Annotated in this window: 50 protein-coding genes and 1 tRNA gene (1 of these 51 running past the window's edge); 22 read left to right on the forward strand and 29 right to left on the reverse strand. The window is 45.5% G+C overall.

The window, feature by feature from the left end; all coding sequences use genetic code 11:
• Positions 1–418 precede the first annotated feature (418 nt).
• Positions 419–1195: an enoyl-CoA hydratase gene (locus ACO0K2_RS12930; protein WP_423019421.1), complete on the reverse strand. Its 777-nt coding sequence runs from the start codon at positions 1193–1195 to the stop codon at positions 419–421.
• Positions 1196–1489: 294 nt separating this feature from the next.
• Complete coding sequence (gene apaG, locus ACO0K2_RS12935) at positions 1490–1864, reverse strand: Co2+/Mg2+ efflux protein ApaG (RefSeq protein WP_423019423.1); 375 nt, start codon at positions 1862–1864, stop codon at positions 1490–1492.
• 299 nt (positions 1865–2163) lie between these two features.
• On the opposite strand from apaG, the gene rpe reads away from it, so the two are divergent.
• The 6 genes from rpe to trpC all read left to right on the forward strand — a co-directional run bounded on the left by rpe (position 2164) and on the right by trpC (position 7819).
• Complete coding sequence (gene rpe, locus ACO0K2_RS12940; RefSeq protein WP_423019425.1) at positions 2164–2829, forward strand: ribulose-phosphate 3-epimerase; 666 nt, start codon at positions 2164–2166, stop codon at positions 2827–2829.
• Between the two features lie 106 nt (positions 2830–2935).
• Positions 2936–3622, forward strand: coding sequence for a phosphoglycolate phosphatase (locus tag ACO0K2_RS12945; protein ID WP_423019427.1), 687 nt, complete (start codon positions 2936–2938; stop codon positions 3620–3622).
• A 297-nt stretch (positions 3623–3919) separates the two neighbouring features.
• On the forward strand, positions 3920–5416 hold the full coding sequence (gene trpE / locus ACO0K2_RS12950; RefSeq protein ID WP_423019429.1) for an anthranilate synthase component I: 1497 nt from the start codon (positions 3920–3922) through the stop codon (positions 5414–5416).
• Complete coding sequence (locus ACO0K2_RS12955) at positions 5417–5989, forward strand: aminodeoxychorismate/anthranilate synthase component II (protein ID WP_423019431.1); 573 nt, start codon at positions 5417–5419, stop codon at positions 5987–5989. It abuts the gene before it with no gap.
• Complete coding sequence (trpD, locus tag ACO0K2_RS12960; protein WP_423019433.1) at positions 5986–7017, forward strand: anthranilate phosphoribosyltransferase; 1032 nt, start codon at positions 5986–5988, stop codon at positions 7015–7017. The genes ACO0K2_RS12955 and trpD overlap by 4 nt, the downstream gene beginning before the upstream one ends.
• Before the next feature lies 1 nt (position 7018).
• The gene (gene trpC, locus ACO0K2_RS12965; protein WP_423019435.1) at positions 7019–7819 is read left to right on the forward strand and encodes an indole-3-glycerol phosphate synthase TrpC; all 801 of its coding nucleotides are present in this window, start codon (positions 7019–7021) and stop codon (positions 7817–7819) included.
• Between the two features lie 124 nt (positions 7820–7943).
• Here the strand turns inward: trpC and ACO0K2_RS12970 are convergent, their stop codons facing one another.
• From ACO0K2_RS12970 to ACO0K2_RS12990, 5 genes are all read right to left on the reverse strand, one after another.
• Complete coding sequence (locus ACO0K2_RS12970; protein WP_423019437.1) at positions 7944–9824, reverse strand: M61 family metallopeptidase; 1881 nt, start codon at positions 9822–9824, stop codon at positions 7944–7946.
• A gap of 38 nt (positions 9825–9862) precedes the next feature.
• A complete protein-coding gene (locus ACO0K2_RS12975) occupies positions 9863–10315 on the reverse strand; it encodes a DUF3429 domain-containing protein (protein ID WP_423019439.1) in 453 nt (150 codons plus the stop codon).
• 121 nt (positions 10316–10436) lie between these two features.
• Positions 10437–11081, reverse strand: a complete 645-nt coding sequence (locus ACO0K2_RS12980) for a nucleotidyltransferase family protein (RefSeq protein WP_423019441.1) — start codon at positions 11079–11081, stop codon at positions 10437–10439.
• A 41-nt stretch (positions 11082–11122) separates the two neighbouring features.
• Positions 11123–11866 (reverse strand): DsbC family protein, encoded by a 744-nt coding sequence (locus ACO0K2_RS12985; RefSeq protein WP_423019443.1) that lies wholly within the window; start codon positions 11864–11866, stop codon positions 11123–11125.
• A gap of 46 nt (positions 11867–11912) precedes the next feature.
• Positions 11913–13109 carry a UbiH/UbiF family hydroxylase gene (locus tag ACO0K2_RS12990; protein ID WP_423019445.1) on the reverse strand — a complete coding sequence of 399 codons (1197 nt, stop codon included), beginning with the start codon at positions 13107–13109 and terminating at the stop codon, positions 11913–11915.
• A gap of 153 nt (positions 13110–13262) precedes the next feature.
• Here ACO0K2_RS12990 and ACO0K2_RS12995 point away from each other — a divergent pair.
• Positions 13263–13338: transfer RNA gene (locus tag ACO0K2_RS12995), tRNA-Phe, on the forward strand.
• A 160-nt stretch (positions 13339–13498) separates the two neighbouring features.
• On the opposite strand, the gene ACO0K2_RS13000 is transcribed toward ACO0K2_RS12995, so the two are convergent.
• The 4 genes from ACO0K2_RS13000 to ACO0K2_RS13015 all read right to left on the reverse strand — a co-directional run bounded on the left by ACO0K2_RS13000 (position 13499) and on the right by ACO0K2_RS13015 (position 17243).
• Positions 13499–14005, reverse strand: a complete 507-nt coding sequence (locus ACO0K2_RS13000) for an antirestriction protein ArdA (RefSeq protein WP_423019447.1) — start codon at positions 14003–14005, stop codon at positions 13499–13501.
• A 562-nt stretch (positions 14006–14567) separates the two neighbouring features.
• Positions 14568–15632 carry a hypothetical protein gene (locus ACO0K2_RS13005; RefSeq protein WP_423019449.1) on the reverse strand — a complete coding sequence of 355 codons (1065 nt, stop codon included), beginning with the start codon at positions 15630–15632 and terminating at the stop codon, positions 14568–14570.
• 236 nt (positions 15633–15868) lie between these two features.
• Positions 15869–16783 (reverse strand): hypothetical protein, encoded by a 915-nt coding sequence (locus ACO0K2_RS13010; RefSeq protein WP_423019451.1) that lies wholly within the window; start codon positions 16781–16783, stop codon positions 15869–15871.
• Between the two features lie 55 nt (positions 16784–16838).
• Positions 16839–17243: a helix-turn-helix domain-containing protein gene (locus tag ACO0K2_RS13015; protein ID WP_423019453.1), complete on the reverse strand. Its 405-nt coding sequence runs from the start codon at positions 17241–17243 to the stop codon at positions 16839–16841.
• Between the two features lie 245 nt (positions 17244–17488).
• On the opposite strand from ACO0K2_RS13015, the gene ACO0K2_RS13020 reads away from it, so the two are divergent.
• Positions 17489–18547: a hypothetical protein gene (locus ACO0K2_RS13020; RefSeq protein ID WP_423019455.1), complete on the forward strand. Its 1059-nt coding sequence runs from the start codon at positions 17489–17491 to the stop codon at positions 18545–18547.
• Between the two features lie 83 nt (positions 18548–18630).
• Positions 18631–19029: a hypothetical protein gene (locus ACO0K2_RS13025; protein ID WP_423019457.1), complete on the forward strand. Its 399-nt coding sequence runs from the start codon at positions 18631–18633 to the stop codon at positions 19027–19029.
• Between the two features lie 399 nt (positions 19030–19428).
• Here ACO0K2_RS13025 and ACO0K2_RS13030 read toward each other — a convergent pair whose 3' ends face one another.
• The 4 genes from ACO0K2_RS13030 to mobQ form a co-directional block, all read right to left on the reverse strand.
• On the reverse strand, positions 19429–20682 hold the full coding sequence (locus ACO0K2_RS13030; protein ID WP_423019459.1) for an HNH endonuclease: 1254 nt from the start codon (positions 20680–20682) through the stop codon (positions 19429–19431).
• Positions 20645–21619 (reverse strand): DNA cytosine methyltransferase, encoded by a 975-nt coding sequence (locus tag ACO0K2_RS13035; RefSeq protein WP_423019461.1) that lies wholly within the window; start codon positions 21617–21619, stop codon positions 20645–20647. Before ACO0K2_RS13035 ends, ACO0K2_RS13030 begins: the two co-directional genes overlap by 38 nt.
• The gene (locus ACO0K2_RS13040; protein WP_423019463.1) at positions 21610–22626 is read right to left on the reverse strand and encodes a DNA cytosine methyltransferase; all 1017 of its coding nucleotides are present in this window, start codon (positions 22624–22626) and stop codon (positions 21610–21612) included. The genes ACO0K2_RS13035 and ACO0K2_RS13040 overlap by 10 nt, the downstream gene beginning before the upstream one ends.
• A gap of 120 nt (positions 22627–22746) precedes the next feature.
• A complete protein-coding gene (mobQ, locus tag ACO0K2_RS13045) occupies positions 22747–24063 on the reverse strand; it encodes a MobQ family relaxase (RefSeq protein WP_423019465.1) in 1317 nt (438 codons plus the stop codon).
• Between the two features lie 202 nt (positions 24064–24265).
• Here mobQ and ACO0K2_RS13050 point away from each other — a divergent pair, with 202 nt between their 5' ends.
• Positions 24266–24544: a hypothetical protein gene (locus ACO0K2_RS13050; RefSeq protein WP_422998957.1), complete on the forward strand. Its 279-nt coding sequence runs from the start codon at positions 24266–24268 to the stop codon at positions 24542–24544.
• A gap of 104 nt (positions 24545–24648) precedes the next feature.
• Positions 24649–25545 carry a hypothetical protein gene (locus tag ACO0K2_RS13055; protein ID WP_423019467.1) on the forward strand — a complete coding sequence of 299 codons (897 nt, stop codon included), beginning with the start codon at positions 24649–24651 and terminating at the stop codon, positions 25543–25545.
• 422 nt (positions 25546–25967) lie between these two features.
• On the opposite strand, the gene ACO0K2_RS13060 is transcribed toward ACO0K2_RS13055, so the two are convergent.
• The 4 genes from ACO0K2_RS13060 to ACO0K2_RS13075 form a co-directional block, all read right to left on the reverse strand.
• On the reverse strand, positions 25968–27530 hold the full coding sequence (locus ACO0K2_RS13060) for a primase-helicase family protein (protein ID WP_423019469.1): 1563 nt from the start codon (positions 27528–27530) through the stop codon (positions 25968–25970).
• A 138-nt stretch (positions 27531–27668) separates the two neighbouring features.
• Complete coding sequence (locus ACO0K2_RS13065; RefSeq protein ID WP_423019471.1) at positions 27669–27995, reverse strand: hypothetical protein; 327 nt, start codon at positions 27993–27995, stop codon at positions 27669–27671.
• Between the two features lie 226 nt (positions 27996–28221).
• The gene (locus ACO0K2_RS13070) at positions 28222–28512 is read right to left on the reverse strand and encodes a hypothetical protein (protein WP_423019473.1); all 291 of its coding nucleotides are present in this window, start codon (positions 28510–28512) and stop codon (positions 28222–28224) included.
• Between the two features lie 103 nt (positions 28513–28615).
• Positions 28616–29011 carry a hypothetical protein gene (locus tag ACO0K2_RS13075; protein ID WP_423019475.1) on the reverse strand — a complete coding sequence of 132 codons (396 nt, stop codon included), beginning with the start codon at positions 29009–29011 and terminating at the stop codon, positions 28616–28618.
• Between the two features lie 414 nt (positions 29012–29425).
• Between ACO0K2_RS13075 and ACO0K2_RS13080 the strand changes: the two genes are divergently transcribed.
• Positions 29426–30262: a hypothetical protein gene (locus ACO0K2_RS13080; RefSeq protein WP_423019477.1), complete on the forward strand. Its 837-nt coding sequence runs from the start codon at positions 29426–29428 to the stop codon at positions 30260–30262.
• Between the two features lie 12 nt (positions 30263–30274).
• On the opposite strand, the gene ACO0K2_RS13085 is transcribed toward ACO0K2_RS13080, so the two are convergent.
• Together ACO0K2_RS13085 and ACO0K2_RS13090 are read right to left on the reverse strand one after the other, a co-directional pair.
• A complete protein-coding gene (locus ACO0K2_RS13085) occupies positions 30275–31489 on the reverse strand; it encodes a helix-turn-helix transcriptional regulator (RefSeq protein WP_423019479.1) in 1215 nt (404 codons plus the stop codon).
• Positions 31490–31507: 18 nt separating this feature from the next.
• Positions 31508–32899: a tyrosine-type recombinase/integrase gene (locus tag ACO0K2_RS13090; RefSeq protein WP_423019481.1), complete on the reverse strand. Its 1392-nt coding sequence runs from the start codon at positions 32897–32899 to the stop codon at positions 31508–31510.
• A 453-nt stretch (positions 32900–33352) separates the two neighbouring features.
• Here ACO0K2_RS13090 and ACO0K2_RS13095 point away from each other — a divergent pair, with 453 nt between their 5' ends.
• The 4 genes from ACO0K2_RS13095 (at position 33353) to ACO0K2_RS13110 (ending at position 40823) form a co-directional block, all read left to right on the forward strand.
• On the forward strand, positions 33353–33991 hold the full coding sequence (locus ACO0K2_RS13095) for a TetR/AcrR family transcriptional regulator (RefSeq protein ID WP_423019483.1): 639 nt from the start codon (positions 33353–33355) through the stop codon (positions 33989–33991).
• Between the two features lie 340 nt (positions 33992–34331).
• Complete coding sequence (locus tag ACO0K2_RS13100; RefSeq protein WP_423019485.1) at positions 34332–35786, forward strand: alkaline phosphatase family protein; 1455 nt, start codon at positions 34332–34334, stop codon at positions 35784–35786.
• A 117-nt stretch (positions 35787–35903) separates the two neighbouring features.
• Positions 35904–37202 carry a cytochrome-c peroxidase gene (locus ACO0K2_RS13105; RefSeq protein ID WP_423019487.1) on the forward strand — a complete coding sequence of 433 codons (1299 nt, stop codon included), beginning with the start codon at positions 35904–35906 and terminating at the stop codon, positions 37200–37202.
• Between the two features lie 297 nt (positions 37203–37499).
• Complete coding sequence (locus tag ACO0K2_RS13110) at positions 37500–40823, forward strand: hypothetical protein (RefSeq protein ID WP_423019489.1); 3324 nt, start codon at positions 37500–37502, stop codon at positions 40821–40823.
• Positions 40824–40896: 73 nt separating this feature from the next.
• Here ACO0K2_RS13110 and ACO0K2_RS13115 read toward each other — a convergent pair whose 3' ends face one another.
• From ACO0K2_RS13115 to ACO0K2_RS13135, 5 genes are all read right to left on the reverse strand, one after another.
• Positions 40897–42723, reverse strand: a complete 1827-nt coding sequence (locus ACO0K2_RS13115) for an amidase (RefSeq protein WP_423019491.1) — start codon at positions 42721–42723, stop codon at positions 40897–40899.
• Positions 42724–42881: 158 nt separating this feature from the next.
• Positions 42882–43880, reverse strand: a complete 999-nt coding sequence (locus ACO0K2_RS13120) for an NAD(P)H-dependent flavin oxidoreductase (RefSeq protein ID WP_423019493.1) — start codon at positions 43878–43880, stop codon at positions 42882–42884.
• Positions 43881–44005: 125 nt separating this feature from the next.
• Positions 44006–45289, reverse strand: a complete 1284-nt coding sequence (locus tag ACO0K2_RS13125) for a M48 family metalloprotease (RefSeq protein ID WP_423019495.1) — start codon at positions 45287–45289, stop codon at positions 44006–44008.
• A 45-nt stretch (positions 45290–45334) separates the two neighbouring features.
• On the reverse strand, positions 45335–45991 hold the full coding sequence (locus ACO0K2_RS13130; RefSeq protein WP_423019497.1) for a hypothetical protein: 657 nt from the start codon (positions 45989–45991) through the stop codon (positions 45335–45337).
• A gap of 44 nt (positions 45992–46035) precedes the next feature.
• On the reverse strand, positions 46036–47808 hold the full coding sequence (locus ACO0K2_RS13135; protein ID WP_423019499.1) for a hypothetical protein: 1773 nt from the start codon (positions 47806–47808) through the stop codon (positions 46036–46038).
• Between the two features lie 364 nt (positions 47809–48172).
• On the opposite strand from ACO0K2_RS13135, the gene ACO0K2_RS13140 reads away from it, so the two are divergent.
• Genes ACO0K2_RS13140 through ACO0K2_RS13150 form a run of 3 tightly spaced genes read left to right on the forward strand, consistent with a single transcriptional unit; the run spans position 48173 to position 50966 of the window.
• A complete protein-coding gene (locus ACO0K2_RS13140; RefSeq protein ID WP_423019501.1) occupies positions 48173–48997 on the forward strand; it encodes an RNA polymerase sigma factor in 825 nt (274 codons plus the stop codon).
• The gene (locus tag ACO0K2_RS13145; protein WP_423019503.1) at positions 48994–49656 is read left to right on the forward strand and encodes a hypothetical protein; all 663 of its coding nucleotides are present in this window, start codon (positions 48994–48996) and stop codon (positions 49654–49656) included. Before ACO0K2_RS13140 ends, ACO0K2_RS13145 begins: the two co-directional genes overlap by 4 nt.
• Complete coding sequence (locus ACO0K2_RS13150; protein WP_423019505.1) at positions 49641–50966, forward strand: caspase family protein; 1326 nt, start codon at positions 49641–49643, stop codon at positions 50964–50966. Before ACO0K2_RS13145 ends, ACO0K2_RS13150 begins: the two co-directional genes overlap by 16 nt.
• 52 nt (positions 50967–51018) lie before the next feature.
• Here the strand turns inward: ACO0K2_RS13150 and ACO0K2_RS13155 are convergent, their stop codons facing one another.
• Both ACO0K2_RS13155 and ACO0K2_RS13160 read right to left on the reverse strand, forming a co-directional pair.
• Positions 51019–51474, reverse strand: a complete 456-nt coding sequence (locus tag ACO0K2_RS13155; protein ID WP_423019507.1) for a hypothetical protein — start codon at positions 51472–51474, stop codon at positions 51019–51021.
• Positions 51475–51694: 220 nt separating this feature from the next.
• The gene (locus ACO0K2_RS13160; RefSeq protein WP_423019509.1) at positions 51695–53014 is read right to left on the reverse strand and encodes a M48 family metalloprotease; all 1320 of its coding nucleotides are present in this window, start codon (positions 53012–53014) and stop codon (positions 51695–51697) included.
• A gap of 350 nt (positions 53015–53364) precedes the next feature.
• Here ACO0K2_RS13160 and ACO0K2_RS13165 point away from each other — a divergent pair, with 350 nt between their 5' ends.
• The 3 genes from ACO0K2_RS13165 (at position 53365) to ACO0K2_RS13175 (ending at position 56715) form a co-directional block, all read left to right on the forward strand.
• Positions 53365–53667 (forward strand): hypothetical protein, encoded by a 303-nt coding sequence (locus ACO0K2_RS13165; RefSeq protein ID WP_423019511.1) that lies wholly within the window; start codon positions 53365–53367, stop codon positions 53665–53667.
• A gap of 104 nt (positions 53668–53771) precedes the next feature.
• On the forward strand, positions 53772–55277 hold the full coding sequence (locus tag ACO0K2_RS13170) for a TolC family protein (protein ID WP_423019513.1): 1506 nt from the start codon (positions 53772–53774) through the stop codon (positions 55275–55277).
• A 13-nt stretch (positions 55278–55290) separates the two neighbouring features.
• Entirely contained in the window at positions 55291–56715 is a 1425-nt protein-coding gene (locus ACO0K2_RS13175) for a multicopper oxidase family protein (RefSeq protein ID WP_423019515.1), read from the forward strand.
• Between the two features lie 77 nt (positions 56716–56792).
• On the opposite strand, the gene ACO0K2_RS13180 is transcribed toward ACO0K2_RS13175, so the two are convergent.
• Positions 56793–57671, reverse strand: partial view of an ImpA family metalloprotease gene (locus ACO0K2_RS13180; RefSeq protein ID WP_423019517.1) — the final stretch only. It continues 1908 nt past the right edge of the window; 879 of the gene's 2787 nt are visible here — the last part of the coding sequence; its start codon lies beyond the right edge, outside the window — the gene reads right to left on this strand; the stop codon is at positions 56793–56795.

Consider the following 57671-nt stretch of genomic DNA (forward strand, 5'->3'; position numbering starts at 1 on the left):
TCTTGTGAAGCATTTGATATTTTTTAAGCATACCGATCTGTTAAAAACACATCGGCGCGCTTTCATCAAGTGCTCACATTTATTGACTGTTAATTGTTAAAGAACCGAATGGTTTAAATTCTTTTCCGCTCAAATCAAGGCACTTATTGACCTGATTTAGCAACGAAGCGTTGTGTTCGTTTGCAGCAGAGAAGCGAGATTATGCAGCACTTTATTTACCCTGTCAACTCCCTGACTGCTTTTGCTGTTTGTTTTGATGCATCTTATGCAGATGTTGTCGCTTTCGCGTCAACTTCATCAAATCAAACCGCCGGAGTTGCTGGCTGCTGCTTTCTTCTAACTTCCCGTTTTAGCGGGAGGCGAACTATAGCAAAGTCCGCCCCGTTTAGGCAAGGAAATTTAAAAATAATTTAGACCGTTATTTATTTTTAAATTCTGCTGGACGTTTTTCAAGGAAGGCTTTCATCCCTTCTTTTTGATCTTCGGTACCAAAGCTTGCTTGGAACATGCGGCGCTCAAAATGAACACCCTCAGATAAAGTGGTCTCGTAAGCACGATTCACCGACTCTTTCACCATCATGATTGCTGGAAGCGACATGGACGCAATGGTATTTGCCGCTGACAGTGTTTCTTCCATTAATTTTTCAAGCGGTACCACACGAGAAACCAAACCAGCACGCTCCGCCTCCACCGCATCCATCATGCGTGCAGTTAGACACATGTCCATTGCTTTCGCCTTAGAGATAGCACGTGGAAGACGCTGCGTTCCGCCCGCACCAGGCAAAGTACCAAGTTTAATTTCTGGCTGACCGAATTTAGCGTTATCTGCCGCGATAATAAAGTCACACATCATCGCCAGTTCACAGCCACCACCCAGTGCATAACCAGACACTGCTGCAATCACTGGCTTACGAATCTGGCGAATTGTTTCCCAGTTACGTGTGATGTAGTCTTCTTTATAGGTATCCATGAAAGTGTAATTCGCCATGGCTGCGATATCTGCACCAGCCGCGAATGCTTTTTCACTTCCAGTGATGACGATGCATTGGATACCCTCATCCTTATCAAACCCTTTTAACGCGTGACCTAATTCAGTCATGAGTTGATCGTTCAATGCGTTTAATGCTTTTGGGCGATTTAAGGTAATTAAACCCACTTTTTCTTTGGTCTCTACGATAATGCATTCGAATTCCATAAGTTCTCCTATATAGTTTGTCTGGTACGGCTGGTTGATCGTTGCTACATCATGTGAAATTAAACGGGATACCTGTCACTTTTCTTACAACCTGATTTCAAGATCTTTCTATGTCTGCGATGCTCATCCTCGTACTGGAGGCACTTTTTGCGCTTTCATTACTTATCTTTATCGTCTGGTGGACCATGTTTTCCGGCAGAAAACCAGAGCAATCCAATTCACCAAAGAGAAAATCCAAGACAAAAAAGCCGACCCATAAGGCGGATTAATGCTGCAGATGAGGCATTTAGTCGCTTAATGCAATGTGCGGGGCAGAGATAATACAAATTCGGGAATCGGCACTTCAAAACGATGTCCGTCTTCTGCCACGCAGAAATACTCCCCTTTCATACTCCCCTGCGGGGTTTTAAGCGCGCTGCCACTGGTATATTCAAAAGTCTGTCCGGGTGGCAAGAAAGGCTGGTGTCCCACAACGCCAAGACCGTTGACTTCTTCCGTTTTATTGGTTGCGTCCGTAATGATCCAGTGACGTGAAATCACCTGCGCAGCAATCGTGCCGGTATTTTTGATTGTGATTGTATAAGCAAACACATAATTACCGAGTTCTGGCTCCGACTGCTCTGGAATGTACTTAGTCACAACGCTTACCGTCATTTCATATGTTGCCATGATTACCCCTATTGCATCAGCATCATCATCGATGACGTGAAAGCAAAGTATTAAGTTATGAGATAGTAGATTACTGTTAAGTTGTTCGTTTCAGCGACATAGCGACCTAATATAGCTACATCACTATTATTCAATTTGAGCGCGCGTCGTTTTCTTGTGAAAAAGATAAAATCCATCCTAACACAGCCGCGATAACGCCCAACAACTTGCGGCAAAATGCCATTGTGCCAGATGAATGCCAAGACGGCACGGTGAGCCCAAGGTAAAATACGGCTTCTCTTATCCGCAAGACCTTGACCATGACTACTTACCGCATTGCTCCTAGCATTCTGTCCGCCGATTTTGCCCGTTTGGGTGAAGAAGTACGCAACGTCGTTGCAGCGGGGGCTGACATGATTCACTTTGACGTGATGGATAACCATTACGTCCCCAATCTGACGATCGGTCCCTTAGTATGTGAAGCGATTCGCCCACATGTGCAAGTTCCCATCGATGTTCATCTAATGGTGAAGCCCGTTGACCGCATCATTCCTGATTTTGCAAAGGCCGGTGCGAATATCATTAGTTTCCATCCAGAAGGATCTGAACACATTGATCGTAGCCTGCAATTAATTCGTGACCACGGCTGCAAAGCGGGTCTGGTATTGAATCCAGCGACATCATTACACTATCTCGAGCATGTCATGGATAAACTGGATTTGATTTTGTTAATGTCCGTCAATCCTGGATTTGGTGGTCAATCGTTTATTCCCCACACACTGACAAAAATTGCCGCCGTACGCAAACTGATCGATGCATCTGGACGCGATATCATGCTGCAAGTGGATGGTGGTGTAAAAATCGACAATATCGCTGAGATTGCGGCTGCCGGTGCGGACACCTTTGTTGCCGGCTCTGCGATTTTTGGGAAGCCTGATTACAAAGCCATCATTGATGCGATGCGCTCTGAATTGAGCAAAATCTGATTCACACCTCTGACAGCACAAACGTATCCCGCGATACGACTCAACATCGTCTTATTGGCGGGATCGTTCATGCATTCTCTTCAGTGCTCCTATTTATATTGACTTCATGACCTTGACTGACATCCGCGCGGTAATCATCGATCTAGATGGCACGATGCTTGATACTGCGCCTGATTTTTTGCTGGCCATCAATCGGATGCGAAACGATTTTTCACTCGCGCCGCTCACATTAGACGCCATTAAAAAAATGGTCGGTAAAGGCTCAGAGCATCTCATCAACCAAGTATTAGCTGTCGATTTTGACGCCGATCAGTGCCAAGCCCATTTTTCTGCGGCGATGGCATCGTATCAACGGCACTATCTCGATATTAACGGCACTGAATCGCATCTTTACCCAGAGGTCATTGAAGGTCTCCAGTCCATGCAGTCGAAAGGCTTGCGACTCGCCTGCGTCACGAATAAGCCGATCGCGTTTGCGCTGCCACTCATGGAAAAGAAAGGTCTTGCACCCTTTTTTGAGCTGACCTTTGGTGGCGATTCGTTCGCCCGCAAAAAGCCGGATCCTATGCCCTTGTTGGAAACCTGCAAACAATTTCAGCTCTCTCCATCACAGGTAGTGGCCATTGGCGACTCGAGTAATGATGCCCAAGCAGCGAGAGCAGCGGGCTGCCCGGTCTTGGTCGTTCCGTATGGATACAACCACGGTGAAGCTATACAAAATATTGAAAGTGATGGTATAGTCGAAACCTTGTTGGTAGCGGCACAATTGCTTCCAACAAAACATTGGTCTTAAAAACACCGCAAACACTGTTAATTCATCTCATTCCACTCACGAATGTTTCTCGATAACAAACGTCCGACAATGACACCAGGCGCCTTTGAGGCCTGGCTATGGCGACGCTGGCAATTCTCCTAATCTCAGAATGCCGCGAGTGGCTGTGCACATCCTAAGCACATCTCCTTGCTTGTTTTATCAATCTAGTTTATCCGTCCCTATTCCTGATACGCGCTTCATCGCCCGTATTCTTGATCAGCAGCATACAACGCATCGCGTGTATCTGGAGCTAAGGCTGGCGGCTGAAAGAAAACCATGACCGAACTCGAATTCAAATCGCTGGCCGCGCAAGGCTACAACCGTATTCCGATGATTGCGGAAGCATTCGCAGATCTGGAAACACCGCTGACCCTGTATTTAAAACTCGCGCAATCGCAACACGCTGGGAAAAATACTTTCTTGCTGGAATCCGTCATGGGAGGCGAACGTTTTGGACGCTACTCATTCATTGGCTTGCCTGCACATACATTAGTGAGAGCGACAGGAGACTTGATTGAAGTCGTGACCGACGGCAAAGTTGTCGAGTCACATCAACAAAATCCGCTCGACTTTATCGCGGAATTTCAAAGCCGCTTTCGCGTCGCACTGCGACCTGGCCTGCCACGTTTTTGCGGTGGCTTGGCAGGCTATTTTGGTTACGATGCGGTGCGTTATGTTGAAAAACGTTTGGCAGGCAAAGCACCAAAGGATGATCTCGGCTTGCCAGAAATTCAGCTGTTGCTGACGGAAGAATTAGCTGTCATCGATAATGTGTCTGGTAAGTTATACCTGATCGTCTATGCAGACCCGACCAAACCAGAAGCATGGTCTCAAGCCCGTCAACGTTTGCGAGACTTACGTGCCATGTTACGCCGCAGTGTCGATGCGCCAGTAACATCCGCATCAGTTCGCACCGAATCCATTCGCGACTTCGCCAAAGAGGATTACCTCAAGGCAGTCGAAAAAGCAAAAGAATACATCATGGCTGGCGACCTGATGCAGGTACAAGTCGGTCAGCGTATTAAAAAACCCTACGTGGATTCACCACTGTCGCTGTACCGTGCGCTGCGCTCCTTAAATCCTTCGCCTTATATGTATTTCTATAATTTTGGCGACATGCAAATTATTGGCGCATCACCAGAAATCTTGGTCCGCAACGAATCCCTCAATGATGGCAGCAAAAAAGTGACGATCCGCCCTCTGGCAGGCACACGTCCTCGCGGCGCGACACCAGAGCGTGACGCAGAATTAGCGAAAGAGTTATTAGCCGACCCGAAAGAAATCGCTGAGCATGTCATGTTGATCGACCTTGCCCGCAACGACATCGGTCGTATTGCCACCACAGGCAGCGTCAAAGTGACCGATCAAATGGTCATTGAAAAATATTCTCATGTGCAACACATCGTATCGAATGTAGAAGGCATGTTGCAGCCCCACCTGACGAACCTGGATGTCTTCAAAGCGACCTTCCCAGCAGGTACCTTATCCGGCGCGCCTAAAGTGCGTGCCATGGAACTGATCGATGAACTGGAGCCCGTGAAACGCGGTATTTACGGTGGAGCGTGTGGCTATTTGTCGTTTGGTGGTGAAATGGATTTAGCGATTGCCATCCGTACTGGTGTGCTCAAAGATGGCATGCTTTACGTTCAAGCAGCTGCCGGTGTGGTTGCGGATTCGGTCCCCGAAATGGAATGGCAAGAAACCGAAAATAAAGCCCGTGCCGTATTGCGTGCCGCGGAACAAGTACAAGATGGCTTGGATGGAGAAATTTAAATGCTATTAATGATCGACAACTATGATTCCTTTACTTACAACCTCGTGCAATATTTTGCCGAGTTAGGTGAGGATGTCCGTACATTCCGTAATGATGAAATCACGCTCGACGACATCGCCGCATTGCGTCCTGACCGTATCTGCATTTCCCCCGGCCCCTGCACGCCACATGAAGCGGGTATTTCCATTCCTGTCATCGAACGTTTTGCAGGGCAGATTCCTATTTTAGGCGTGTGCCTTGGTCACCAAAGTATTGGCGCGGCGTTTGGCGGCAAGATCATTCGTGCAAAACAAGTCATGCACGGCAAAACATCAGCGATTGCACATACCGGTGTTGGTGTTTTTAAAGACTTGCCAAGCCCTTACACCATCATTCGCTACCACTCGCTGGCGATTGAACGTGCCAGCTTGCCTGATTGCCTCGAAGTGACTGCGTGGACAGATGACGGCGAAATCATGGGCGTGCGCCATAAGGAATTTGATTTACAAGGCGTACAGTTCCACCCTGAATCCATTTTGTCCGAACACGGCCATGCGTTGTTGAAAAACTTTTTGACTGGAACTGCATCATGACTATCTCGCAACAAGAAGCGTTAACCCGACTGATTGAACACCGTGAAATTTTTCATGATGAAATGCTGTATCTGTTCCGTCAGTTGATGGGGGGTGAATTATCGCCAGTGATGATCACCGCCTTGACGATGGGGCTACGGGTAAAGAAAGAAAGTATCGGCGAAATTACTGCCGCCGCCCAAGTGATGCGAGAATTTTCGACCAAAGTGCCGCTCGCCAATACGCAACACATGATTGATATTGTCGGCACAGGTGGTGACGGTGCCAATACTTTCAATATTTCAACAGCCTCGATGTTTGTGGTCGCAGCGGCAGGTGCCCGTGTTGCAAAGCATGGTGGACGCAGTGTGTCATCTTCCTCAGGAAGTGCTGATGTGCTGGAATCGCTGGGTGTGAATATTCATCTTAAGCCAGAACAAATCGCCCAATCGATCGCACAAACCGGCATTGGCTTTATGTTTGCGCCGAATCACCATGCAGCAATGAAACACGCAGCGCCAGTACGTAAAGAATTGGGCGTCAGAACCATTTTCAACATCTTGGGACCCCTCACCAATCCAGCAGGAGCGCCTAATATTTTGATGGGTGTATTTCATCCGGATTTAGTGGGTATTCAAGTTCGCGTGCTGCAACGATTGGGCGCGCAACATGCACTCGTTGTTTGGGGTCGAGATAACATGGATGAAGTCTCGCTTGGTGCACCGACCATGGTCGGCGAACTGGTGAATGGTGAAATCCGTGAATACGACATTCATCCAGAAGACTTTGGCTTACAGATGGTATCGAACCGCAATTTGCGTGTAGAAGGTGCTGTCGAGTCGCGAGAAAAAATCCTAGAAGTCATGAACAATGTTGACGGTCCTGCACGCGATATCGTTGCGCTTAACGCAGGAACAGCTATCTACGGCGCGGGTGTAGCATCGTCGATTGCCGATGGTGTCAAAAAAGCCCAAGAGACGCTGGCGTCGGGTGCGGCACTGGCTAAGCTTCAACAGTTCATCAACGTTACTCAGCAACTCGGAAAATAAAATGTCAGACATCCTCAATAAAATCCTCGACGTCAAAAAGGATGAAGTCGCAGCGGCAAAAAAATTCCAATCGCTCATCAGCCTGCGAGATGAAGTTGAATCTCATCATGAAGCCCGAGCACAGATACGCGGATTTGAAACTGCATTGAGAACAATGGTCAATGCAGGTCAGGCGGCGGTCATCGCTGAAGTCAAAAAAGCATCGCCTTCTAAAGGAATTTTGCGCGCCAACTTTCAGCCGGCAGAGATCGCACAAAGTTATGCAGACCATGGTGCAGCATGTTTGTCTGTGCTAACCGACGTCAACTTCTTTCAAGGCGCACCAGAATATCTGCAACAAGCGCGGGCGGCCTGTCGCATCCCTGCTTTACGCAAAGATTTCATGATCGATCACTACCAAATCTATCAAGCCAGACAATGGGGTGCTGATGCGGTGTTGCTGATCGTTGCAGCGTTAGATCACGGATTGATGGCGGAGTTGGAATCATGCGCACATGAGTTGGGCATGAGCGTTTTAGTAGAAGTGCATAACGGCGAAGAGCTTGATGCGGCACTGAAATTAAAAACACCGCTGTTAGGCATCAATAACCGCAATCTGCGCACCTTTGAAGTGAGCTTAGACACGACGATCGGTCTGTTACCTCGTATTCCAAACGATAAATTGGTCATCACAGAATCGGGAATTCTCAACACCGACGACGTCAAACGCATGCGCGATGCTAACGTGCATAGCTTCTTGGTCGGCGAAGCATTTATGCGTGCGGAGCATCCCGGCGCTGAGTTGCAGAAATTATTCTTTTGAGAAGCGTGATCATGGTTCGCTGAACCAGTGCGGACATGGAAGGACGCTCTTTCCATGTCGTAAAAAAAAACCGTTTGCGCGATGACACGCAAACGGTTTTTTATTAAGGTATTGAAGCTGAACGTTATGATGCTGAACGTTTCGCCTTTTTCACATAAGTAGGACGTGCTGTCGCTAATGCTGCATCTTGCTCAACGACAAGCTTTAACTGATTCGTTGGCACATCATCCGCTTGCAATTTCGCTTTGACGACGAAGAGTTCGTCGCGACGGAATGCATGAATTTCGACGACTTCGCCTACACGATAACGACCAAGTGCCGTAGTCAGACCGTCTGCGGCATCTGCTGCTGTAACGCGCAGACCATTGATTGCCACAATCACATCCTGTGCGGACAAACCAGCCACATGTGCAGCGCGCCCTTCATAGGCACTGGCAATTTTGCAGTCATTACCATCACGTGCCGCTTTGATTCCTAAGCTTGCCTTCTTGGTTGCACTGCCTGTATCAAGGTGGACACCAAAATCGGCATAGAGTTTTGCGAGTGGCACATCTTCTGTTCCACGCACATGCTTATCAACAAAGCGGCGAACGTTGACGCCCGTGACTTGTTCGACCAGCGCCTCGAACTCATTCTCAGGCAAGCCTTGTTGTGTCCCAGTCAGGGTGCGGCTATAAAAATCACGACCGTATTTTTGCCATAACGCACGCATGACATCATCCAACGATTTCTTACCTTCCGTTTCGGCACGAATCGTCAAATCCAGTCCTAATGCCACCAACGAACCTTTGGTGTAATAACTGACGATGGCATTGGGGGAATTTTCATCCTGGCGATAATATTTGGTCCAAGCATCAAAGCTCGATTCAGCAACGCTTTGTTTTAAGCGACCACTACCACGTGTCACCATATTGATGGTCTTGGAGACCAATTTTAGGTAGGCAGTCTCATCAATCGTACCAGCACGAACGAGCATCAGATCATCGTAATAGCTCGTAAAGCCCTCAAACAACCAAAGCAAACTGGTGTAGTTTTCCTGACGCAAATCGTAGCTGGCAAAGGCAGCAGGTTTGATGCGCTTGACGTTCCACGTATGGAAGTATTCATGACTGCATAAACCCAAGAAACCTTTGTAGCCTTCGCTCATTTCTGGCTGGTGTTTGACCGGAATATCGTTGCGGTTGCAGATCAACGCAGTAGAAGCGCGATGCTCTAAACCACCGTAACCTTCACCAACCACCATGGTCATAAATACATAGCGATCCATCGGTGCTTTTTTGGTGCGTGGTTCAAAGAATGCAATTTGTGATTCACAGATTTTTTGAACATCCGCCACCATCCGCGCCATGTCCATATTCGGCACTTTGCCTGTGACGACAAAATCATGCGGTATTCCATGCGCCTCAAAGGTAGCTAATGCAAAATCACCCATCTCGACGGGATGATCAATCAGCTCATCATAATTGGCGGCGATGTAAGTACCGAAACCATAACGTTTGGCTTTGAGTTCAGGCAATGAGGTCGCAACACGCCACGTTGCGCACGAGGCGTCAGCAGCGCGTTGAATGTCCACAATATGCGGTGCTGACTCCTGACCGTGCACACTCAAAAAGACACTGGTGCCATTAAAAAAGCCATGCGATTGATCAAGGTGTGCTGCACGTACTGATAAATCCCACGCATAGACTTCATAAGAGATCGTGAGTGCTCCCTGACACGGTGCAGCTTGCCATGTGTGCTTATCACGTTTTTTAAGAACAACTTTTTTACCGCCGGACGTCGCTTTGATTTGGATGATGTTGCGCGCAAATTCACGCACCATGTAGCTACCCGGTATCCAAGCAGGAAGGCTAACGACTTGCCCTTCTGCATCTGGTTCGGCGATGTCTAATGTGACTTCAAAGAGGTGTGCGGCCAGATCTTTGGGGATAATCGTGTAGTGAACTGCACCTGCTGTGCCAACAGGCATGGTCGATTGTCTCTTGGTTTGCGTCGCTTTTGCCATGCTCAACGATCTTTCTGATAGTAATGATGTGTAATGAATTAAGTGCGCACATTCGCAGCGATGAACGTGAATATCTGGGCGGTGACAACAACCCGCGTCAATTGCAATCGCAAATCAATGAACCAGGTAGGGACGGAATAGCTTTCATAGAGTTTTTTATCGATCTTGTAGGCAGCAATAAATCCCACCACTTGCACCAAAAAGCCGATCAACAAATTAAACAAAGAACACCAAGCAATAATCGTTGGGATAACACCCCAGATTAAGGCTTTACGGGTTTCTTCCACGTCCTCACCTCTTGCCATAATCGTAATTCCCCAATGTACGCCTCCGAGGAAGGACAAAATCGCGATACCGTAGGCAAGTTGGGCCCGGATGAAGTTATTGAGTAAGTCCGATGGCACCAACCAACAAGCCGCGGTCAACAAAATAAAAGGGATCAGACCGGCAAAGCCGAGGCGGATGGCAAGTTTTTGATTCAGAATATTCATAAATTCCCGCTAAAAACGTGTGCAAAACTGATTTCGTTCGAATTGACGAAAACCACTATTCTAAGAGGAAAACACCGAGTTAGATATATCTGATCGCAACAGAACCCAAAAACCCGCTAAATCATTTCAAAATTGGCGTGTTTTTTGCAGGAAGATTCTGCAGATAGCCCTGTAAATCACTCAGTTGATCGACATCCTGCAAAATACCCGGATCATCGACGACAATCTCCTGAACAGGGTAAGTCTGCAGCAAACGGCGCGCGCCTTGATCACCTGTCAGCGCCAGCAATTCAGCGGCATGGCGGCGCGAGAAGCCAACAGGATGTCCGCGCCGGCCTTGATAGACCGGGACCACGATGTCAGCCCCGTCTTCCAAGCCTTGCAATACCTGTCGAATGGTCGATGGCCGGACAAACGGCATATCCGCTAAGGCAACCACCCACCCTGAACTATCAGGACGTTGTCGCAAGGCGGCCGTGAGCGACGCCGCCATGCCCTCATCGGCGTTATCACAAATCAGTGGGGAAAACTGCGCAGCATGGGTTGCTGCAAACGTGTGCAAAACAGACTGCAACCGCACATTGTCTTTCCGTACCACGACCAGCACATCGTCAAAGACGCTCGCCAAGTTCACGGCGCTTTGTGCCACCAAGCTCAGGCCGTTGGGAAGCGTTTGCAATAATTTGTCCTCGGTTCCCGATGGATCAAACCGTCTCCCCCGCCCGGCAGCCAATAAAATACCAGTCCAGTGCGGGCGAGTCGTCATGCAAATGCCTTCAAAAAAGACCGTCAGTGGTTGGTGTGTATTTAGTTAACTTTCGGGGCACCAATGCTGGCAAACCGCTCTTCGAGGGCTTTCGCATCCATAACGCCTGGATAACGGGTCCCATCGGTAAAGAAAATCGCTGGTGTGCCGCGAACGTTCAGTTTTTGTCCTAATGCCAAGATTTTTTCATTGGGGTTCACACAGTTTGCAGCGGCTACCGGCGCAGCTTTGCCATTGATCATCCAGTCATCCCACGCCTTATTGCGATCCGCCGAGCACCAAATGTTTTTGGATTTCACCGCAGAATCATCCGCCAAAATGTTGTACATGAAGGTGTAGACCGTGATGTTGTTCATCCCTGCCAGTGTTTTACGGAAGCGCTTGCAATACCCGCAATTAGGATCTTCAAACACGGCAATCACGCGCTTACCATCGCCCTTCACCATTTTTAACGCCTGATCAAATGGTAAATCTGCAAACTTGATTTTATTGAATTCATCAATACGGGCCTTGGTGTAGTTCATGCCCGTTTTAGCATCGACCACATTACCAACAAACAAAAATTGTGCTTTGTCGTCTGTGTAAATCACATCGCCACCAATCCGTACCTCAAACAAGCCAGAGTAAGGTGTTTTGACGACGGAATCCACTTTCACGCCTTCGCCGAGCTTCGGTTCAACTAATTTTTTAACCGCGGCTTCTTGTGGTGTCTCTGCACATACTGCGCCTGAGACCAAGAGGCCGGCGATCATTGTCAAACTAGCGACGCATTGCGTTAATTTCATACCTATTCCTTCTGTGGCGTACGCCATCGGTTGCAGCGATGCAAAATTATCGACTACCCATCGCGTGCGAGATTAATTTGTTCTTTATGACTGGCAATCGGTTCAGTAAGTTCAATCCGACATTACGCGCCAACCGTAATGGTGCCAGAGTTGAGCCAAACAAGTGCGCGAGACCATCGGTGGTGATTTGCATGAGCAACACTTCCTCTTTACGGGCGCGACGATAACGCTCAAGTACACGTGCATCACCACAATCACGGTGGTCTTCGCGGTTTTTGACTAAGTCCAACAAACTCGCGACATCGCCAAAGCCCAGATTCATGCCATGTCCCGCCAAGGGATGCACTACATGCGCCGCATCGCCGACTAAGGCCACGCGTGGCGCAATCATACTGTGTGGTCGCATCAACGTTAATGGGAAGGCTTTGATTTCTTCCGGCAACACAGGTGTGAGATGACCTAATTTATCTAAGCAAAACACTTCAAGACGCGCAATCAATGCAGAAAGCGGTTCGCGCAATAATGTCGCCGCTAAGGCATCAGGTGCGGACCAAACTAAAGACACGCGGTTACCTGGCAATGGTAATAAAGCAATAATGCCCTGCTCTTCAACAAACCATTGATGTGCCACGCCATGATGCGGTTTTTCGCATTCGAAATTCGTGACAACGCCCTGCTGACCATAAGAACGATAATCAAGACCGATATCGCACTGACCTCGTACCCATGACTGCGAACCGTCCGCACCAACCACCAGACTAGCGTGGATCGAAGAGCCATCCTCTAAGGTCAGCTCGGCGTGATCTTCATGCCACTGCAAACTTTTCGCCTGCCCTGCCACCAAGTCCAGATGCTGCGCAAACTTCATCGCGCTATCTAAGGCATGGTTTAAATTGCGATCTTCCACAATCCACGCCAACTCATCGCTGCGCGCACCGTAGGCATCAAAACCAATTTGCCCGTCACTCGCCTCATTGCCACCTTTGACCTGCATCTCCATCACCGGAGCAACCCGCGTCAAATCCAACGCATCCCAGACCTTCAATGACGATAAAAGTTGGTGAGCAACATGGTTCAGCGCAAACACCCGCACATCCCAGTTCGCCGACACCGGCGTCGGCGCCTTGCTGCGACATAACACCGTCACCCGCAACCCCGCCTGTGCAAACCCCAAAGCCGCCGCCTTACCGACCGCGCCATTCCCAACCACACAAATATCACAATGATGAACCTGAGCCGTCATAATCAGACCTTCCCCATAGACAATCCCACCATTATACGGCACACCGCACAGACACCTGATGAGCCACATCAAAGCGTGCCCCAAGGCAATAAACACCTTTTTTCGCCTCAGGGCTTGCAATTGGGCGAACACATCTCTATAATGCGTGGTCTTGGCCTGGTAGCTCAGTCGGTAGAGCAGAGGATTGAAAATCCTTGTGTCGGTGGTTCGATTCCGCCCCGGGCCACCAAGAACATGAAGGGTTAGAGCCGTAGTAGGCACTAACCCTTTTTTGTTTCTTGGTGTCTAGGCTACGTATAGGCTACGCCGTAGCCTATCAATATTTTCAATCAAAACACGTTCTTTCTGTAGGCATGTCCAACCTGCCCACCCTGTCCACGTTATTTTGATTAAATGCTTGAAGCATTGGTACATGTCCAAGTTGTGCCTTCAAAATCAAACTCGTATAAGTCGCCATTTAGTTCACAATCTAGTGCGAACTTTTTATAATCAATATAATTACGAACGGATTCTGGCACGTCGTTTAAATAGAATTCATCAAACAGGTTTTCCGCCACATCTTTTAACGTGCCTTCGGACAAATTCACGTCTTCCAACTTATCCAAAGCATTTTCCAAGTTATAGCTTGAAACACTGCACAAGTAATATAAAACTGTTTTTTCATGCTCGGCTAAATCGGCAATAGATTCAAACCATAGGTTTAAATTGGCTTGATTGATACCACACGCTGAAAACAACTCGCAGTCGTCACCATCTATGAATTGAATTTCAAACTCCTCTACAGAGTTGCCAAAGGCGTCCAACAGGTTTTCTGATTTTTCGGTGTATGACTCCAATGTCTCAAAGTAAAAACCAACTGCGTCCAAGCTATAAGGCTGTGCGAAAAATGTGCTCATGGTGTTCTCTGCTTTCGTATCGTTTTTAGGCTGGTTGAGCCGAATTTAAATTGAAGACTTGCTCTGTTTTTGCAGACTTCACAACTCGTTTATCTGCATCATTTTTGAGTCGTTTCGCCTGCCACCGATAGGCCCGGACGAACAAGAAGCAATGCAAGCAATTTGTCAAAATCGCAGTCGCAACGAAGAGAGAACCGATTGCAGAAAATCCCGAAGGGCATGTGCTGGTATTGATTCGCGTCTGGGCAAATCTTGGCGTATTGGCGAGACGGGGAAAAGGTGTTGCAGATAGATTGACGGGCAAAAACAGAGTTGCCGTGGAATTGGCTTGAGGTGCTGCTGTAGTAGATTTTATTGCAGAGCTTTAAGAATTGGCTTGGACTGCGTGGACGAGCTGGACACTGATATTCAAGTTGTTAGAATTTCTTGCCCAAGGTGTCCGGGCTGTCCATGTGGATTTGCAACTTCCGTGGCTATTTTTACGCTTGCGCACCCTGCGCACTCGCCCCCTGATTGCTAAAGTCCCAGAAGGTAAAGCGTTCAGACCCAACCATGGCCACCTTCAATTGCCAAAGGTAAGTTTCTTAATTTGTTCAAGCTCAGGTAGCTCCTTCAAATCTAGTCCAATGAATTGCTCCTTCCGCTCTAATAGGTTATCAATGTCATCGATGATCCGAATGACCGTTTGCATGGAAGAAAATCTATTATCGTCAAATTTGTCTCGCCGTTGACTTCCGTAGTTTCTACATATCAATTGATTAATGTCGCCCCTGCTATAGGCCAATAATTTGTCAAGAATTTCTTTGTCTATGGGGTAAAATTCTTTAAATTCATTCGTGCTGTAACACATATCATAGATGTCGCCCTCTCGCTCTAAACCATTAATGAGTTTGGATAGGATCTCTACCATTTCTGATCTAATTTGCTGAAGACTTACCTCATACCGTGGGTAAATCTTAGAGTCGTAGCACAAGGAAAGTATGTTGATATTATTGATGACGTTTATGAATGAGTACGTAAAGAAGTAAGCATTGCTCGCACCAAAATTTTGAAACTTGGTCCTGGTAATTGTCGGGGCGTACTTATTGTTTTTATTTTCTGCCAAATATGTCGAGTATGTCTCCCCCTCATATTTACCCTTTTCGTAGAATACGATTGTCGACCCTAGATAGCCACGAATGTAGCTCTGGATGCTTCCTGCAAGTTGCGTAGCAGCAGCAATGCCTGCACTAAAAGCTTTTTTCTCATCTGTTAGTGTGCTTTTCTCGATCAGGCTTCTGAAATGTTCTTCAAACTCCGCTATCAACGCAATTATGGTATTGGTTTGGTTATCTAGAACGCTGTCAATTTTCAAATCAAATGACGCATATGAAGTACGAAGTTCCGCCAATTCATTTTGTAAACGGGTCGATACTGTAGAGACGGATGTGATTGCTAAACTTTGAAAACTTACGAAAATGCTCGGAGAGAAGAAGTGATCATCATCGATGTCCAATGATTCCAAGTTGCATATGATCCGACCTTTTTTATCTCTAACTACATTGCCATTTCGCGTGTATTCCTCGGCATCAATTTTCTCTTGAATTTCTGGTGGTATGTTTACTTGTATGTTTTGCGTTGTATTCATGACGGTGCATTGCTCTTCAATTGGCTGGGTCTGTGTTCATCGTAATTAAAACAATTCATCTTAGCGGCTCAGGACTACAAAGATTGTATTTCATTTCGTAAGTTCAAGATGGCTCTTAATACGTAAGTTTGAACGTCTGCAAAGGGGCATTTTGGCATGCGACATGGTCGACTGTTTTCCTAAGCAAATCCAGGCGTCAAACTTTGGTTTTCATTTTCACTCTAAATAATGAAAGATCATTTCGCCCATCCAATCTCACGCAATAAAAATCCTAATGCATGCACCGCAAATACCGCGTCATTATCATCCACGACCCTTAGTGACATTTTATGTCGCTCATTGTCTTTACCTCGCGGGTGAAGTTTATTAATAATCTCTAAAGCAGACCGTAGTGCGAGCTTTTGATTGTCACCGAAGTGATCCTTAATTGACTTAATCCAAGCACCGAGATCTTGTTCAATTGGTGTTTCTAAGTCCTTTTCGCCTTGCATCCATCGCGAGACAAAAACAACCGCAGCATTTCTACACTGATCAACAACCGAGGTTGGCAATTCTCGGTATGCAGCATTTAAAGCTCTGTCATAGGCAGATTGTATGCTTCCAAAACTTAATGGATTAATCCGACTAGTGTCTAGATCAGGGAGAACTCCGAGTGCTGATTCTGAACGCAGAGTAAGCAATATATCTGATTCAATTGTGCGCTCTACTTGAACTATTTTCCATACTGAGGCTGCATCACCCTGCCCCAACATCATTCGCAATCCTTCACCACATCTATGTCTATGAAGAAGTTCAGTGCATTCAATATAAACAGTCAAATCCTTTGAAACACGCCATGAGTTATTTGCAGCTTTAATCAGATCCGAATGGGAAGCAGGATGTGCCTCAACTAGGACAGATTCTCTACTCACATTTCCGAAATTCTGATATAACTTACCACGCCGAATCCTCGCACTAAAATCAAAAGAAGTCTCAACGAATATCCAACCAAATGGATTACTGAAAAAATTTTGCGGAACTTTTTGAACGTCACTTGGAATTTCGATCAATGTCGCGTTACATACAGGCGGAGTTGGCCAGACGGGATGTGTAGGGCCCTCACGACCTTCGTATACCAAACCAGTATTTATATCTATCCCCAGGCGAGACATTTTTTTCCTTCGGTAAAGTTAAGCGGCAAATAGGCATTGATCACAAATTAAATTACTACAAAATATCGCCAAGAAATTTCTCCACGACTTTTCTATCCTTGGCATTCAGCTTCCCCATAGCCATTGCAACCTTACCGAATAAATCCAGCAAGATAGTTTGCTGACTCTGGCTCAAATCCTCCATGCGATTCATTAGTGCCAATGCCTGGTCACTCACATCAGGTGTGCTGATTTTGAGTAAGTCGCTAATCTCACAATCCAGTAACTTAGCTATCTGAGCCAAGCGTGCCAATGTCGGAGCTATATGACCTGTTTCTATCCTGCTGACGGTTTCTTTTTCTATTTCCATTTGCTCGGCTAGTTGTGCCTGAGTCAATCCCTTGGCTTTCCTGCGAATAGCAATAATCCCACCGACTTCACGAGCCAATTGCTTTTCTGAACTCAATTCTTTCTGTTGCATGACACACCCCGTCATATTAGATCTTGAAGTGTGATCTTTTTACGTCAACCTTGGAATGACTCAATGCGTTAATGTAAAATGACATATTAAATCATTATTAGTTGATTTTATAGGTCTATTCCTAATTGGTGGAATTTCTGAAGTGATTACAGAAAGAAGTACCTAATCAAAAGCAGCACGTAGCAATACCTAAGCACTTCCGTTCTTGGAAGTTTCGTTTTTCATCTCTATAAAAGGCAAGCAACATGAAATTTCATATCGTGGTCGCAAGTTTATTTGTATTAGCCCTTTCAGCTTGTGGCGGAAATGGGAGCAATACTGCAAGCACAAATTCTGGCAATAGTTCGGGTGGTAATAGTAACGGCACTGCGACAACTACCTGCACCATTGCCAATACCCATCCACTGATAGCTTTAGCCCTGACTGGTGGAGCCGGTACAGCGCAATTTTCCAATGGTGGCACGACATTAGCGTATTCGGGTAACTTATCTGGCACATTGAATCTGGTTCAGGATGCGAATGCCCCAGCACCATTGAATAAAGCTTGTATGGATAGCACAGGGAATTCCAGCACTAGCATGCGCACGGTCATGCAAAGCAATGGGGCGTTAGGTTTATCGCATACGGTGGTCAATGGTGCTGATCAGCCTGTCTTCCTGATGGATACCACAGCATTAGCTTCTAATACCAACCTTGGAGCTTTGCAAGGCACTTATACTGTGCTTCGCTATCAGCATGACACTGGAAGCACTCCTGCTCAGACCCGCATGTCCTATGCGACCATCACGATTGATAACCTCGGCAATTGGAGTATGTGCAAAAACACTTCTACCTGTTCCACTGCAACAGCGACTGGTACTTTCGCAGCACATTCTGGTAGTAGTTATGCTTTTGACCTATCTTCTGGCGGACTAGTACGTGCAACAGCATTTATGGTTGGTGCTGGAGCCAATAGCACACTGGTAGTGACAGAAAATGATACAGGTGGTGGCGGGATTGTGACGGGTATGTGGTTAGGCGTGCCCCAAGCCGCGTGGAATCCCCTGGCTGGAAGTTATGTGCTCAACACGACCGATGGCATTCAGAATCCACTAACAGCATCTCAGCAAAACCTAATTGTAAAAAGCCAAAACATCCCATTGACCGCCAATACTCCGATCACTGGTATTGCTACAGCTTCGGTGTCGGACGGTACGGTCAATTACCTTATTTCTTCTCCAGCAGGTCTGTTAGTGACTGGCAATAATTCAGGCAACAACTTTGCCAACGGACCAGCTTACTTCTCCTTCGGCGTCATGCCTTAAATAGTCAGTCTAACCGATAGTCTCGCATAGATTCATCACCTCTATGCGGCTACAAATTCGCAAATAATGAAAGGGATAAAACCATGCGTGAAGTAACCGGTGTTCTAAGCATGTTGGGCAGTGGCACATCAAGTGTCAATCAAATCGGCAAATCATTTACTCACTACGACACAATAGAAATTGGTGATCAGATTTTGCAAAAACTGAGAACCGCACGAAGTCTGAATGATTTCATTGAGCGGGGTCTCGGAAAAGAAGTTACTTTGTATTTAGTCGGCAGTAGGATTATTGGCGTTAAACTACAAGATGGTAAATTGTATTACTGGAGACGTAGTAAAGCTGTCGTTGTCATTTGCATCGTGACGACACCTTTATGGGGAATAGGACTGATTTACGCATTGCTACTCAGGGATGATTTGCGCCATATCTTAGGTGCTCAGCCAAAACTGGCAGCTTTGGGTGGCATTCCTTTGAAGAGCTGATCAATAAACAGGGCGTAAAAGCCTGCATCTTAATGTTTCTTCAAAAAGAGTAGAACCGTGAAAGCTAATGCCCGTAACACTCTTAACTCGAAGCCCTTATTGGCATTGGTTCTTAGCTGAGTAGAACCAAAAAGGCCTTATCAATCAAGAGTTTTCAGCGAAAAAACAGGTTCTGCTCGAATCATGGAAGTTGGGTACATGTAAAAAGCGCAGCAGCCATTCTGCTCTTCTTCTTTATATCAATTAATTAGAGTAGAACCGCAGAACCTTGGCTGAAACCATTGCTGGATATGCCCTTGATGGTTCTAGCCTGATGTTTTTCGCCGCAGAACTGAGCAGAACCAATGGAAAATTTTAATCACTAAGTCGGGCAACATCTACATGTTATTTGCCAATTTATCACGTATATTTCAACCTCCAATCCAAGTTAGCTGGATTTACATATGGGGGAATCATGATTTTGGTGGGCAACGAAGCATAACATTCATCACCAATAACATGTGGGGCTAACTTAATATCTCCTTCTGGGTGTATTCTAAGTAACCCATTGTCAAATAATATGTGGATGTCTGAACGAAGACATAGGCCATTACTCTTGTCATCATTTCCCATTTTTGCGGCAGGAATTATATGAGCAGCTTGAAGTACGGTTTCGACACTAACTCCTGTCACAGCACATTTTTTTGAGGCAGCAGCTAAAACATTCCGCCTAAAAACTTGCTGCCCTGGTCTTTCAATAAACTCTCTCGTAACACGTCGTCTATCCATTAAACTCGGGACATCGGAATCGCGAATCACACCGATTGCATCATCAATTCTATCTAACTCAAGGTTTGGCATCGATGCTAAATCAGCTATATCTTGTAGAGAGATATCTCGAAGAGCAAATCTTTTTTCAAATATAGCAACTACTGAGTTGTAAACAGAAATTTCTTCCAAATATCCATATGAGCAAAGAAACAACAGAAACTCCTTTGCCATTCGTTTGTCGTTTGCAGCAGGAGTACATTTTGGCCATCCAGAAATATCTAAAATACCTTGCCTATAAGCTATCAAGGCAGAACAATAAGCGATTAGTTTAGTATTGACTCCAGCAAGCGGAATGACGATGAGGATAAGTTCATCTGCTGTAATGTATGCAGTTTCCGCACCTGAAATTTCAAATAACTTTGCAACAATATCTAATACAAGTTCAAGTGGTTTTATTTGCAAGCCACTTGCAACCCAAGCAGACACATTATCTTCTATGTAGGTATTTGGCAAAGTAAGTGTTTTAATAACTGTGGCAGAAAACTCTGCTGGAGTAATTTCTCCACGGCACAATTTTATTCCAAACGGTGATAGTCTAATGGGTGATGTATTTTCCAATACGCCTAGTGCTTTCCAATATTGTTGCGAATTTCGCATTAAATTGCGGTCGGCACTTCTTGCTAACTGAACAGTTGAATGAGTCTCATCTTGAACCGTTTGAAGACTTATTTTGAGGCTTGGAGACGACGCAGATTGACCTTGATGTTTAAATAACGCGCGAAGAACCCCAATGTAAACTGCCGGATCGTTTAAGCCCTCAGTCGGCGTCAATGTAGCCCAACGCCATTTATATCCATCAAACGGTTTAATCGGTTTTTGTGGTACCTCTAGATTTACGACCATTCGCTGCTCCAGTTGATTTTGGAAACTGATTTCCTATAATTTCGGCAAGTTTAGGAGATACTGCGTTTCCGATCAAGCGATATGCAGACGATTGGTTACAATGAAATACGAAGTCAAGCGGGAAACTTTGAACAATAGCTAATTCTCGCACAGACATTCTTCTGTGATTTCTCGGATGATGAAGTACGACAACGCCACCTTTCGTATCACCTCTAGCCGTTACGGTTGGAGATGGTAAATCAGGATTTATGTGCCTATTCCCCAAGTATCCATTAAATTTCAGCTTAAATTTTGAGTATGTGTGATTACTTAGGTTATGGTCACTTTCAGGTTCAGGAATATTTTCCAAAGCCTTTCCGACACTAACCCACGGTAGTAGCCCTAAAGCATCTGCTTTTTCAAGGGGGGCATGTGTTGGGTTTGGAAATTCTATTTTATCATTTACATCATTGCGAACACCAATGATGAATAATCGTTCACGCTTCTGAGGAACACCGAAATCGGCTGCATTTAAGACCTTATAACTAACCCTATATCCAGCTTCAGTAAAGTCTTTTAAAATCATTTTTAAAATCTCACCTTTGCCTAAACTCATTAATCCTTTAACATTTTCAGCTAAGAAAAATTTTGGCTGTTTATATGTAATAACCTTAAGCAACTGAAGATATAACTGATTCCTAGAATCGGCAACATGACGATTCATATTCGCCACAGAGAAACCTTGACATGGAAAACCACCAATAACAATGTCACACTCAGGGATATCTACAACTGAAATATTTGAAATATCGTCATGCACAACATGCGCACCAATATTTTTACGGTAGGTTTCTACGGAATCTTTATCAAAGTCATTTGACCAAATAATTTCATGACCTGCCTTTTTAAATCCAAGATCAAGCCCACCTGCACCACAAAACAACGACACTACGCGCATACTTTTTCTTTCCTTAATTTTTTCTTTGTTTTTTGCAGGTCACTTTCAACTTTCTTGCAATCTTGAAAAATAATTGGCTCAAGCAGTCTTAACTGCAAACCTAAGCATTTAGCAAATAAAACTGGAACTGCATTTCCAACTTGCCTGTAGCAAGAATTCATTGCCCCAGTGAACTCGAAGTTCAAAGGAAAAGTCTGCACAGAAGCACTCTCCCTAACTGACATTCTCCTTAAATTTTCTGGGTGTTGAATCGCACAAACTCCTCCCTTACCATTGCCTCGAGCTAAAATGGTCGGCGAAGGTTTTGTTGGGTCTGTAGTTCTATGGCCTGTAAAATTTCTGTTAGTAACCTTATACTTCGAATAAATTTGATTTGGATATGCGTCAGGAAAAACATCTGGGTCTGGAATGTCACCAAGAGCTTCTCCGATACTAACCCATGGTTTTAGTTGCGATTCATCTACTTTTTTCGTATGAGTTTCTTTTGGGAATTGATATTCCAATTCTGGGGGAAGATCGTTCCTAGTTCCAGCAATAATGACCCTAATACGAGTCTGAGGAACACCAAAATCGGCGACGTTAAATACTTTCACCTTTACGTTGTACCCAGCTTTTTCAAAATCCTTAACGATCTTCTCAATAACTTTTCCGCCACCTAAACTCAAGATGCCACGAACATTTTCTGCTAAAAAATACTTAGGCTTTTTATTTTCAATTACTTGCTTAAAATATTTATACAGTATGTTTCGCTCGTCAGTGACCTCCCGTTTTTGATTGGCCAAAGAAAAACCTTGACATGGGAATCCACCAATTACGACATCAGCGTCCGGAATTGAATTAATTTCTATTTTTTCAATATCCCCACAGACAATATGGTCTCCAATATTTTTCCGATATGTATCTACTGCATCAGCATCATGATCATTAGCCCATATAACCTCATGTCCTGCCATTATCATTCCTAAATCCAGTCCGCCCGCCCCAGAAAAGAGTGAAATTATATTCATAACTAGTACCTCAAAAATTTTAAGCCATTTTACTTGGTTTAGTCAGAATCGAGTTCAAAAAGCTGTGAATTGAGTCAAGTTACCCATGACTGGACACACTTATCAAAAAGCAACTTTCAATCAAATTTTCAATCGTGGAATTTGCACCTTCTCTTTCGCGCCAACAGTGCCACTTCCATCTGATTTTTCAACGATATAACTTTTAATGATGTTGGTATCGTTGGCAATCTTCAACGCTGGCTTATAGTCACTGATGATTTCTAAATCTCGTTTGGTCGGTTTATACCCTGTAATATTTTCTGGTTTGAACCCCGAAAAAACAGCTTCAATAAAAAGTTGCGATTTGACGGATTCAGAGCCCGTTATGTGAAGCCCTTGCCAACCTTTTTCAACTGCTAATTGAATTGCGACTTTGACTTCTTCATCTGTGCCACTATCAATTTTAATTTGACTTCCATAATCAAATACTTTTCCGCCACCATTGAGATTGATTTGAAAACATGTGCCGATTTCGGTTTCAATCTCATCCACTCCTTTGCAATCGCTGGCAAATATTTCCAACAAAATCGGAATATAAGTTCTAGCAAAAATCGCGTCACGATATTTTTTATTGTTCTTTGTGTCGGTTGGGTTTAAGAATAAATTCTTCGATTTTTTTGCTTGAACAATTTCTTGCTGGATTGGGCTGGTTTCACCTTCCAACTTCAATGAAGCGATTAATTGTTTACTTTTTTCGTTACTCATATTTTTCTCCTTGATTAATGTGTTGAGTGCCTTTCTTTTTGAGGTGATACCTCGTTTGTCCATCGCATGGCAATTTGCACCTACATGAACAGTCGGGATTTGGTCTAATCCTTGGTCATGTAAAGAACGGTGGTCAATACGGCTTTTACTTGTTGCAATCGATAATCTTCTGTTGCAATGCTTTGCCCATTGTTCACGCCATTCCTCAAGTTGTTCTCTACTATTCCAGTCACGATTTTTCTTTCCGAAGCCGTCACAAGTGATATTGATTTCGCGAGTGGTCAGCAAAATATGTGCGTGAGGATTACCCTTCTTATTGTGAATGCAAACGTCTGCAATCATGCCTTTGCTTATGAGCTGTGTATGCACAAATCGTTCAAGCAAAATAATGTGCTGTGAAGGGCTTAATTCAATTGGTAGGGCGACTTCTATTTCACGACAGAGTTGCGAGTCTTTTCTGGACTCGAAATTTTCAATGTGGTTCCAAAGCTGTTCACGATCTTTCATCCATTGCGGTGCATTCGGTGGTGCGAAGATACAGCGATAAGTAACTTCCTTTTTTCTGGAATAGTCAAACGTTTTACCGCAGCGGCGATCGTGGAGTTTTTCACTTGCTCGGTATGCTGCGGCTGCGACAGCGCTTTTTCCAGTGGTGCGGGTAATGAGTTTTACACTCAAATGATAAATCGCCATATTCATTCTCCTGAACGTCTTTGTTTGGGCATTCAGCTTTGAGCACACGTTGAGAGATTTATCCTCAATGTATAAGTGCGCATTTCGCTGTTTTATTTTTTTGCCTTTTGCGCTTGACGTTTCTTTTTTGTTTGTTATTTGTAGTACTACAGCGTGAATTTGAAATGTCAACGCCAAAACAATAAAAACAGGAGATGAAAAAATGAGCAAACCGAATTTAGAAAAATTACTCCAGCAAAAAGCGGAACTTGAAGCCCGTATTCAGCAAACTAAAAACCGTGAAGCGATGGAAGAAAGAAAGCGAGATACAAGACGAAAAATTCTGGCGGGTGCTTACGTTATTAAGCTGGCGGAGAACGACTTGAGAAAGCTAGGTAAGGAATTGATTTCAGCAGGAATGCTTGAGCCAAGAGACTATGCTTTATTTGGAGTGAATGATGATAATGCTGATTTTGATTTTAATCGTTTGTCTTTGGACTGATTAACCGAGATCGAAAATTATTTTTTATTAAAAATGTTGAGCTACAATGAACCCTTAGCTTTTTAACACAAAAATAATTTCACTCATCTTTCAAAGCCTTGCATATGACCGAAAAAAAAGATTTATCAAACTTAAAAACAAAGACCTCAATTCAAACATCTTTTTTTCAGGAAATCGAATATGAGAAAATAAAAAAGATTGTAAAAAAGCTAGGTGATGCTCCCGCGACGAAAGACTCGCATGGGCAAGATGTAGGACTAAGTATTTATGAATCATCTAAACAATCAGCTCGAGATTACACCATTAATGCGCGTGCTAGTTCAGCGATTGCAATAATGGATGTAATCTTAGCTGCTCATAGAGACTACAACAAACAGGTGCTTAAACACGTCAAAAAAATGCGTGATAATCACCCCAATTTAACGATTACAGAGTTGGAGAAATTACTTCAGCAATACACGACCGCGCCATCATTCAAAGAAATTTGGGGACATAATGATAAAAAGAAATTTGAAACCTTACGTTCCTTGATTCAAAGAATTTTGCCAATGCTCAAAGGAGTTGACAACAATGAAAATGATTTTGCGGTGTTGAGTGCATGGGCTTCGCAAGCAAATCTAAAAGATAAAAAAAATGATGTTATCGGTTCATTGCCAAATATTGGAATCGCAACTTTTCAACATATGCGAATGAATTTTGGGGCAGATACGGTAAAGCCAGATCAACGAGTTAAAGAAATATTTGAGTACGAATTTAGTCGCAAATTTAATGACAGAGATTCCGTTTTAGCTGCCCATGAAATTGCAAAAATTTGTGAATATACGCCGCTATTCATCGATCAAATATTTGTCAGATATGGTTCAGGATACTACCGTTCAAAAGCAAATATTAGGACATCAGTAATGGAAATTATTCGGCAATTAAAATTGCTAGGGGTCTCCGAAAAAATAATATCTAAAGCAACTGGATGGAGCATCGATCTTATTCGGAATATTGAATAATTTTCCTGAACGGCAAATAATTTCTTTGCTACACTTCTTGTCTTTAAGTTCTGCTCATTTCTACGGTGGGGAAAATTATCATAGAACCTTGAAAGCTACGTCCAGCTTATCTTTTCCTATTAGTTCTGCGGTTCTACTCTAGATAATTAATATAAAGAAGGAGAGCAGAAAGGCTATAGCGCTTTTTAGTTGTACTGAACTTCAGTCGTTCGAGCAGAACCTGTTTTTCCTTTTGCGACCCGCATAAATACGATGAATTTAGGTTCTACACGGCGGAAAGTAAATGCCGGTATAGGTTTAGAAAAATATCTGTTGCTGGTATTGGGTTGCACGGTTCTGCGCATTAGGCGTTAATTGAACATGGCTACTCCATAAATGAAAAAAGAGCCGTTCGGCTCTTCATTCATCTTCAACAAAGTTAATTATGCTTGCTTCTGAAAATTCACAACATTTGAATTGTCATCGTTAGATTTCAATTCACTCTCGTCTTCATAGTCAAAGAACACCATTGCTGGTTCAGCCTTACAAAGGTTGTAAGCGAATCGCTTCATACATTCAGTTCGGCTTGGTAACTGATAAAAATAACCCTGCGTTTTACTCTTCCAGTTAGATCGCCAGTTAGGATTGTCCTGTTCAAAGGCAAATACCTTGCTCATGGCTTTACCCATTTCGTCGGCACTAGGCATAAAACGAAATCCAAGGCTCTTGCACCACTCTAAGCAATCGGCATAGAAGGCATTACGATAACAACGGCTTTGGCTACCATCAGGAGCCTTCACAATCGTTTTATTCTCTACCAAGGCTGAACCATTTAAGACTTCATAAATAAATCGCTCTGGCAATGGCAAGCTGCGAATCATTAAATTCATTCGGGCTTTGGTGTTAGGAAAATCTCGTGGTGTAAATCCTGAAATGTCACGATTTTTAAGAGTATAAAAAATCGCTTCACGACCACCATTTTTAATCCATTCATTATATTGATAAAAGAACTCACCTGGTTTAGTTTTACCCTTATAGCGAGAACTACCGTCAATGACAAAAAAGCGACGATCTTCTTCGCCAACAGGCACACACCATTCTTCATTGGAAGCGACAAAAAGACGAGAATAATTTTTGACTTGAATCGCTGGACGTCCTTTGTCATTAATCATATTCAAGTCTTCGGTAATCATCGCTTTCAATCGTCCTTCGGCTGATTTATCACCGCCCCAGACCGCCTCATCTGCAAAAATAACGAAGGCATTTAAAAGGTGTCCATTAAATTCACCAGTTAAAGTGTGGGTTGATGATAAATGCTTATAATTATCGGTAAAACCGCCAATGGTTTTCATAAGTGAACCTTTACCGATACCTTGTGCACCTCTCATGACTATGGCAACTTCTGGCAACTCTGCAGGCTTCTGAACCATGTGTGCTAAATAATTTAAAAGATATTGCATACAACTTTGGTCGTCATTGCACAAAGCAGCAATCAAATCTAAGAAAAGTGAAATGTTTCCTTGCTTTGGTTTAACTTTGAAACCTCTCCATAAATTCCAGTACTTTTTCCCACAAGTTTCTGATGGGTCAAATACAATCCCTTCGTAACGAGTGGTAAATTTATCTTCAAGAAAAGCCTGTGTAACTAAAACTTTTTTATCTTCACGAGCTTTGCCTGACTTCGCTTTTTCTTGGGGAATATAGTGATAACGATGAGCATGAAAATTATGGAAATCCGCAATATTTTGAAACTCAAGGCTCTGCAAAAATGTATCTTCCCAGCAGATATATGTTTTCCCTGTGCGATTGATAATCGCATATTTTTCGCGAAACTCTTTCAAGTCACGAAGTAGAGCAAACTCACTTTCCATGTCGCTGTATCCACCAACAGCATTTGTAATTTCATTTCTTAATTCTGGTTTTTTCAAAGTGCTCGCGCCGCTTGATAATGGAGCATCACCAAATGGGTCAAAAAAGTTTACATCGGTATTTTCGGTATTATTCATTTTATTTTCCTTCACAGTTATATTCCATTTGACGGTGGATTCACACTTTGCACCTGCAAAATGGAGCCGTTTGTGCCACCAATAACCACATTTAATGGGGTTAATTTGCACTACGGTAGTCGCTGTAAATTGGTTGTATTAATGAATTGTCGTTGCATCTTCAGGTCTCGTTTTTAATTCAACCTGCATCGCAAACTGGTCGCCTATATCTATCATGCAAATATTTTTTACTTCACTGATAGTGTTGCCCCTGTTAGCAACATCAAGAATTAATGCAAACATGATTCCCATTTCTTCGCCACTCATTTCTTCGTGCAAAGCTGCAATCACATCAGCCCACAATTTAAGGCTTTCTGCATTCAGTGTTTTAGTTAATGGGATTCCGGCTAGGTTTGAAACATCAATGATGGTTTCAATGCCTGAGATTGCAGAACGAATTAATTGTTTTTTTTGGTAGTTATCCATGATTTTTTCCCTTTTTAAATAGTAGATTGCATTTTTGTTTTTTACTTCCAATCTCAGATAGTTTTGAGATGTTGGGTTGCCGCTACTTCCAGCAAAATCGCTCTATTTATGGGGGACATGGTCGCTGTATTTTTACTTCTACTACTCGCTACTACTTCCAACATTGACTGCTAAATAGCCCACTACTTTTTCTTATTGTCTTGGGCTATTAACTGCTTATGCTGTTTTACACCTGTGCATAAACGGTGGTAATGACTGGGTCATTTCTGACATAACCTTGCCTTGGTTTGGCGAAGTGGTGTTCAGGTATTTCAATCGCCGCTTGGATTTTTTTCATATCCAATATTTTCCATCCAATATCATCGGTACAACTTGTGCCACCGATTTGATAGCCACGAACAAACTCTTGACCTGTTGAGTTCTTACCGCAAATATAGGCTTCAATCATTCGTGGTAAGCCCTTATATAAAATTAATAGAACCTGCTTATTTTGAATTGCATCTTTAATGACTCTCATACGATTTCCTTTCGTTTAAATGTTTTTTACTGCTCCTTTTTTTTGCTAGATACTTCAGTATTAAGCGATGTTAATTTCCATCGCTGAATTTGGTATTATTTACTCAGTTATATAATGCTTCGTAATACATATTTCGTGGATCGCCTTCTACCCATGTTTGACCGTTGTATGGCATCAAATCACCATAAGATGCAATTCTCTCTTTGACTTCGGCAAGGGTTTCACATCTTGCGATGTAAGGCTGGTTACCTAGTTTTGATTTGTAGCCATCTAGGAAGTTTTCCTCCGCCATTTCTTCCGAACAAGCTCGAATGATTTTTTCGCCATACATTCCAAGATTCCAAAAACCGATTTTGTAATGTCTCTCGGTATATTCATCGTTAGTATCAGCATCAAGATATTCATCCCAGTCTTCTTCCATCATCTCGTTGACTGAAAATTGTTCATGACTTTTAAAGTAAATATTTTGCTTGGCATTACAATTTTTTAAGCGCTTCATTTTTATCTCCTTTGTTTAGTTGGTATTGATATTGTGTACTTACTTAATTGGATCCTCAACGGTTTGAAAATATTCGTTTCTTTCCAAAATCATTTCTCGTTTCAATACAGCACAATCATAATAATTTCGCTTCTACATGCTTGTTCAAGATCTGCTCCACTGAATTTATTCTTCAATCTTCGATTACCTGAAACACGATTAAGAGAATATTCTTTTACTCAAAATTTCTCATTGGTTTGAAAATAAAAGTTTCTGTCCAAAGAAAAAATCCGTACTGATTACCTAATCAGGATTAATAGATTATTCCGCCCGCTATAAATACTCATTGGTTTGAAAATATAAGTTTCTGCCCAAAGAGACGTGATTAAGCTAATTTGTTAAAATAGTCACATCAATATTGGTCGGAGTAATATTTTGGAAAATAAGAAAAAAGACGGAAGGCCTGGGAGAACTTTATTGGAGACCATGCAAACAAAAGCATGGCTTACTTATATTTTGAAATCCAAAAATGCAACTAACATTAGTGAGCTTGATAGGCTTGTTTTTAAAGTCGCTGCAAACACTGCAATTAGCCGCGCTAAATTAGATGGTGACATACCAGATATTCGATGGGACAAGTATCAGAACCATGGTAAAAGCCCAGATGAAACTAGACTGAATTTGGTGGATACGCCAGATCGTGTACCAGGATCAAAGCCGGTATTCCAATCTGGCCTATATGAAAAAAATGAACTGATCCCAGTTTGGCGATTATTTGAGATCAATCCCAATTTCCGCTCACACGAATCAGATCATTTATGGGTCATGGTAGATGCCATTTGTGGTGAAATGCAAAATTTTAGAGACTGTGGCGCACCATATTCAATTCGGGTCAGTTCATTAGCTAATTTATTTGTTCCAAAAGCTGAATGGGAACAATTAGAATTTTCCAAACCTGAGTGCAATCCCACAGTCAACGCGATAAAAAAGGCTTATACCGATGGCTATTTTCAACCAAGTTTGAAATTATTAGCTGGTGCTATGGCAATGTGGCGAATTGCGATGGATGTTGGTGAAAGCATGGCTCAGATGGAATACCTCGTTAAAGGATTGTTACTTTGTGAGCCATGCATTCAGGCTTTAAAATCACACAATATATATGACGAATTTTTAGAAGCGATTAACATTATTGAGATCAATGACTGCATTCGCCGCGGAGATCTTGAAACTGCAAAAAAAATTACTAAACACTTATTGGGAAAAGCAGATTAAGTCAAATACCCACTAAAATGGATTTTTCTTAAATGACTTCTTAGGTTTTTCTGGTAAAGATGCTTGCAATTTTTTATTCAACTGAAAACCACTCAACACTTTTGAGAAGACACTAATCTGAGCGCCGTCTGATTGATTGATTTCTTCTGCAATTGAAATTGGACTCTTGCCGTACTTTTCATCAGTATTTACATCAAGCCCATTTTCCAATAAGCCTAATAATAATTGTTGGTAGTATGGTGACTCTTGATTAGGATAATTCAAGTGAAAATTTTCAGCGAAGGTATCTGCCATTATATGAGCTACAGTCCCTGAAAAAATTTCATTGTTGTGCGCATCAATAATTTCTGCTGCGTGATTAATATCAACCCCAATTTCTTTCAAATATTCAAATACATATACTGGGTTTTCATGGCAAAAATTTGCTTCATCTTGCTCAACTATATTTTTCCAAAACCAGAGAGTTGGATTAAAATTTTCTGCTAAAAAATTGCGAGAAAAATCTTTGCCAATTTCTTTTGCGAAATCAAGATTAAATGCCAATGCGGTTTCAAAATAGCCCAACCGTTGCGTATCGGTCATTCTTTTTTCCCAGTCACCGTATTTTTTTCTGGCTTCAGCAGGATTTTTTGCTATCAATTCCGTCATTTCATTCAGCGCGACCAACAGATCTTTTAGTTCGTTTTGATTTTCTGGCACTGTCGGCGGCTGCAAAGCGGAAAGAGTCATTACTCTTACCAACTTAAAACCATCAGGCTCAATTTCACAGCCATTATCTAAACTACGGAAAAATCCGAGATATTTATTTTCATAAATAATGACCGGATATAAATCGAAGAATGAAGAGCTTTTTTTTCCAAAATCTTCATCAGTTTCAAATTTGGTGAGTCCCTTTACATGAGCTTCACTAGTTGAAGATACGGTATGAGTTTCAATCCAATCTCTAACTGCTCCAACAGAATAACGAACAGATTTTGGTAGGCGAACAAATTGCGGACCGCCACCTTTTACTCGCCATTTTTGCAAGGTTGAAGGTGATTCACCTAACCAATCAGCGAGCATTTCTTCATCAATTAATTTTGACTGAGAAAGGCTATCAAAATCAGTATTAGCCTTTATTTTTAGGTTGCCTGATAATGTCTCTAAAATAGCTGCGATATGAATCGCAGTCATTGGCGTATCTGGTGGCAGCTTTTTTAGCTTATATAAAAAGTCTTCAGTATTCATATGGGAACCAAATGCAGATTAGTTTTTAGTCGTTTTAATTTGGCGAAATTTTTCAACTTGGCTTATGAAAAAATTTTCCACTGTCTGCAAAGTATCCAGAATTGTCCCTTGGTTTCTCAGCAAATAACGGACATTAACATCTGTCATTTTATGTTTCAAGCAATAATTAATTATCCGTCCATCTGCTTGCATTAGATGGGCAGCACTACCCCAAGTCCTGCGTAAATCGTGATGAGAGACAAATTTCCCACTGAGTTCTTCAAGCTGTTTGAAATGGTGTCGTGCATCCTGCGGAATATGCCCAGTTTCACTTTCTGGATACGCAAAAACAAATGGATATTCTTTCGCTTCCTTATCAATTTTTAGATGAATTTCCCAAAGCTTTTTTAGAATTTCACAAGCCAATTTACTTATTGGAAAAGTGTAGTCTTCCCCGTTTTTTGTTTCAAAATAAGTTACCTGATTTAATTCAAAATCTACCTGGCTCCACTGCATATTGGCAATATCAATAGATCGCCCAGCCTGTAGCAAACTAAATAAAATGTATGCTGACGCTACTGGATTGACTTCGCTATATTTTTCAATGGCATTCCACCAATCTGCAATTTCAACCTTTTGGAACTCTACATGTCTAGTTTTTACATTCGTAGCTTTCCAACGCTTGTATACCTTTAAAACATCTACTGGATTCCTGAAATTTTCTTTTTCATCTAACTGCAATCGTGGAATTATAAAATTGTAGGCCGAATTTAAAAGTGTGAAAGCAACCTGATGGGTCCGAACAATTGGAGCTAACCCCTTCTTTGATATTTTCGTCGGTAATGCCCGATTAAAATAATCAAATCTTTCCAAAATTTCTTCTCTGGTTATTTGGCGGAACGGACGATTCAACCAGCTTTCTAACTCAATTTTCCGATCAATAACCCACTCATCATTTTGATTCTTTTTTAGTAAAGTAATGGTTCTTTGGCTCATGTAATCCATACACGATTTCATAGATGTTAGCGTGCCTGATTTCCCACCCTTTTCATCAATCAAATGTTCCTGCTTATATTCTTCTAATAGCCATTGCAATGTTTGACTTTCTACTTGGGCATCTTTTTTATGTTTTTCAATGGCTTCTTTTTTTACCTGATTCGGATCAATGCCTTGAGCAATTTTTGCTAATTCCTGTTGAGCTAAAACACGAGCCTGATCAACGGTCAAATGTCCATAGCGTCCGATTGTTACACGCTTAGGAACGCCATATGGCGTTCGCTTATAGACAATGAAAGTTTTACTTGCCGAACCAATGCGAATAGCGAATCCTGGCAATTGTGTATCGTGAACAGTTTTCTGCTTATCGGGTGAAAACGGCAACCGATCAATTTCGCTTTTGGTAAGTTTTACTTTATCTGGGAACTCATACATAACAATATCCTTATTCTAGATTAGGCTACGCATAGGCTACACCACAACGGCAAACAATGGCAACCAACGGAAATCAACAGAAACCACTTAATCCAATAAAATCAAGAAGTTACATAATAAAACTATTTTCTCATAGCGCCAAAAAAGATGGGAAACAATGATTGAAAATCCTTGTGTCGGTGGTTCGATTCCGCCCCGGGCCACCAAGAATTAAGCCGTTTAACAGAGAAATTTGTTAAGCGGCTTTTCTGTTTTTGCCATTCATTTTCTTCGCCCATGTTTCCCCCAATGCCAAACGCTCGCATATCAGTCCTGATCTGTGGCTAAATGCTTGTTTTGCATCACATTTTTGGAAGGGCGGTTGGAGGATGGTGCGGTTCAGTGGGGGGCGGTTTTATGACATAATACGGTCATATAGTTATCAATAAAAAAATGATCAATCCCGAAACGCATGTGTCTACGCCTAAGGCAAAGCGCACTAGGCAAAAAATCTTCGACGTTACACAATATATTCTCAGTAACGAGGGCTATGCCTCGTGGAGCGAAGAGCATCTCTGCGAATTATGTCAATGCACTCGGGGGGCGTTTCGTTACCAATTTCCTAAAGGTCGATACGACCTATTTCCTGCCTATCTTGAAGCGGTGATTGCGCAGGATGCAAAGATGGTGGAGTCATTGGGGCATTTGTCGCCGACTTCACGCATGTATCTTTTTCTGATGAGTATGCGTTCACGACCACCGTCTGAGGCGACCCGTGCCATGCTGGAATTATCGATGGCGGCAAGGGGAGATGCTGCATTGTTGGCGACGATTGATCCGATTATGAGAAGTGCCAATCAGCGTGTTCTGGGGCTGGCTGAGGGGGATATCACTCCCGAGATGGCGGCCTTGCGTTGCTTGTTGCAGGGTGCCAGCATGTATAGCTTTGACAAGGACTTTACGCCTGAGAAGCTCAATAGCATGTTGGATTGGATACTGCAATTTCTGCCGATTCCTCCTGAGTTGGCTGCGCGCACGACTGAGATGGTTCGTGTGCGACGCGAAGCGGGGCCTGTTGACGCATTAAACAAAAGCGACGCTGATCCTGAGTAGGGAGTCGTTTTTTTGTTGATGTACGCTCTCTGCTCTCTCTGAATTACCTGATCTACCTGATCTGCCTCATCCACCTCATCTACTTGTTCAGCAGTCACCATCCCGATCATCGATACAGGATGGTCCTGTCGTTCTGACATTTTCAACGCCGCCTAGGTTCAAGTCGCTCTTCTGCCCCTCATCAATCGTGCCTCCACCCTCTCGGTGAATTGTCTTTTTACTCTTTAAGTCCTCTTTTTCTCAAAAAACATACAATTTTGTATGTCGTCATAAAAAAGACATATTTGTATGTTTTCATTGTTGTCGCAATTTTCACCTTCTCTATGAACTTTGGATAACCATGAAGCCCACAAAAACATTCACTTATGCACTCGCTGGCTTGATCAGCGCCGCATCACTGCTATTGGCTGCTTGTAGCGGTGGCAGCACATCAACGCCACCACCGCCACTCGGCGTACCAACAACTTCGGCAAGTAATATCAAGCACGTCTTTGTCATCATGTTGGAGAATCACGGATACAGCGACACCTTTGGCACGAGCACGCAAAACCCGTATATGCAAAAAACTTTGGTTCCTCAGGGCGCGTTGCTCTCGAATTACTATGGTACTGGCCACGTCAGTTTGGATAACTATGTGTCGCTGCTGAGCGGTCAAGCGGCAACGCCTGATACCATCAACGATTGCGTGCCTGGCGGTCTATCGAAATTGTTTGCAGGCGCGAAGCAACAGTTTTTGGATGTCAATCAAACTGGCACCACCAGCGATGGCCAAGTCATTGCGAGCGGCGGCTGTGTGTATCCTGCTTCTGTTAAAACCTTGCCTGATCAGCTAGTGGCAGCGGGTTTAACATGGAAAGGCTACATGGAAGATATGGGCAACGACCCTGCCCGTGAGCCTGCTGGTTCTTGTGGTCATCCGACATCAGCGCCAGTAGGTTCAAGCACGATTGTCTATGATCCATCGACGACCTCCGAAGCGCCAAGTGCAGCAGTTCCTTACGGCGATGCTTATGCGACGCGTCACAATCCATTCCCGTATTTTCATTCGCTTGATGCGACTTGCAATGTCGTTGGCTTGCCAACCTACATTCCTACGGCCACAACATCACCTGCCGTTGCGGCGACGACACCTGGGCCTAACTCGCAGTTAGCGAAAGATCTGAGCTCTTACAGCACAACGCCAAACCTTGTGTTCATTACGCCGAATCTGTGTAACGACGGCCATGATGGTGACGGTACAGGTAAATCGCCTTGCGCGAACGGCCAGCCTGGTGGGTTGAAATCGGCAGACGCTTTCCTGCAATATTGGATCCCGATTATTCAAGCATCTCCTGCGTACCAACAAGATGGGATGATTGTGATCACTTTTGATGAAGGCGAATCGACCAATACCTTTGGCTTTGATGCGAACAAATTGATTAATTCGTTGACAGTGACCTACCCAGGGGCGATCTGCTGTAATCAACAAGCAGGTCCTAACTTAGCAAGCTCCCGCCCAACGACGTATCAGCTCTCTTTGCCACAAGCCTATGCATCCGCATTTGGTTTGCCTTCAGCAGCGGTATCGCCTTCCGGTGTGAATCTGACCTTCGCGATGAATAATTACGGTGGCGATAATGTGGGGGCGATTGTGTTGTCTCCCTTTGTTAAACCGGGGTCGGTATCGACAACGCCATACAATCATTATTCGTTATTACGATCGTTAGAACAGATTTTTAAAGTGAATGCATATCTGGGCTATGCGAACGATTCAACGTTACAACGCATCGGTGATGACGCAGTGGTGTTCAAATAATCTGATCTTCATTGCACAACAAGTCAGTCAGTTTTCTGCCTGATTTGTTGTGCTTTTTGTTTTGATTTTTGTTTTGTTTTCTATTTCGTTGTACATCAACGCATTCTTGCAGAAGCTATGACTCTCACCTTTTCAGCATCACGACCTATCGCTTTCAACATGACTGCAATGAAACTAGCACGACGCATGTCATTGCTCATTCTCTTCTTGGTTGTCATGAACGGATGTGGTGATCACACCAGCATTCAAACACAAGAGAATAAAAAAGCGAACAACGTCAATATTGAACTGGATAAAAAGCGCGCTGCAGAAATCGGGCGTCAGCTTTTTCACGATAAAACCTTATCCGCTTCCGGACAACAGTCTTGCGCAAGCTGCCATGATCCTGCTTTTGCCTATGGGCCCAATAACGCACTCTCGGTACAGTTAGGCGGTGCGCATCTGGATCAACAAGGAACGAGAGCGGTTCCTTCACTGCGTTACGTGCTCGACCGCACACCTGCTTGGCATATCCCATATGTCAGAAGTTTGGGTGAGCGAATTCGTGAAGGCATAGAATCGCCGTCCGGTGGTTTCACATGGGATGGTCGCGTCAATACGCTCCATGAGCAAGCAGCATTTCCATTGATGGCCGCTAATGAAATGGCCAATACATCGATAGAAGACATCGTTAAAAAAATAGCCGTCGCGCCGTATGCGCATCAGTTTCAAGCGGTATTTGGGACTGACATTTTTAATACGCCACAGAAGGCTTATCAAGATGCCTTAATGGCGATCGAACAATTTGAAATCAGTGATGAAAGCTTTCATCCTTTCACCAGCAAGTACGACGCGTTTCTCGATGGCAAAGCGACGCTCAATGATGCTGAACTACGTGGTCTGCGTTTATTTAATGATCCAAACAAAGGTAACTGTGCAAGCTGCCACAGCAATAACTTAGGACAAGATGGTTCACATCCGTTGCTGACGAATTTTCAGTATGAAGCCTTGGGCGTTCCCCGCAATCACAACATCAAGGCAAATGACGATCCCCATTTTTATGATAAAGGAGTTTGTGGACCAATCAGAAAAGACCTCACAGATAACGATAATCTATGCGGATTTTTTAAAACGCCAACGTTACGCAATGTGGCGAGCCGTGCAGTATTTTTTCATAACGGATACTTTCATTCACTCAAAGAAGCGTTGACATTTTATGTTCAGCGCGACACCAATCCAGAAAAATGGTACCCGACAACAAAAAATCATGTCACGTCTTTTGATGATCTTCCACCAGCACAACGTGGCAATGTCAACACCATCGATTTGCCAATGAATAACACGCGTGGTGGAAAACCTATCTGGACAGAAAAAGATATCGATGATGTCGTCGCATTTCTGAAAACGCTCACTGATCAAGACGTTATGAATCGATAATGCTTGAAAACAAATTGATTGAATTTAAAAGAAAAAGTTTGGTCAAAAAACATCTGTATTCAATTATTTCATTTCAAAATAATCGTTCACATCAGATCCCTGTCTATAATTAAAACGCTATCAATCAGCGCAAAAATGTCACACGTGTCGATGAATTGCACGTCAACAAATCGCGTCAAAAACGATTGCGATGAAACACCGTTATTTGTCATATGCAATGCGTTTCCATGAACGCGATTGACGAATTTTTTGCGTACCAGAATGGATGAAGTTGCTTTGAAGTGAGATCACCAACCTATGCGCAATCGCAAAATGTTTAGGCGGCATTTGCTGACACTGTTTCTCTTATTATTGCTTGTCTGGAGCATGTCAGCGAAGGCCGATAACAACTTGTACTCAACATCAACTGCTGGCACGTGGACTTATACTGTCCCTCCAGGCGTTTATTCGGTACAAGTCATCATCTCAGGTGCTGGCGGAGGAGGTGGTGGAGCAGATGCGTTCGGTGGAGTGGCTAGTTTAGCGACGAGTTATGGTGGCAATGGAGGGCCAGGGGTGGCACTGACTACCCAACTGAATGTTAGTCCGGGTCAAATTCTTTCGGGCATCGTCGGAACAGGCGGCGGCGGCGGTATTTATGCAAAAGATCTTTCCGGTGGATTTGCTGGTGCGGGCGCAGGTAATGGTGGTAATGGTAACGGTGCCTCTGCCATTGGCTTCAGTGGTGGCGGTGGTGGAGGTGGGGGTGGTACATCACTATTGCTCGGAGGAACGACGGTTTTGCATGCGGGCGGTGGCGGTGGCGGTGGCGGTGGATCGGGTAATTTTTTTGGATTATCTGGATCGTCGAGTACTTCATTGACGGCGGTTGTCGATTGCAGTATTTCTGGAAACGGAGGCCATAGCGGTTCTGCAACGCTCGATGGCGGCGGTGGGGGCGGTGGTGGTGGAGGCTACGTTGGTGGCCTCGTTGGTTCGGATGGAGTCGATTTCAATACGCACGCTACCGGTGGCGGAGGAGGAACAAGCTGTTATGGTTTAGCCATTTCAGCCATTGTTGGAACGCCTATCTTATCGGTAGGAAATCAAGGGGGTAGCGGCCAAACTGACACTTCTCTACCTGGTCGTGTAGGTAGTAATGGAAGCGTAACGATCATCAATATACCCGGAGCACCGGGCAACTATTGGTCTGGAACAACAAGTTCAACGTGGAACTTAACCGACAACAATTGGGTGAACAATCCTGCCCCAGGCATATCAAGTGGACTATGGGCAAATGCAGGAACGGCGGTGTTTGGCAGTACCAATGCGCAACCGGGCGTAGTGAATGTATCCGGGACTCAAAACATCACAACGATTAACTTTAATAGCAGCAGTGCTTCTTATGTACTCAATGGCGGTACATTAAATGCTACTGGACCACTCACCATCGCAAATATCGGTACTTCGACAGCGATCATTAACTCTCCTCTGACGGTATCAACGAATAGCCTGAGATTGAATGGTACCGGCAGTATTACGCTTGGAGGTCTCATCGATAACGGTGCATCTTCCGCAACAATCATAAATGATACAGCCATGACATGGGCTGGTAGCGTAGGACAAGTTTTGAGCGGCAATATCACCGGATCAGGCAGATTATTCATCGCAAGCAATAACACATTAACGCTGTCGGGTAAAAACACCTACACTGGTCCGACGGTACTTGTACAAGGAACACTGAATCTCGCTGGTACTTTGGGTACTTTTATATCAGTTAATGGTGGTTTATTAACAGGAACAGGTACAAATGCAGGCGCATTAATCGTCAACAGCAGCGGCGTGCTCTCGCCAGGGTCCGGTGGCATAGGCAATTTAGGTATGGGAACGACTTCACTCAATAGCGGAGCTGTGTTTAACGCGAATGTGGGAACGAGCCAGAATCAATTGAATGTCAGTGGCAACCTAACACTTGGCGGAACGCTCAATGTCACGCTGAATGCAGGTGTACCTACGGGGTCATATACGATTGCAACTTATACTGGGGCGCTCAATGGCAGTTTTTCAAATATCGTTGCTCCCAGTGGCTATTTGAGTGCTATCAATACGCAAACACCGGGTACGGTGAAATTAACGCTGTTTGGTCTTTTAAAACTCAACAATACCTGGGGTCTTGGTTCAACAACCGGTGATACCGCAACAATCACAACCGCAGGCGCATTACTTGATGCCAGCGTGAGTTCGTCCGCAACAACAACCGGCAACACCACGAGCGGAAGCACTGTGGGCAATATCCAGCCAGGACAAACGATCATTCTTCCGGCCCCCACAATCTCGCCTTCTCTCAATTATGCGAATTACTCGATTGCCGTTTCATGTAACAACAGTAGCAACCTTGCTACGTCTGTTTTCCCTGCTCGCTTTACATTGACACCAGCGGATGTCACGAATGGGGTGACATGTACTTATACTGAATCCCCAAAAAGTAACACAGTGAGCGGAATCGTTTTGTTAGATAACGGTAAAGGCGGCGGTATCGCTAATGACGGTATTCAAAATGGTGCTGAAACCGGAATACCTGGCGTCACCATCACATTGACGAACTGCAGCGCAACCACATTCAGTACCACAGTCACAAATGGCGCGGGTCAATTCAGACTAACGGTACCAACGGGGACAACAGGAAGTATGTGTATTGTAAAAACGCCGCGCGCTGGCTTTGTCGCGGTCAGCAGTAATGTTGGCACAACGGGTGGTACCTATAACGCCGCAACGGATACCTTAACCTTCAACGCGATCGCCAGTACCAATTATGGATCGATTGTCTTAGGCGAAGTGAATCAAAGTACCTTCACCGGCAACGCGAGCAAAACCATCGCGATCAACGGCGCTGTGACCTACGCTCATGTCTACAACGCGGGCAATGCCGCCTCGGTTCTCTTTACCACCAGTGACGCACAAAATTTACCCAATCAAAATTGGCGTTCTGTGATTTATCGTGACGCCTCTTGCTCGGGTTCTTTGGCAAGTAACCCCACGATCATTACTGCGCCGATCAGTGTTAAAGCAGGTGATCAGATCTGTCTGTTGATCAATGTCACCAGTGCCCCCAACGCCACTAATAACACCGTCAACACAACAACGATCACTGCAACAGAGACCTACACGCCTCAGCCGACGATTGGTGTCATGAAGCAAACCTTCACCTTGATCAACACCACATCCGTTGGCACGTCGAATTTATCGCTGACCAAACAGCTCCGTGTTGTGAGTGCTTGTCCCGCCAATGCTAATCAGTCGACACTCAACGTCTCAGATATTTACGCAACAGAAATCAATGCCACGCCAGGTCAGTTTGTGCAGTATTTAATTACCTACACCAATGCCAGCGCGTCGCCGATGACGAAACTCGTGGTCTACGATCAAATTCCGGCGTACACCTCGTTTGTAAATGCGTTCTGTGTTGCGCTGCCTACTTCGGGGATCAGTAGTTGTGCCGTCACGACGTCACCCAATGTCGGCGGTACAGGCGGAGTCACGTGGTCGATGACCGATAGTCCTGGTGCCACAAGTGGCGCACAGGGCGGTCTCAATCCGGGTGGAAAAGGATCATTGAGTTATTGTGTGCAGATACAGCAATAAGTCATCGCGCTGTATCTGCTACCAAGGAAACATGTCCGCTATGACAATGGTCTGTCATGGCGGACATGTCGCATCAAAAGCCTGGTGGATGCTCATCAGCAACTGCGCAATATGTCTCCAAGGCCAGGCCAACACGCGCGATGGTCCCTTCATCAAACAGGCGTCCAATCAAGGTCACACCGTAAGGAACACGACGAGGTGGAGAAAATTGTGGCAGAGGATGTGCTGGATCGGGTGCCCAGTCACTACGGGCTTCTGACACATTGACAAAGCCAGTCCGCAAGGTCAAAGAAGGATGGCCCGTATTATTTGAAATCACCAGCATCTCATCCCGTAACGACGGCACTAAGAGCAGATCAACGTCATTCATTATTCGTGCCATTTCAAGCGCCACTTTGCGCCGTAGTCGGTCCGCCTGCACCAAGTCGACCGCTGACAAAAAGCGGGCACTTCGGAAGATATTGGGCCATGCGTCGGGGACCTGTTCTTTCAATTGATCCAAGCGGTGGTCAAGCGTTAGCTCTTCAAATGCCGCCGCACCTTCCGCAAAAAGAATGACATTAAGCGAATCATAAGACCAATCCGGCAAGGTCACTGGCACGGGTATCATACCAAGCGCCTTCACCGCATCCAGCGCGGCGCGATCCACTTCATTGGCGGGGTCTTCTTTCATCCACTGCGCAATGTATCCCACTTTGAGACCTCGTACAGGAGCGCCAGCGTTAAATGCGAGTGGTGCAGACACGCTAGCGGCGTCACCTGCATCCGGACCAGAGATCGCCTTGAGCACCAACATTGCATCTTCGACGGAGCGTGTCATTGGCCCCAACTTATCCAGTGACCAGCACAGCGTCATCGCACCGGTGCGTGGCACGCGACCAAATGTAGGACGCAATCCCGTCACGCCACAACGCATACTGGGGCTCACGATACTACCGCCGGTCTCACTGCCAATCGAAAACGCCACCAAGCCCGCCGCCGTAGCAGAGCCCGGACCGGCGCTTGATCCTGATGCCCCCTCTTCGATTAACCAAGGGTTCATTGTCTGACCGCCAAACCAAATGTCATTGAGCGCAAGCGCTCCCAGACTGAGTTTCGCAATCAAGATGGCACCAGCAGCATGAAGACGCTGCATCACCGCGGCGTCTTTCGTGGGAATTCGGTCACGGAACGGTTCAGCGCCGTAGGTCGTGGGAATGCCTGCCGTGTCGAGTAAATCTTTAACGCCATACGGGATACCATGCAGCGGTCCACGGTATTTACCCGCAGCAATCTCGCGATCCGCTTGCCGAGCTTGCTCTAGGGCATGTTCTTCGGTCAGCGTAATGACGCACCGAAGGGTAGGATTAAAGCGGTGGATGCGTTCGAGATAGATCCGCGTTAATCGCTCTGCGCTGAGTTGTCGGTGCTCAATCCAATACGCCAATTGATGGACCGGCGCAAAGGCAATGTCTCTATCGCTCGCGGGGAGTGGTCGTCCACCCTGCGGACTACGTACAAAGTGGTTTTTCGTTGGAGCGATGTGTATACCTGGTAAGACGGGGTTCCATTGTGATGCAGGGACATCGGTGCTCTCTAACGTTGTTGTGCGCGGTCCAGTACGTCGTTCCAGCATACCCGCCATCAAACTACGCCAGCTTTCACTCGCCATGCGTCGCTCAGCTTCAGAAAGTTGCACTTGCATGAGCTTTTCTGCTTCGGCAAAAGTAGCCGGCGAGACCTCGGGACCGAAGGCCGGCGCATTACCAAACACAGGCGGTGCGCCTGCGGGTGCTTGCGTTGGCGTTGGCATTGGGTTTGCTGTTGCGCTTGGTGTAGCCTGCGCGCTGACCCGATCCGCACTGGCAACTGCCAGTACCCCCATCGGTGCTTTGATCAAAAATTGGCGACGCTTCATCATTGGTAGAGTCCTTTATGCAGCAATCAAGTGAAATAAAACCGCGATGGCAGACTGCCTCTTCTTTTCAACGGATGAAAGAACACAGGACAGTGGCTGAACACCAAAGGATTTTACCTAATATATTTCAATGATGTGCACAAGGCATCAGTAACCGCATCTTACCGAGACAGTAGCTGGGTGGCTTGTTGATGGATTCTGGTGATTAACTCCGCTGCCGCTGGGTAGTCGTGAATGAGCCCTACCGCTTCGCCAACCGTAATGTGGGCGCGATCGAAATCATTGGCAGCAACACCTGCATCGTAGTCGTGTCTTGCCGCCTCCGGCGATGCCATCAATGCAGGCATATGGGATTCCCACTTCTGATGCAGCAGGTTGCGAATGGCACGGAAGTTAAATTCGTTGGGCCAATTTTTACGACGGAGAATATCAAAAATTGGAGAACGGGCGGTCGCGTCGCCGCTGGTCTCAAGCGCTACCTTGACAGCAGCTTCTGTCGCGAGACTTTCTTTTGTTGCCCAAAAACGTGTACCGATTAATGCACCATCGGCACCCAGGGCCAAGGCTGCGGCCAATCCACGTCCATCAGCAATACCCCCAGCGGCCAACAATAGCGTCGACGGCGACCGTTGTTGTAACTGATCTGCCATTTCCGGTACCAGACTCACTGTAGAACGACCATCGAGACTGTTCATCCCGTGACCACCCGCCTCGATTCCTTGTGCAACGATCACTGCGGCCCCCGCCTCAAGGCACAAGGGAAGTTGCTCAATACGTTGGATTTGGCAAATAAGCGGAATACCGCGACGGGCGATTCTCGCGGCATAGCGACGCGGATCGCCAAAAGATAACATCAGTGCAGCAGGGGTGTGAGGCTGATCAAGTAGCCAATCAAGCGCACTGGCATCTTCGTGCAAGCGCCAAGTAATAAAGCCACACCCAAACCGACTTAACGCGCCTGGCGAATGGGAAAGTAAGGAAAGCGCCAATGCATGCTCTTTTTGCACCCAAGCGACGTCCCCATACCCACCGCCCAACAACCCGAGCGTCCCCGCTTGCGCACAGGCAGCAACCAGTGCTCCGCCAGACGTCAATGCCATCGGTGCTAGGGCAATCGGTGATTGCAGACCGAAAACCGTACTGAACCGTGTCGTCAACATCGCGCACCTCTTTGGTTGGAGTAGATGCCCCTATTCTAAAGAAAGACGTCACCATTGACTATCATGACGACGCATCCAACACTTCCCCGAACCAACCGCATGAGACACAACGCGAGAGAGTCCTATCATGACGTATAGATCGCTTTGATCGTCACTTGGAAATTCTCTTTGCGCTTACGCGTATTAGGATGACGCTCCATCACACCATCACCCAAAAAGTGCAATTGTTTGAGTAATGCAGGATCCTTCGAATCATCAGGAATCTCAGGTACGATCGGACCCAGTCGCTGTTCTACTTTCGATATTTTTTCTTGAATGATTTTTTGATCAGGATATCGCGCTTTCATTAAACGGATAGCACAGCTGTCTGCCTGCAATTCTTGTTGCTCTGAGTAATTCACCACCATACTCTTCAAGGCGGAGGCGTAGCCGAGGACCGCAGTTGGATTGGCATGCGAGGTATCGCTGATTAATTTTCTGAAATTATCGATCGAATCAATGCCGTCTGCTAACTGCGCTTGATAAGCGCGGGTCTGGTGCCGTTGCAACACGTGTGAGACTTCATGGGCGATGACAAAGTAAGGATACTCTTCCGGCATCCCCTTCTTGAACAAATCTCTATCTACCAGAATAATGCCGCCGGGTAAGGCAACAGCATTAGTAAAACTTGTTTTTACCACCAAAATTTTAAAATCGTAGGGATTGTTTTCTGGAATGCTTTTTAAGATGTCAGCCAAAATTGCCCTTGATTTGGCATAAACGGCTTTGATCTCTTTATTTTTGTTTTCATCGAGCACATCCTCTTGTGGCACCCTGCCCTCGCCAATTTGCTTTTCAAATTCCATTGGCATCCAATTTAAATTTCTCGCGGCTAATTTCACGATATCTTTGACCGCAACAGGCTGCTGTCCATTCTTCGTTAAACTATCCGTAAAGCTTTTCAACTTAAGCTTTGCTGCAAGCATACCGAGTGACGTCAGGTTATCGGTGATACCAAAGGGCTGAATCGGTTGTTTGCACACCGGATCTAGCACGACGTTAGACACACTCGACCAGGTATCAATATCGATGATACTGAAAGCACTTGAGGAGGCCGTAGAGGTAGCCGTCGAGGATGCACTTGCTGCGGAGGCCGAAGAACTTGTATCGCCCTTGGCTTCATTTTCTTTTGATTTAGCACCGCCAGAAAAGAAATTGCCAATCGATTTAAAGAGAGACGGTTTTTCGGATGCAGGTTGAACTTCGGCGTTTTCTTGCTTCACCTGTGGATCGGTCTTTGATTGATCTTCGCCACTATTGGCTGGCGATAATAACGATAGTGCAATGATGCCGATGCTACATTGCAGAATCATCTTCGTGGGCAGTGAAATAGAGCCGCGCTTCTTCAGCGTCAATACAGTGTACGTCATCAATCGTCATCCAAAATTAGTACGCCAAACAGATCATCGGGTTAATCACTTTTTGCCGTTGCGTAAAGAGGCTAAAATCATGTCCCGATTAAAGTAGTAATCTGCTTCTTCAAAAATGGCTGCCTGATAAATCGCTTTCACATCCGACGATAAACCCTGCGCATCCAACTCAGTCAACTTACCATTCATCTCTTGCAGCTCGTCCGCTTCTGGAATCTCAAAACTACCCCGGTAAGTCTCTTTCCGTGTAACCAGTATCCAGTTATAGCTAGTACCGGGTTGCATTTTCTCAATCAATAACGCTTGGCCCGCTACATATTGCGGCAGCTTCAGGGCCTTTCCTGTGCCTTCTGCCGTGACAGTAAGACTCACAAGTCCTTCCTGCGCGACCGCGCTTACATCGAAAGGTACTTTGTCGCCGAGAGCAAAGACCTTCCCCGTTGGCGTACCCATAGGCGGCGGTGTCTCGAAGCGCTTGCCACCCGTTGATTTGGTATCAAGCAGCGCCAGCCATACTGTTTTGAGTGATTTTGCTGAAATTCCCTTGACTGTCTTACAGGCGTTTGTTTTGGAAAGTTCTTTCGATAGCGCTTCGGTTCGAGGAGAATTGGCCTGCTGTGGCGGCAATTGGCACTCTTCCGCATGCACCAGTCCCACGCCCGTTGTCAGGGCGAGTACTGTCATTGCAATATTTTTTTTCATAGCTTTCGCATCCATCGAGAAAGGTGATTTAAGAATTAAATAATTTAAGAATTAAATAGATAGTTCATACCAATAAAAATAATGAGCCAGAACGTCAGTCCGCGAAGCCATCCCAAGAAATAGCCGAGATGAACTGCCCAACTCAAATACTGTTTATATTGCTGCGCTGGTGAAGCAGCAGGAATCACCTTAAAAGGGAGAAGCCGTTGTAACGCATGACGGACACGCGTGATTGAAAAATACGAGAGATCATGATGGTGGGATGTCTTCCGGCGTTGAAACGCCTCATACACATACACCAAAAGTCCAAAGAAAAAGCTAATGAAAAGCCCACCAATCAGTAACTCAAACGTCTCCCCCGCAATCGCAGAAAAATCAATCCAACCGCTAAAAATGGCTAACGCTAATACAATGCACAAGCAAACAATCACCGCTACCGACCACATAAATCGCTTTCCAAGCCGATGTCTTTCTTTATCAGCTTCACGAACGATCGCGGTCTTGTGATGCTCTTCTTTTTCTTCTTTATGCTCTTCTAATAATCGTTGAATTTGCTCAATCGGCGCAGAAACAAACCCATCAAAAAGAATGGAAATCGCAATGAGCAAAGGGGCCAGCATGAAATGGTATTGAAGGAAAAAGAACTCTGAGGCGAAAATAAAATACAGCACCAGCAGCAAATACACCAAGACGAAGGCAAAAATCACACCTGTACCAATAGCCGTACGCAAATGCCCTTTACTTAACTCGCGGATATGCATATCAAAACGGGTTGCCATCACATACCCATTCCAAAACTGTCCCACTACCCACGCAAAGCAAAACGCAATGCCCATATCAATGAGAAGACCTAACCAAGCAGGTAATGTTTCGATGGGGTATTCAAGACTAACAAGACGCGCGCCATGAATAACGACACCTGCCAATTTTCCTAATGGCGTGAGGTAGTTATCTTCTTTATCCGAATCGATGCCAAACAAAACGGGGTTGTCGTTCCACTGCAACCCGTCGTTAAAATCTTGGCTGCCAATCGGAATAACAGCGAGGTGTTTCTGGACAGCTGAAAAATTAATCGGTGCGGTTTCGTAAGTCGTGTTTTCTTTTTTCTCGTCGTCTTTTTGTAACCAAGGGTTATCAGCAGGAGAGGATGCTTGCTTCACAAGCTGACATGCGTAGTCATTGAAGCCATGATGTAATTGTTCGGCAAAGCGTGATTGAAGAATTTCTTCTTCACCAATAAACTGCTCGTTGACCATGCCTAACGATTTATCCAGTGCACCATCACCAAAATGCACCCCGTTAGCACAACGCTCTAGCATCCACGTGTGTTTGGCACGTTTAAAATCGCCCTTCACTGGAAATGGCGTCAGAATCACCAAGCGTTTGGCTTCTTGATCAAGAAGCGAATCGAGTGCAGCTTGACATGCCAGATCAGTGCTATTCCCTTTCGCTAATGGGGACAAGTCAAAATCGATTGCAAGACGTTGCGTTCCTTTCGACAGAATCGCGGTAATATCATCACGTAACATGCAACGGTCGAGAGGGCTTTTTTCACTGTAGTGAGTGATAAAGCGGTCTTCACTCAAGGTGACGACGATAGGTGTATGACGGTTAATGCTGACATCGATTGCCGTACTCTGAGCGGCAAGACCCGCCACCAGCAGCCAGGAAAACTTCGTGAATATTTTTAGGATACCTAAATGTTCAAAAATGGCCGCCAACGCAGCACTAAACAAAACGGATTTCCATTGCTCACTCACAAAATCAACGACGTTTTTTAAAAAGAGAGGAACGGCGCGTATTATTTTTATTGTCATTTTTATCTTGCAAATATTTTTTTGAAAGCAACTTTGGCGATGGAAGCGGCATGAAGACACGCTAACGTTGCGGTATTGTGATACGCATTTATGCAACACAAGTTGCTTAAAATCATACTTAATATGCTTACATTGTTTTACACTTTGGCAAAATAATAAGTTAATTTTTCTATTTAAAAATACAATTGTTGTTTTTTTATTGAAAGAAACAAGCTTAAACGCCGCTACCGGCGATAGTAAGCGATAGCGTCAGCGCGACAGTCGTTAAGACATTGCTTGATTATTAGTAAATAAACAACGCACCTCTTATCGTCTTTTTGTATTACGACCATTTCCCGAGTGCACGACTTCAGCCATCTTCTCCATGTTAAATCCGCGCGTCTCTAATGAAGAACTCACACGATTATTAAAAAAATTCGCCACCAAAAAAGGGACCTCTGCCGCCTTGCGCCAAGACCATCAACAATTTTTTGATTACCTCAATGGTGGACTTGATCGACTTATACGAGTCACCGTCAATTACAACGACGAGTTAGCCAAGGTGGCGCTACAAGAAACATGGCTCAAAATAATCAATTCTGCTGATCAATATGACGCGAGCAAATCGTCCGTCAAAACGTGGTCCAAGGTCATTGCCTATCGTTGTGCGATCGATGCATTACGTGCGTATTATCAGACCGTTGAGCATCGAACTATTCCTGTAAATGAAGAGGATGACCATCACAAGAATGAAAAAAAGACGGCTCCAGCATTGAGCGGCGATGAGGACGCATCACACGACAAAGAGCGCTATTCAACGACGAGCGTCAACACATTGCGTGAGTTTATTAGCGTGGAAGATGATGTTGATGCGTTGGGTAAAGATCTCGACAATCTCGTCTGTCCGTTGATGCACTCGGATGACCTCGTCTACGAAAAACAGTTACAACACGCGATCAAAACCTGTATCGAATTACTGCCTAACGATGGCGGACCTAATTATCGGCAAGCGATGGAATTATGTCTCGATGAAGATCTACGCTATGCGGACATGACAGCCATTTTAGCGGCACAATCTGCACACCACGCACATATCAATCTTGAGCAGGTCCGAAAATGGGTCATGCATGCAAAAATCAAAATGCAAAAATGCATCTCACAAAAGCTTGGCTGGAACAATGACAGAAGCAAAGAGAGGAATAACAAATGACTGACGACCTACATCGATTCCGCTCTCTCTGTTTTTTTTATGCCTGTGGAAAATTAGATGCTGACGAGATGGCATGGATGCAGCACATGTTGCAATCCCATCCTGAGCTGCAAGCGGAGCTTGATGCTGACCAGATGCTCGTCACTGCGGCACGTAACGCCAACGCGGAGGCGCAGCAGACAAGCCCACCGCTATTACGTTTTGAGGACATTGCATGGCCCTCAGCGCCCCGTACTCCAACGATCATTGAGCGACTTCAGGCATGGTTCGACAAGGGATGGCATCACCCTATGCCATCGGGATGGGCCGTCAGCGCCATCGCTTGCCTAGTCATCGCCACAGGGGTACAAACATATCAGTTACGCTCCGTATCTATCGATATGGAACATGACAGTCGGTATCGTGGAATAGCCGCATCTGCGAATACAGAGACGCCAGCGTTAGAGGTGATCTTGTCCGACACGATTACCGTGGCTGATTTGAGACGCGTATTACCGGATATTGGACTCACCATCATCTGCGGTCCAGACCAGCAAGGTAAAGCGACGCTTGCCGTATTAACCGGAACGGGTGAACAAGCCCTCGCCGGTCTTAAAGCGAACAAGATGCTGTTAGACGGTCATATCGTGACAGGAAAAGTGCAATGCGGATCGCGTTAATTTTTTTTACGGCACTCAGCTTCGTGTGCCCTGCTCTTGCGCAAAGTATTGATTACCGCAGTGCACCGAAGTTTGCACTCGTCATTGGTAACGCAAACTATGAAGGGGCCTTAAAGCTACGCAATGCCAACCATGACGCGCATCTCTTAGCACAACGACTGCAAGGTGCAGGATACACGACCGAGCTGATCGACAATGCCAATCGGCAAACCATGTACGAAGCCATCGGGCGGCTTGCCGATCATCTGAATCAGGGCGGTGTGGGTGTTTTTTATTATGCTGGTCATGGCGCTGAAATCAAAGAGCGCAATTACCTGATCCCGGTGAATGTGTCACTCAAGGTGCTTGGCGCGATCCCCCAAGAGTCGGTGCCGGTGGATGACTTGTTGAAACGTCTCAGGGAAAGTCACGCACACTTATCCATCGTTCTCTTGGATGCCTGTCGCAATGATCCTTCTAGCTTGGTGTTCGAGCAACGTTATCGCGGCATCCCATCAACGGGTTTTATGGCGGAAAAGCCTGCCAACGGCATGGTGATTGCCTACGCCACGCAGCCCGGCGAACGCGCGTTGGATGGAGAAGGCCGTGACGGTCCTTTTGCACTCGCGCTCGCGGAATGGATCGTGAAGCCAGGAATGCCCTTAGAAGAAGCGATTAAGCACGTCATGACGGACGTGCGTGCAAAGACAAAAGATGAACAACGCCCATGGATGGCGACATCGCTGATAGGGAACTTTGTGCTGGTTCCCACCGCTGCGCAGCATATTGAATTGACCGCGGTGAAAACAACACAAGCGACGACCAGTGCGCATACACGGGGCCAAATAGCCACGTCAACCGTGTCCGATAGTCCACCGCTGCTGCAATGGTTTCAGTCCCTCAATAACGACGAGCAAATGAAACTCACCGTCGATATCCAGCGGCAAGCGGCATCGCTTAATGCGGATGATTTACCACGGTTGATGCAGCAGGCCAAAGGAGGAAGCGTGATTGCGCAATCCGTTCTTGGTCTTGCCTACCGTCAAGGATTTGGCGTCGGCATGAAGCAAACTCGTAGCAATCAACAAGCCATCAAATGGCTGACAATGGCTGCCAATCAACATCTTCCCTTTGCCCTCAATGAGTTAGGTGAAATGGCGTATTTGGGCCAAGGTATGCCTAAGAACGTCAGCAAAGCACGCACCTATTTTGAAGAAGCCATTGCGCAACACTACACCCCTGCAAAACTGAATTTATTTCAGTTGATGAGCGAATCCGGAGAAATGGATGCGAAATCGATGGCAGAGATGCTGAAAAACGCTCTTCATTGAGCGTTTTCAACGAGGCGATGGTGATCGATGAACGTGGATTTCACCTCCAAAATTAAGACCTTGATGCCAATTCGATCAACTGCTCTTTATCGCTTTCCATGCCGCGTGCAAAGACCATGGCCGCGTGTGCTAACAATCGGATCATTCGCTTTACAAAAAACGTGATCTGCGCACCATCGTTATAAAAAAATTCTACTGTCAACCACACCGTATCTTTCACCGTGTGCCCCTTCACCACCTTCAGTTTGCGATTAATGTTATCCAATTGAATCAGTGCCTGATGCAATTCAGCTTGTTCATTGATTTCCCAAATATTAGGCAAAATCAATTTTGCAAAATTCGCATCTTTGCGATCGAAGCATAATGCGTAATCCAAGCCCTCTGATTTAAAAATAATGTCACCATCGCTATCAATCGAGGCAGGAAAGCCTTCGCTATTGAGATAGTCCAATAACTGCGCGGTCTGGCTCGGTTCTAGTGAGAGCGTAGGGTATTGCAAAGTATCCATCTTGTTACCTCCTGAGTCTGGATATTCAGAAAAATAGGGGCAACGCGATCCGCTCAGTCATACGATGATCTTCCTTTCATCCATCGTCTTGATCGGTCTTTGTTGCCTAATAAGATCGCGCTATCAACAAGTAACGCTTCTTTCCTATTCGCTCAACGGAGGCAAAAGCGGAAATCTATTTTCAGTTTTTTTTGGTAGGTACGCCGCGCCGAATCAGTACTTAGGGTTTGAGTTGCTCAGCGCGCCAGCGCATTGCGCTGTAGATGCGTTTTCTTGGGCTTGGATGATCAAAGAATAGCCATTCTTCGACATCGCCCGGATCTGATTTACGATATGCCGTCAGCTTCAACATCTCCTCGGCAAATCCCAGCGGCTCAGCGGAGGCGTTGATACCAAATATATCGGCCTCAGTCTCCTGAGTTCGAATCAGTGTATTGCTGATCGGCGTAGAAATAAACATAAAGACAGAAAACCAGATGCTCAATAGCGGTAACGCTGCGATATCTGCGTAGCTCCTCAATCCGAGAGAAAACCCCCATTTATCAAGCGACCATTCGAGTAAGCGCTTCACAAACGCAAATCCAAGCACTAAGACAATGCCTATTTCCATCCAGATTTTATAAACGTGATTCATCACATAATGGCCTAACTCATGCCCCAGTACCGCCTTGATCTCACTCACGGAACTACGTTGCAGTAAATTGTCGTTCATCCGTACCGCAGCCGATCCAAATATACCTGAAACGTTGGCACTCGCACGATCGGTCTGCTTGGAGGCATCGAACTGATAGACATTATTCACCGGCACACCATTGGCACGCATCATTGCCAAAACAGGATCTTTGATTCTGACATCGGTAATCGGTTGATAGGTATTAAATAAGGGGTCAATGTAGTTGGGTGCCAGAAACATGAAAACGCCCAATAAGGAAATACTGATTCCCGCTCCCCACAACCACCAGTGACGTCGCGTGAGACGCAATGCAATGTAAATCATGCCAATGGAAATACCGATCGACACAGTAGAAATACACACCATGAGCATATTTTCTTTGAACCAATCGAGGGCCTGCATATTCGACAATCCATAGAGATGCTCACGATAAAATCCCTCATACACCGTTAAAGGTAAGGTAATCACTGACATCACAAAGGTGCAAACCATGGCGGTTACCGAGTCAATCATCCATTGAAAACGCCACTTTTTCGATAGCCTGTCCCTGACGCGCGCCAACACTTTGCTCCGTAAGACAATCACTGCTGCGGCAATGCTGACGAAGAGATCAATCAATTGCAACCAGTACTTCCCTTCAAAATAGGCATCTGATCTAGTCTTCGCTTCGGGCGAAATCCGTGCCATATAGGCCTCGGTCGCTGCCATTGGATCACGCGGTAAGCTTGCCCGCCACGTGTCATCGACTGCCGCTATTTGTGCTTGTTTTCGCGACGTCACGCCCTGCGACAAAGGCGCACTCACGGCAACAATGATTGATAAAATCAGGGATAGGACAATTACTATCCATATAGTCTTTTTGTTCACATTGGTCTCCCTTGGTGCATTATCACAGCGATCTGTTCTTGTTTGGACAGAAGCGATCGCGATCCCTACACCAAGTCATCTTGAAAATAAGTTAATAATTGTCACGGGTATTTACCTTGAACAAAGAAGATAAGAGATGTTTTTTCAAATAGCAATGACCTAAATAAGTGAATAAGTGAATAAGTGAGTGAATAAGTGAGTGAGATGATCTTGACGTCAAATCCACATTTCACCGATACTCTTACACATCCACACCAAACCAACCGATCTTGATGCTGTCTATCTGGCGATCTCTGCTCATCTGTTTTCTGCTTCTGACGCTTTCTTCACAAGGAATAGCGCAAGTGGCGATGGACAAGTGCGTCGGTAGCGAAATACACCAGACTGAGCAGGCATCACGCTCATCAGAGATGGTCGGTGTGGGCATGGCATGCGTTGAACACAGCGCAAAGCAGCATTCCACCCACGCTCAGCATGGTCATGGTACCTGTAATCACTGTGCCGTCTGCTGCATAGCGGCTGCGCTGCCAGCAACGTCGCTGCCTCTCGACGTCAATATCACGACGCCAGAGCACTACCCTGCCCTGACGATGGGTGAACACTCCATCGATCCTACTCGTCTCGACCGACCTCCCCGTCCACGATTCCTCTGAGCCCTCGCTCGACCTGCGCCCCGCGCAACAACTGCTATTGACTTTCCCTTGGTGTTCTCGCTCATGTTGTGGGCGGAGATGCCATGTATTACCCCGGAGTATTCATGCTACATTTTTGCTCAAGCCAATGGGTACGAAACATCGTGCCCGTTTCCGGCTATCCATGTTCTGCTAGATTGCGTACATCACCCCGCTCTACCGGTCTCTTAACACTATTGGCGATATCCGCTCTGTTGCTCACTGGCTGCGCTAGTTTCAGTAGAGATGGCGGCTTTGACCACGTCGCTCACGCTGCCCACGACCGTCTCGGTAAAGAGCTGATTTGGTCTAAATCCCCCGCTGATGAAGAAGCCATTCATCAACGCGTCAATGCGCTACTGGAAAAACCAGTAAGTGTCGACGACGCAGTACAAGTAGCATTGTTAAACCATCGTGGATTACAAGCGACCTTCGCCGAACTCGCGATCAGCGAAGCAAATCTCGTTCAGGCGGGACGACTTCCTAATCCGGGGATCACACTGCTCCATGCTTCCGCGCCGACCACATCGGGCATGAGCTATACGGTTGAGCAAGTTGTCAGTTTTCGTATGCTGTCTTTATTGACGATGCCGCAGACCAAGATGATCGCACAGCGGCAATTTGAACAAACCCAACAAAAAGTGATTCTCGATGTAGTGCGTCTAGCGGCAGAAACACGTCAGACCTACTACAACGCCGTCGCCGCAGCGCAATCGGTACAGTATGCACAGCAAGTCTGCGAAGCCGCGGAAGCCGGTGCGGAGCTAGCGCGTCGCATGGCGAAGGCAGGCAACTTTAACAAACTACAACAAGCGCGCGAAGAGCGTTTTTATGCAGACGCACAAGTGACACGCACACAGTATCAGCAGATCGCCAATGGCTATCGTGAGCAACTCATTCGATTGATGGGGCTCAGCGATCAGCGGATGGCCTTGCAGTTACCTATGCGCTTGCCGGATCTGCCCTCGACGACAGACGCATTACCAAACATCGAGCGCCTCGCCATGGAACAACGATTAGATCTACAGATCTCGCGCTTACAAACAGAAGCGCTTGCGACACAACTTGGGCTCACAAAGACCACTCGCTTCGTCAACGTCCTTGATATTGGTCCGGCGAGCGTCCTCGAAGGGAGCGGCAACACGCTTCGCCGGCAAGGCTATGAAGTCTCTGTTGAACTGCCTCTTTTTGATTGGGGTGATGCCAAAGTCGCTCGTGCCGAAGCCTTGTATATGCAGTCGCTCCATCAAACGGCACAAATCGCGATCAATGCGCAATCAGAAGTGCGTCAAGCCTACGACGTCTACCAATCCAATTATGAGATTGCACGGCACTATCGTGACACGATTGTCCCGCTTAGAAAGCAGGTCAATGACGAAAATCTTCTTCGCTACAACGGTATGCTCATCAGCGTTTTCGACTTGTTAGAAGACGCACGCGATCACATCACCACCGTCAATAAAGCCATTGAGGCAACGAGAGATTTCTGGATAGCGCAAGCAACTCTCACGCATGCACTCATCGGACAACCAATCGGACAGCCAATCGGCCAAACACAAAACAACGCCCAACGTGTCACGAGCAATGAATAAAGAAAGAAACACCATGAACTCAAGAAGACAATTTTTGCGCGGCGCTGGTGCCATCACGGGTGGTATCGCTGCGGCCGTTTCAGCCGCTAGCGTGAGCAAGGTGGCGTTGGCAGCACTACCGGAGATCGTGAGTCAAACCTCACCAGAGACACAGCGACCACTGACCCCAGAGAACGGACGCCCCTATCGTCCGGTCGTGACGCTCAATGGTTGGACACTGCCATGGCGCATGAATCAGGGTGTCAAAGAATTTCATTTGGTTGCAGAACCGGTCGTACGTGAGATGGCACCCGGTTTTAATGCACGTCTGTGGGGCTATAACGGCCAGAGCCCCGGACCGACTATTGAGGTCGTTGAGGGTGACAGAGTACGCATTTTCGTGACGAATCGGCTCCCAGAACACACGAGTGTGCATTGGCATGGGCAACGGCTGCCTAACGGGATGGATGGCGTCAGTGGGCTAACACAACGATCGATTCAACCAGGGAAAACTTTCGTCTATGAATTTATTGCTCGGCGACCCGGCACCTTCATGTACCATCCTCACGCCGATGAGATGGCGCAAATGGCCATGGGAATGATGGGCATGTGGATCACCCATCCGAAAGCCCCCCATCCACTCATTGACGAGGTAGATCGTGACTTTTGCTTTCTGCTCAATGCTTACAATATTGATCCCGGCAGTGCTACACCGAAAATCATGACCATGTGGGACTTTAATTTATGGAGCTGGAACAGTCGTGTCTTTCCAGGTATCGATACCCTCAATGTGCGACAACATGACAAAGTGCGTATTCGTGTCGGTAATCTCACGATGACCAACCACCCACTCCATCTGCATGGCCACGAGTTCATCGTCACCGGCACCGATGGCGGCGCGATACCGAAAACTGCGCGCTGGCCTGAGGTGACAACCGATATTGCAGTGGGGCAAATGAGGCAAATCGAATTCATTGCCGATGAGGAAGGTGATTGGGCGATCCATTGCCACAAGAGCCACCACACCATGAATGCCATGGGTCATGATGTTCCGACGATGATTGGTGCAGATCAACGCGATCTCGTTGAAAAAATTAATCACTTGATTCCCGATTACATGGCAATGGGCGAGCGTGGCATGGCAGACATGGGGGAAATGAAGATGCCTATTCCCGATAATACCGTCCCGATGATGGGTGGCGAAGGTCCTTTTGGTGGACTAGAAATGGGGGGGATGTTTAGTGTATTGAAGGTGAGGAGACATCAGCCACACGGCGACTATAAAGATCCCGGTTGGTACCAACATCCTGTCGGAAGCGTGGCGAGAGAATACAACGGACCGCTCACCGAGCCAGCGCGTGCGCAGACGCAAGCCACATCACTGGCGCACCCCTCCGCATCAGCTGCGTCGTCCATCGATGTACAGATTCAGAAACCACGGCACCATACGGACCATTAGTCATTATCGTTAAAAAAGCGATCATAAAAAAAGGCTGTTACGAGGTAACAGCCTTCATAGGATACAACGACGTTAAATTAGAACGGATAAGCTGGCGTTGATGTCGACAAATCCAACCATTGTCCTGTCGATACTTGATTAAATTTATTTTGAGCCAGTGCGTAAAACTGCTCTGGCAACACTGGTAAATTTAAATCGGCAACAGAATCTAATGCCGTCTGCGATAAGGTAATGCCGTACATCGCAAAGATGTTGCGTAAATCCTGTCCGATGATTTTCGAGCTCAACACAAAGATAAGGTCGGGGTTAGAAATCGTACTATTATCCGCAAAACGGCTCATACCATATTTGCTCTTATTGTTCGCATCCCACGCCTTGGAAACTAAGCGATCACTCTTATTGAGCAAGCTCAGAAAATCCAATGTTGTTTCCATCGTTGGAACACTTTCTTTGACGCGGTAACGACTAAACAAAAATGCTAACTGAAAATGGACAGCACGCATTGGATCTTGGTTTGCCATGGTCCAAAGATGGGTTTGCATGTCGAGTACTTTGGCGGATCCGGTCAAGCCAGTGGCTCTGTTTGCAACGATGTCTTTATACAAAGTGGCATGATCAGTCGTATGGCCGGAATCGATACCGTATAGTTTGTACTCACGAAGCATTGTGGCACTGGCCAAAATATTGTTGTCACATTCAACAACACAGCCTTGACCATTGAATGCGATATGCAATACGCGCTGAACCGTGTTGTGCCCCATTTCATGCGCCCATCCCCATCCAGCATCAATACTTGCATAGCCATCAGCAGGATTGCCGCTACACAGGAAGCCGCAGGTGGCGATCCAACCAACAAAGTGTTGGATGTTAGGCGCACGATGAATCGGTCCATCGCATGTCCACCCGAGCAAAGTACAAACTGAAGAAACGTTATTCGTCATGCCCACATCGTTATA

Source organism: Undibacterium sp. MH2W, from assembly GCF_049340215.1.
Classification (GTDB): Bacteria; Pseudomonadota; Gammaproteobacteria; order Burkholderiales; family Burkholderiaceae_D; genus Undibacterium.

Bases quoted from the DNA above. Each gene is read 5' to 3' on its own strand.
- ACO0K2_RS12945 (WP_423019427.1), top strand. From the start codon at position 2,936: ATGACCTTGACTGACATCCGCGCGGTAATCATCGATCTAGATGGCACG.
- ACO0K2_RS13140 (WP_423019501.1), top strand. From the start codon at position 48,173: ATGTTAAATCCGCGCGTCTCTAATGAAGAACTCACACGATTATTAAAA.
- ACO0K2_RS13100 (WP_423019485.1), top strand. From the start codon at position 34,332: ATGAAGCCCACAAAAACATTCACTTATGCACTCGCTGGCTTGATCAGC.
- trpD (WP_423019433.1), top strand. From the start codon at position 5,986: ATGACTATCTCGCAACAAGAAGCGTTAACCCGACTGATTGAACACCGT.
- ACO0K2_RS13135 (WP_423019499.1), bottom strand. From the start codon at position 47,808: ATGACAATAAAAATAATACGCGCCGTTCCTCTCTTTTTAAAAAACGTC.
- ACO0K2_RS13120 (WP_423019493.1), bottom strand. From the start codon at position 43,880: ATGTTGACGACACGGTTCAGTACGGTTTTCGGTCTGCAATCACCGATT.
- ACO0K2_RS12990 (WP_423019445.1), bottom strand. From the start codon at position 13,109: ATGACGGCTCAGGTTCATCATTGTGATATTTGTGTGGTTGGGAATGGC.
- ACO0K2_RS13015 (WP_423019453.1), bottom strand. From the start codon at position 17,243: ATGCAACAGAAAGAATTGAGTTCAGAAAAGCAATTGGCTCGTGAAGTC.
- mobQ (WP_423019465.1), bottom strand. From the start codon at position 24,063: ATGGCGATTTATCATTTGAGTGTAAAACTCATTACCCGCACCACTGGA.
- ACO0K2_RS13085 (WP_423019479.1), bottom strand. From the start codon at position 31,489: ATGAATACTGAAGACTTTTTATATAAGCTAAAAAAGCTGCCACCAGAT.
- ACO0K2_RS13030 (WP_423019459.1), bottom strand. From the start codon at position 20,682: ATGGTCGTAAATCTAGAGGTACCACAAAAACCGATTAAACCGTTTGAT.
- ACO0K2_RS13070 (WP_423019473.1), bottom strand. From the start codon at position 28,512: ATGAGAGTCATTAAAGATGCAATTCAAAATAAGCAGGTTCTATTAATT.
- ACO0K2_RS13060 (WP_423019469.1), bottom strand. From the start codon at position 27,530: ATGAATAATACCGAAAATACCGATGTAAACTTTTTTGACCCATTTGGT.
- ACO0K2_RS13115 (WP_423019491.1), bottom strand. From the start codon at position 42,723: ATGATGAAGCGTCGCCAATTTTTGATCAAAGCACCGATGGGGGTACTG.
- ACO0K2_RS12975 (WP_423019439.1), bottom strand. From the start codon at position 10,315: ATGAATATTCTGAATCAAAAACTTGCCATCCGCCTCGGCTTTGCCGGT.
- trpE (WP_423019429.1), top strand. From the start codon at position 3,920: ATGACCGAACTCGAATTCAAATCGCTGGCCGCGCAAGGCTACAACCGT.
- ACO0K2_RS13050 (WP_422998957.1), top strand. From the start codon at position 24,266: ATGAGCAAACCGAATTTAGAAAAATTACTCCAGCAAAAAGCGGAACTT.
- ACO0K2_RS13035 (WP_423019461.1), bottom strand. From the start codon at position 21,619: ATGCGCGTAGTGTCGTTGTTTTGTGGTGCAGGTGGGCTTGATCTTGGA.
- ACO0K2_RS13075 (WP_423019475.1), bottom strand. From the start codon at position 29,011: ATGAAGCGCTTAAAAAATTGTAATGCCAAGCAAAATATTTACTTTAAA.
- ACO0K2_RS13005 (WP_423019449.1), bottom strand. From the start codon at position 15,632: ATGAATACAACGCAAAACATACAAGTAAACATACCACCAGAAATTCAA.
- ACO0K2_RS13010 (WP_423019451.1), bottom strand. From the start codon at position 16,783: ATGTCTCGCCTGGGGATAGATATAAATACTGGTTTGGTATACGAAGGT.
- ACO0K2_RS12955 (WP_423019431.1), top strand. From the start codon at position 5,417: ATGCTATTAATGATCGACAACTATGATTCCTTTACTTACAACCTCGTG.
- ACO0K2_RS13150 (WP_423019505.1), top strand. From the start codon at position 49,641: ATGCGGATCGCGTTAATTTTTTTTACGGCACTCAGCTTCGTGTGCCCT.
- ACO0K2_RS12930 (WP_423019421.1), bottom strand. From the start codon at position 1,195: ATGGAATTCGAATGCATTATCGTAGAGACCAAAGAAAAAGTGGGTTTA.
- trpC (WP_423019435.1), top strand. From the start codon at position 7,019: ATGTCAGACATCCTCAATAAAATCCTCGACGTCAAAAAGGATGAAGTC.
- ACO0K2_RS13105 (WP_423019487.1), top strand. From the start codon at position 35,904: ATGACTCTCACCTTTTCAGCATCACGACCTATCGCTTTCAACATGACT.
- ACO0K2_RS13040 (WP_423019463.1), bottom strand. From the start codon at position 22,626: ATGAATATAATTTCACTCTTTTCTGGGGCGGGCGGACTGGATTTAGGA.
- ACO0K2_RS13110 (WP_423019489.1), top strand. From the start codon at position 37,500: ATGCGCAATCGCAAAATGTTTAGGCGGCATTTGCTGACACTGTTTCTC.
- ACO0K2_RS13175 (WP_423019515.1), top strand. From the start codon at position 55,291: ATGAACTCAAGAAGACAATTTTTGCGCGGCGCTGGTGCCATCACGGGT.
- ACO0K2_RS13000 (WP_423019447.1), bottom strand. From the start codon at position 14,005: ATGAGCACATTTTTCGCACAGCCTTATAGCTTGGACGCAGTTGGTTTT.
- ACO0K2_RS13020 (WP_423019455.1), top strand. From the start codon at position 17,489: ATGAAATTTCATATCGTGGTCGCAAGTTTATTTGTATTAGCCCTTTCA.
- ACO0K2_RS13145 (WP_423019503.1), top strand. From the start codon at position 48,994: ATGACTGACGACCTACATCGATTCCGCTCTCTCTGTTTTTTTTATGCC.
- ACO0K2_RS13025 (WP_423019457.1), top strand. From the start codon at position 18,631: ATGCGTGAAGTAACCGGTGTTCTAAGCATGTTGGGCAGTGGCACATCA.
- ACO0K2_RS13155 (WP_423019507.1), bottom strand. From the start codon at position 51,474: ATGGATACTTTGCAATACCCTACGCTCTCACTAGAACCGAGCCAGACC.
- ACO0K2_RS12970 (WP_423019437.1), bottom strand. From the start codon at position 9,824: ATGGCAAAAGCGACGCAAACCAAGAGACAATCGACCATGCCTGTTGGC.
- ACO0K2_RS13125 (WP_423019495.1), bottom strand. From the start codon at position 45,289: ATGACGTACACTGTATTGACGCTGAAGAAGCGCGGCTCTATTTCACTG.
- ACO0K2_RS13130 (WP_423019497.1), bottom strand. From the start codon at position 45,991: ATGAAAAAAAATATTGCAATGACAGTACTCGCCCTGACAACGGGCGTG.
- ACO0K2_RS13065 (WP_423019471.1), bottom strand. From the start codon at position 27,995: ATGGATAACTACCAAAAAAAACAATTAATTCGTTCTGCAATCTCAGGC.
- rpe (WP_423019425.1), top strand. From the start codon at position 2,164: ATGACTACTTACCGCATTGCTCCTAGCATTCTGTCCGCCGATTTTGCC.
- ACO0K2_RS13055 (WP_423019467.1), top strand. From the start codon at position 24,649: ATGACCGAAAAAAAAGATTTATCAAACTTAAAAACAAAGACCTCAATT.
- ACO0K2_RS12980 (WP_423019441.1), bottom strand. From the start codon at position 11,081: ATGACGACTCGCCCGCACTGGACTGGTATTTTATTGGCTGCCGGGCGG.
- ACO0K2_RS12985 (WP_423019443.1), bottom strand. From the start codon at position 11,866: ATGAAATTAACGCAATGCGTCGCTAGTTTGACAATGATCGCCGGCCTC.
- apaG (WP_423019423.1), bottom strand. From the start codon at position 1,864: ATGGCAACATATGAAATGACGGTAAGCGTTGTGACTAAGTACATTCCA.
- ACO0K2_RS13165 (WP_423019511.1), top strand. From the start codon at position 53,365: ATGGACAAGTGCGTCGGTAGCGAAATACACCAGACTGAGCAGGCATCA.
- ACO0K2_RS13090 (WP_423019481.1), bottom strand. From the start codon at position 32,899: ATGTATGAGTTCCCAGATAAAGTAAAACTTACCAAAAGCGAAATTGAT.
- ACO0K2_RS13170 (WP_423019513.1), top strand. From the start codon at position 53,772: ATGCTACATTTTTGCTCAAGCCAATGGGTACGAAACATCGTGCCCGTT.